At 64.0% G+C, this 53,179-nt stretch carries 42 protein-coding genes, 2 pseudogenes and 1 riboswitch; of the genes and pseudogenes, 18 read left to right on the forward strand and 26 right to left on the reverse strand.

Annotated elements, in window-relative coordinates; translation table 11 throughout:
• Positions 1-350: 350 nt before the first annotated feature.
• Positions 351-1,766 (reverse strand): serine hydrolase domain-containing protein, encoded by a 1,416-nt coding sequence (locus tag ACVOLR_RS12845; protein WP_481536772.1) that lies wholly within the window; start codon positions 1,764-1,766, stop codon positions 351-353.
• A gap of 79 nt (positions 1,767-1,845) precedes the next feature.
• Between ACVOLR_RS12845 and ACVOLR_RS12850 the strand changes: the two genes are divergently transcribed.
• Together ACVOLR_RS12850 and ACVOLR_RS12855 are read left to right on the forward strand one after the other, a co-directional pair.
• A complete protein-coding gene (locus ACVOLR_RS12850) occupies positions 1,846-2,451 on the forward strand; it encodes a LemA family protein (protein ID WP_481511021.1) in 606 nt (201 codons plus the stop codon).
• Positions 2,452-2,480: 29 nt separating this feature from the next.
• On the forward strand, positions 2,481-4,403 hold the full coding sequence (locus tag ACVOLR_RS12855; RefSeq protein ID WP_481536773.1) for a M48 family metallopeptidase: 1,923 nt from the start codon (positions 2,481-2,483) through the stop codon (positions 4,401-4,403).
• Between the two features lie 122 nt (positions 4,404-4,525).
• Here ACVOLR_RS12855 and ACVOLR_RS12860 read toward each other — a convergent pair whose 3' ends face one another.
• Entirely contained in the window at positions 4,526-6,121 is a 1,596-nt protein-coding gene (locus tag ACVOLR_RS12860) for a GMC family oxidoreductase (RefSeq protein ID WP_481536774.1), read from the reverse strand.
• A gap of 169 nt (positions 6,122-6,290) precedes the next feature.
• Between ACVOLR_RS12860 and ACVOLR_RS12865 the strand changes: the two genes are divergently transcribed.
• Both ACVOLR_RS12865 and ACVOLR_RS12870 read left to right on the forward strand, forming a co-directional pair.
• Complete coding sequence (locus tag ACVOLR_RS12865; RefSeq protein WP_481536775.1) at positions 6,291-7,619, forward strand: NTP/NDP exchange transporter; 1,329 nt, start codon at positions 6,291-6,293, stop codon at positions 7,617-7,619.
• A gap of 49 nt (positions 7,620-7,668) precedes the next feature.
• Positions 7,669-8,025: a DUF1304 domain-containing protein gene (locus ACVOLR_RS12870; RefSeq protein ID WP_481536776.1), complete on the forward strand. Its 357-nt coding sequence runs from the start codon at positions 7,669-7,671 to the stop codon at positions 8,023-8,025.
• Positions 8,026-8,187: 162 nt separating this feature from the next.
• Here ACVOLR_RS12870 and ACVOLR_RS12875 read toward each other — a convergent pair whose 3' ends face one another.
• The 3 genes from ACVOLR_RS12875 to ACVOLR_RS12885 all read right to left on the reverse strand — a co-directional run bounded on the left by ACVOLR_RS12875 (position 8,188) and on the right by ACVOLR_RS12885 (position 12,107).
• Entirely contained in the window at positions 8,188-8,658 is a 471-nt protein-coding gene (locus tag ACVOLR_RS12875) for a hotdog fold domain-containing protein (protein WP_481536777.1), read from the reverse strand.
• 66 nt (positions 8,659-8,724) lie between these two features.
• The gene (locus ACVOLR_RS12880; protein WP_481536778.1) at positions 8,725-11,205 is read right to left on the reverse strand and encodes an acyl-CoA dehydrogenase; all 2,481 of its coding nucleotides are present in this window, start codon (positions 11,203-11,205) and stop codon (positions 8,725-8,727) included.
• Positions 11,202-12,107 carry an alpha/beta fold hydrolase gene (locus ACVOLR_RS12885; protein ID WP_481536779.1) on the reverse strand — a complete coding sequence of 302 codons (906 nt, stop codon included), beginning with the start codon at positions 12,105-12,107 and terminating at the stop codon, positions 11,202-11,204. Before ACVOLR_RS12885 ends, ACVOLR_RS12880 begins: the two co-directional genes overlap by 4 nt.
• 165 nt (positions 12,108-12,272) lie before the next feature.
• Here ACVOLR_RS12885 and ACVOLR_RS12890 point away from each other — a divergent pair, with 165 nt between their 5' ends.
• Positions 12,273-12,875 carry a TetR/AcrR family transcriptional regulator gene (locus ACVOLR_RS12890; RefSeq protein ID WP_303747121.1) on the forward strand — a complete coding sequence of 201 codons (603 nt, stop codon included), beginning with the start codon at positions 12,273-12,275 and terminating at the stop codon, positions 12,873-12,875.
• Positions 12,876-13,120: 245 nt separating this feature from the next.
• Here the strand turns inward: ACVOLR_RS12890 and ACVOLR_RS12895 are convergent, their stop codons facing one another.
• The 3 genes from ACVOLR_RS12895 to hslO form a co-directional block, all read right to left on the reverse strand.
• Positions 13,121-15,958 (reverse strand): TonB-dependent receptor plug domain-containing protein, encoded by a 2,838-nt coding sequence (locus ACVOLR_RS12895; protein ID WP_481536780.1) that lies wholly within the window; start codon positions 15,956-15,958, stop codon positions 13,121-13,123.
• A gap of 250 nt (positions 15,959-16,208) precedes the next feature.
• A complete protein-coding gene (locus ACVOLR_RS12900) occupies positions 16,209-17,033 on the reverse strand; it encodes an XOO1806 family protein (RefSeq protein ID WP_481536807.1) in 825 nt (274 codons plus the stop codon).
• A 151-nt stretch (positions 17,034-17,184) separates the two neighbouring features.
• Complete coding sequence (hslO, locus tag ACVOLR_RS12905) at positions 17,185-18,078, reverse strand: Hsp33 family molecular chaperone HslO (protein WP_481536781.1); 894 nt, start codon at positions 18,076-18,078, stop codon at positions 17,185-17,187.
• Between the two features lie 75 nt (positions 18,079-18,153).
• Here hslO and mtgA point away from each other — a divergent pair, with 75 nt between their 5' ends.
• The 3 genes from mtgA to ACVOLR_RS12920 are packed head-to-tail and all read left to right on the forward strand — an operon-like array spanning position 18,154 to position 20,350.
• Positions 18,154-18,909, forward strand: a complete 756-nt coding sequence (gene mtgA, locus ACVOLR_RS12910) for a monofunctional biosynthetic peptidoglycan transglycosylase (RefSeq protein ID WP_481536782.1) — start codon at positions 18,154-18,156, stop codon at positions 18,907-18,909.
• 27 nt (positions 18,910-18,936) lie between these two features.
• Entirely contained in the window at positions 18,937-19,959 is a 1,023-nt protein-coding gene (locus tag ACVOLR_RS12915) for a glycosyltransferase family 2 protein (RefSeq protein ID WP_481536783.1), read from the forward strand.
• The gene (locus ACVOLR_RS12920) at positions 19,919-20,350 is read left to right on the forward strand and encodes a CBS domain-containing protein (protein WP_481536784.1); all 432 of its coding nucleotides are present in this window, start codon (positions 19,919-19,921) and stop codon (positions 20,348-20,350) included. Before ACVOLR_RS12915 ends, ACVOLR_RS12920 begins: the two co-directional genes overlap by 41 nt.
• Before the next feature lie 11 nt (positions 20,351-20,361).
• Here the strand turns inward: ACVOLR_RS12920 and ACVOLR_RS12925 are convergent, their stop codons facing one another.
• The 7 genes from ACVOLR_RS12925 to ACVOLR_RS12955 all read right to left on the reverse strand — a co-directional run bounded on the left by ACVOLR_RS12925 (position 20,362) and on the right by ACVOLR_RS12955 (position 28,385).
• Positions 20,362-22,332 (reverse strand): AsmA family protein, encoded by a 1,971-nt coding sequence (locus ACVOLR_RS12925; RefSeq protein ID WP_481536785.1) that lies wholly within the window; start codon positions 22,330-22,332, stop codon positions 20,362-20,364.
• Positions 22,333-22,430: 98 nt separating this feature from the next.
• Positions 22,431-23,066, reverse strand: a complete 636-nt coding sequence (gene trhA / locus ACVOLR_RS12930) for a PAQR family membrane homeostasis protein TrhA (RefSeq protein WP_481536786.1) — start codon at positions 23,064-23,066, stop codon at positions 22,431-22,433.
• A gap of 84 nt (positions 23,067-23,150) precedes the next feature.
• Complete coding sequence (locus tag ACVOLR_RS12935; RefSeq protein ID WP_481536787.1) at positions 23,151-24,755, reverse strand: peptide chain release factor 3; 1,605 nt, start codon at positions 24,753-24,755, stop codon at positions 23,151-23,153.
• 100 nt (positions 24,756-24,855) lie between these two features.
• The gene (locus ACVOLR_RS12940) at positions 24,856-26,226 is read right to left on the reverse strand and encodes a hypothetical protein (RefSeq protein WP_481536788.1); all 1,371 of its coding nucleotides are present in this window, start codon (positions 26,224-26,226) and stop codon (positions 24,856-24,858) included.
• Positions 26,223-27,125 carry an ABC transporter ATP-binding protein gene (locus ACVOLR_RS12945; RefSeq protein ID WP_481536789.1) on the reverse strand — a complete coding sequence of 301 codons (903 nt, stop codon included), beginning with the start codon at positions 27,123-27,125 and terminating at the stop codon, positions 26,223-26,225. Before ACVOLR_RS12945 ends, ACVOLR_RS12940 begins: the two co-directional genes overlap by 4 nt.
• Positions 27,122-27,514: a GntR family transcriptional regulator gene (locus ACVOLR_RS12950; RefSeq protein WP_481536790.1), complete on the reverse strand. Its 393-nt coding sequence runs from the start codon at positions 27,512-27,514 to the stop codon at positions 27,122-27,124. The genes ACVOLR_RS12945 and ACVOLR_RS12950 overlap by 4 nt, the downstream gene beginning before the upstream one ends.
• A gap of 61 nt (positions 27,515-27,575) precedes the next feature.
• The gene (locus tag ACVOLR_RS12955; RefSeq protein WP_481536791.1) at positions 27,576-28,385 is read right to left on the reverse strand and encodes a M23 family metallopeptidase; all 810 of its coding nucleotides are present in this window, start codon (positions 28,383-28,385) and stop codon (positions 27,576-27,578) included.
• 117 nt (positions 28,386-28,502) lie between these two features.
• A riboswitch (SAM riboswitch) is annotated at positions 28,503-28,623 on the forward strand.
• A gap of 71 nt (positions 28,624-28,694) precedes the next feature.
• On the opposite strand from ACVOLR_RS12955, the gene metX reads away from it, so the two are divergent.
• The 4 genes from metX (at position 28,695) to rarD (ending at position 33,166) form a co-directional block, all read left to right on the forward strand.
• The gene (gene metX, locus ACVOLR_RS12960; RefSeq protein WP_481536792.1) at positions 28,695-29,723 is read left to right on the forward strand and encodes a homoserine O-succinyltransferase MetX; all 1,029 of its coding nucleotides are present in this window, start codon (positions 28,695-28,697) and stop codon (positions 29,721-29,723) included.
• On the forward strand, positions 29,720-30,970 hold the full coding sequence (locus ACVOLR_RS12965; RefSeq protein WP_481536793.1) for an O-succinylhomoserine (thiol)-lyase: 1,251 nt from the start codon (positions 29,720-29,722) through the stop codon (positions 30,968-30,970). The genes metX and ACVOLR_RS12965 overlap by 4 nt, the downstream gene beginning before the upstream one ends.
• A complete protein-coding gene (locus ACVOLR_RS12970; protein ID WP_481536794.1) occupies positions 30,967-32,034 on the forward strand; it encodes a homoserine dehydrogenase family protein in 1,068 nt (355 codons plus the stop codon). Before ACVOLR_RS12965 ends, ACVOLR_RS12970 begins: the two co-directional genes overlap by 4 nt.
• Positions 32,035-32,284: 250 nt before the next feature.
• Positions 32,285-33,166: an EamA family transporter RarD gene (gene rarD / locus ACVOLR_RS12975; protein WP_481536795.1), complete on the forward strand. Its 882-nt coding sequence runs from the start codon at positions 32,285-32,287 to the stop codon at positions 33,164-33,166.
• Positions 33,167-33,170: 4 nt separating this feature from the next.
• Here rarD and ACVOLR_RS12980 read toward each other — a convergent pair whose 3' ends face one another.
• Positions 33,171-34,049, reverse strand: coding sequence for a hypothetical protein (locus ACVOLR_RS12980; RefSeq protein ID WP_481536796.1), 879 nt, complete (start codon positions 34,047-34,049; stop codon positions 33,171-33,173).
• A 206-nt stretch (positions 34,050-34,255) separates the two neighbouring features.
• The gene (locus ACVOLR_RS12985; protein WP_481536797.1) at positions 34,256-35,638 is read right to left on the reverse strand and encodes an L-serine ammonia-lyase; all 1,383 of its coding nucleotides are present in this window, start codon (positions 35,636-35,638) and stop codon (positions 34,256-34,258) included.
• Between the two features lie 95 nt (positions 35,639-35,733).
• On the opposite strand from ACVOLR_RS12985, the gene ACVOLR_RS12990 reads away from it, so the two are divergent.
• Complete coding sequence (locus ACVOLR_RS12990) at positions 35,734-35,976, forward strand: glutaredoxin family protein (protein WP_481536798.1); 243 nt, start codon at positions 35,734-35,736, stop codon at positions 35,974-35,976.
• Positions 35,977-36,075: 99 nt separating this feature from the next.
• Here ACVOLR_RS12990 and ACVOLR_RS12995 read toward each other — a convergent pair whose 3' ends face one another.
• From ACVOLR_RS12995 to ACVOLR_RS13005, 3 genes are read right to left on the reverse strand one after another with little or no spacing between them, the layout of a single operon-like run.
• A complete protein-coding gene (locus ACVOLR_RS12995; protein ID WP_481536799.1) occupies positions 36,076-36,648 on the reverse strand; it encodes a YceI family protein in 573 nt (190 codons plus the stop codon).
• Positions 36,645-37,223 carry a cytochrome b gene (locus tag ACVOLR_RS13000; RefSeq protein ID WP_481536800.1) on the reverse strand — a complete coding sequence of 193 codons (579 nt, stop codon included), beginning with the start codon at positions 37,221-37,223 and terminating at the stop codon, positions 36,645-36,647. The genes ACVOLR_RS12995 and ACVOLR_RS13000 overlap by 4 nt, the downstream gene beginning before the upstream one ends.
• Entirely contained in the window at positions 37,220-37,906 is a 687-nt protein-coding gene (locus tag ACVOLR_RS13005; protein ID WP_481536801.1) for a YceI family protein, read from the reverse strand. Before ACVOLR_RS13005 ends, ACVOLR_RS13000 begins: the two co-directional genes overlap by 4 nt.
• Before the next feature lie 183 nt (positions 37,907-38,089).
• Here ACVOLR_RS13005 and ACVOLR_RS13010 point away from each other — a divergent pair, with 183 nt between their 5' ends.
• Together ACVOLR_RS13010 and ACVOLR_RS13015 are read left to right on the forward strand one after the other, a co-directional pair.
• On the forward strand, positions 38,090-41,620 hold the full coding sequence (locus ACVOLR_RS13010) for a hybrid sensor histidine kinase/response regulator (protein WP_481536802.1): 3,531 nt from the start codon (positions 38,090-38,092) through the stop codon (positions 41,618-41,620).
• Between the two features lie 46 nt (positions 41,621-41,666).
• The gene (locus tag ACVOLR_RS13015) at positions 41,667-45,224 is read left to right on the forward strand and encodes a hybrid sensor histidine kinase/response regulator (RefSeq protein WP_481536803.1); all 3,558 of its coding nucleotides are present in this window, start codon (positions 41,667-41,669) and stop codon (positions 45,222-45,224) included.
• Positions 45,225-45,233: 9 nt separating this feature from the next.
• Here ACVOLR_RS13015 and mdtD read toward each other — a convergent pair whose 3' ends face one another.
• The 5 genes and pseudogenes from mdtD to ACVOLR_RS13040 all read right to left on the reverse strand — a co-directional run.
• Positions 45,234-46,655: a multidrug transporter subunit MdtD gene (mdtD, locus tag ACVOLR_RS13020; protein ID WP_481536804.1), complete on the reverse strand. Its 1,422-nt coding sequence runs from the start codon at positions 46,653-46,655 to the stop codon at positions 45,234-45,236.
• Positions 46,656-47,012: 357 nt separating this feature from the next.
• Complete coding sequence (gene hemE / locus ACVOLR_RS13025; protein WP_481536805.1) at positions 47,013-48,086, reverse strand: uroporphyrinogen decarboxylase; 1,074 nt, start codon at positions 48,084-48,086, stop codon at positions 47,013-47,015.
• Positions 48,087-48,148: 62 nt separating this feature from the next.
• A complete protein-coding gene (locus tag ACVOLR_RS13030) occupies positions 48,149-48,400 on the reverse strand; it encodes a WGR domain-containing protein (protein WP_282265842.1) in 252 nt (83 codons plus the stop codon).
• A gap of 301 nt (positions 48,401-48,701) precedes the next feature.
• Positions 48,702-49,811 carry a 3-dehydroquinate synthase gene (gene aroB / locus ACVOLR_RS13035; RefSeq protein ID WP_481536808.1) on the reverse strand — a complete coding sequence of 370 codons (1,110 nt, stop codon included), beginning with the start codon at positions 49,809-49,811 and terminating at the stop codon, positions 48,702-48,704.
• A 15-nt stretch (positions 49,812-49,826) separates the two neighbouring features.
• Positions 49,827-50,351 (reverse strand): annotated as a pseudogene (locus tag ACVOLR_RS13040) (shikimate kinase); the annotation flags it as partial.
• Between the two features lie 99 nt (positions 50,352-50,450).
• Here ACVOLR_RS13040 and ACVOLR_RS13045 point away from each other — a divergent pair.
• A complete protein-coding gene (locus ACVOLR_RS13045; RefSeq protein ID WP_481517051.1) occupies positions 50,451-50,654 on the forward strand; it encodes a dodecin family protein in 204 nt (67 codons plus the stop codon).
• Between the two features lie 127 nt (positions 50,655-50,781).
• Here ACVOLR_RS13045 and ACVOLR_RS13050 read toward each other — a convergent pair whose 3' ends face one another.
• Positions 50,782-51,615 (reverse strand): kinase, encoded by an 834-nt coding sequence (locus ACVOLR_RS13050; RefSeq protein WP_481536806.1) that lies wholly within the window; start codon positions 51,613-51,615, stop codon positions 50,782-50,784.
• A gap of 9 nt (positions 51,616-51,624) precedes the next feature.
• Here ACVOLR_RS13050 and pdxH point away from each other — a divergent pair, with 9 nt between their 5' ends.
• A complete protein-coding gene (gene pdxH / locus ACVOLR_RS13055; RefSeq protein WP_481536809.1) occupies positions 51,625-52,257 on the forward strand; it encodes a pyridoxamine 5'-phosphate oxidase in 633 nt (210 codons plus the stop codon).
• A 22-nt stretch (positions 52,258-52,279) separates the two neighbouring features.
• A pseudogene (locus ACVOLR_RS13060) lies at positions 52,280-53,065 on the forward strand (cobalamin-binding protein); the annotation flags it as partial.
• Between the last annotated feature and the right edge of the window lie 114 nt (positions 53,066-53,179).

Below are 53,179 nucleotides of genomic sequence, written 5' to 3' on the forward strand. Positions count from 1 at the left end.
TTTGATTGTTTTTTGTGTCCGTCAAACCCGACTCCCCGGTTTGTTCTATAACCACCAGCTTCGGGGCTAAGGCCGCTCCCACAAATGCAGGCGGGATAGCGCACACCGGTTTGTAGGAGCGGCGTAAGCCGCGAAGCCGACCCAGTATCCGAGCAGGCGGGCTCTGCGTTCTCTTGGAAGATCTGGTTCCTTCGATTTTGGTTCCATGCAAGCCGACTGCCCCGAGGTGTTCAAGCACCACCAGCTTCGAGGCTGACGCTGCTCCTACAAAACAGGAGCGGCGTCAGCGGTCCAAAAAGAAAGGCGGCCATCGGCCGCCTTTCGGGTAGTGCTGGAAACCACCAGGCCACTCAGCGCGGCGAAGCCACCGCGCGATCGGAAGACGCGCCTTTCTTGCCGCCGCGTGCCGGAGCCGCATCCTCGGCCATCAGGTTGTCGCTGCCAAAGTCGGTGTCCACGTCCAGCCAGCGCTGTGTCGGCAAACCGATGGCGCGATCGAGGATGGTCGGCATCATGCCGCTGGGCAGACTGCTTTCGCCGTTCCACATGATGGCGATGCCAAGATCACGTTCCGGCAGCAGCGCGACCAGGCCGCGATAGCCCTGTACCGCGCCTGCGTGGAAGACCACCTGGTGACCGGAGTAGTCGATTACGCGCCATCCCAGCGCATAGCCTGCCGAGTCCAGGCGCTGGTGACGCCAGCCCGAGCGCATTTCGCCTGGGGTATTGACCAGTGGCGCATGCAGCGTTGCCAGCAACGGTGCCGGCAATACATCCGGACGGTGGCCGGTGTGGGCCAGCAGCCACTGCGCCATGTCGCTGGCACTGGCGTTGACGCCAGCAGCAGGTGCGACGCGGTAGTAGGTGGGCTTGGGCGTCAGCGACACCCAACCGTTGCGGCTGCGCACGTGCGGACGCGCCCAGCGTGAGCTGGCCTGGATACCGGCCAGGCCGAGGCTGGCATCGTTCATGCCCAGCGGCTTGAGGATGCGCTTTTCAACGGCCTGCTCGTAGAAGCTGCCCGAGGCCGCAAACACCACATCGCCGACCAGGCTGAAGGCGACGTTCTGGTAGGAATAGCATTCACCCGGCGCGCACTTCAGCGGCGCGGTGGCCAGCTTCTGGGTCAGCGAGTAGTAGTCGGCATTGGCCTCGACATCGCGGTCATAGGCATTGCTGGTAAGGCCGACGCGCTGGCTCAGTACATCGGCCACGGTCAGCTTGTCGGTTGCCTCAGGCGTAGCCAGGCGGAAGCCTGGTACGTAATCAGTGACCTTGCTGTCCCAGCGCAGGGTGCCGTCGTTGACCAGCAGGCCGGCCATGGTGCCGGCGAAGGCCTTGGACAGCGACGCCAGACGGAACACGGTATGCGCGTCCACTTCCTGCGGATTGCTGATATCGGTAACGCCATAACCACGTGCCGACAACACGCGGCCGTTCTGGACGATGGCCATGGCCATGCCGGGAACGCGGTTGCCGTAGGTCAACTGCTCGGCCAGTGATTCGATGGCGGCGACATTGAAGTCGGCCGGCAGCGGTTGCACCTGGTCCGGGCGCAGCGCGGTGCGGTAAGGCATCGGCTGCGTCGGTGATTGGTTCGGCGCGTTCTCCAGGTTCACCGGGAATGACGCAGCTGCTGGCATGGCGGCCGGTAGCGTGGTCTGGGTCGGAGTCTGCGCGGTAGACGACAATGCGAAGGGCATCAACACCCCAAGCAATCCCGATGCCACCGGGCGAATGTGCCGGCGCGTGCTCTTGTCTTTCATCGTGATCGGTGCCTGTAAGCTACTGCTGTGGGCGATTCTAGCGCCGCTTTTCACCATTGCACAAACGGGGAGAGAATGAATGGGCATCGCGTTGATATTGCTGGTCTTTCTTGTGGTGGTTGTCGCAGTTGTCGCTGTGGGTGTCGGGATCTATAACGGGCTGGTGCGTTCACGTAACGCCTATAAGAATGCATTTGCGCAGATCGACGTGCAGTTGCAACGGCGTTTTGACCTGATTCCGAACCTGGTGGAGACCGCCAAGGCCTATATGGGCCACGAGCGGCAGACCCTGGAAGCAGTGATCGCAGCGCGCAGCGCGGCGCAGTCAGGTTTGGCTGCAGCCAAGGCCGATCCGGGCGATCCGGCTGCGATGGCGCAGCTGGCGGCCTCGCAGGGGCAATTGAACGGCGTGCTGGGCAGGTTGATGGCGGTGGCCGAGGCCTACCCGGAGCTGAAAGCCAACCAGAACATGATGCAGCTCAGCGAAGAGCTCTCCAGCACCGAGAACAAGGTCGCCTTCGCGCGGCAGGCGTACAACGATGCGGTGATGGGCTACAACAATCGCCGCGAGACGTTCCCGGCCAATGTATTTGCCGACATGTTCAATTTCGCCACGGCTGCGCTGCTGGATATTCCGCTGGAGAAGCGCGAGCAGGTGCGCGAGGCGCCCAAGGTGCAGTTCTGAATCTGGCGCAGGCGTAACAGGGGCGCGGGATGAATTTCTTCGAACATCAGGCCCAGGCGCGGCGTAACTCCGGGCGGCTGGTGCTGCTGTTTGCGCTGGCGGTGCTGGCCATCGTGCTGATGGTGGACGCGCTGGTGTGGATCGGTACCGGCAGCGTGCGCGGCGTGCTGTGGAGCAGCGTGTTGACGCTGGCGGTGATCGGCCTGGCCTCGCTGTACCGGATCAGCTCGCTACGCGGGGGCGGCGAGGTGGTGGCCGTGCAGATGGGCGGCACCGAAGTGCCCGCCGATACCCGTGATCCAGCATTGCGGCGGCTGTGCAATGTGGTGGAAGAGATTGCCATTGCCTCCGGCGTGCCGATGCCGCGCCTGTATGTGCTGGAGCAGGAAGCGGGCATCAATGCGTTTGCCGCTGGCTATTCGCCAGCCGATGCGACCATCGCGGTTACCCGCGGTACCTTGCAGCGGCTCAACCGCGATGAGCTGCAAGGCGTGATCGCGCACGAGTTCAGCCACATCCGCAACGGCGACATGCGTTTGAACATCCGCTTGATGGGCGTGTTGTTCGGCATCTTGATGCTCAGCGTGATCGGCAAGCGCGTGCTGATGCATATGGGGGCTGGCCGCGCGCGTTTCGGTCGCAGTGTCGGGCCGGTGTTCCTGTTGATGCTGATCGGCTTGGCGGGCATCGCAATCGGCAGTATCGGCGTGTTGTTCGGGCGGCTGATCAAGGCGGCGGTATCGCGTCAGCGCGAAATCCTCGCCGATGCCTCGGCGGTGCAGTTCACCCGCCAGACGCAGGGCCTGGCCGGCGCGCTGAAGAAGATCGGTGGGCTCGACGACGGCTCGCATCTGGCTGACCGTGCCGGTGCCGAGGAAGTCAGCCATATGCTGTTTGGCGAGGGCTTGCGTCTGTCCAGCTGGTTCGCCACCCATCCGCCGCTGGTTGAACGCATCCAGCGCTTGGAGCCGTCATTCCGCGCCGAACAGCTGCAGAGACTTCGCGGCGACTGGTCCGCTGCGCCGCCCGACGGGCTGGCCGAGGATCGCGTGCTGGGCCTGGCGGGGCGCGATGCAGTGAGCGTGGATACGCTGCTGCCGCCGTTGCAGGGACTGCAGCGAGTGTCCGTTGATCCGGTACTGGTTGCTGCACAGGTAGCGACGCCTGCCGACGACGATTACCAGCAGGCAGTGCGCCTGGCCGGTAGTCTGCCGCTGCCATTGCGTGCATTGGCCGGCGATCGTGGCGCGGCACAACCGCTGTTGCTTGCAATGTTGCTGGACGTGGATGCCGCGGTCGCTGCCCGCCAGCGCGAAGCAGTGAGCGCGCAACTGGGCGAGCCGATGGCCGCCAGCATAGTGAGCATCGCGGCGGGCCCGTTGCGCGAGTTGCACGCTGCGCTGCGGCTGCCATTGGCGGCCTTGGCATTCCCGACCCTGCGCAGCTTGCCGCGCCCACAGCTGGCTGCGTTCATGGGTTGCATTGACGCACTGACCCATGCGGACGGGCGCATCTCATTGTTCGAATACTGCCTGTCGCGCTTGTTGCTGGTGCAGGTGCAGGCAGCCTTGGATCCATCGCGTCACCTGCATTTCGGCCGCCGCAAAGCCAGTGGCGTGCAGCGTGAGTTCGCCATCCTGTTGTCGGTGGTGGCGCGCGCCGGCAACCCCGGCGACGAAGCGGGCGCGCGTCGCGCCTACCTGGCCGGCCTGCAGCGCATCCTGCCGCAGGATCATCTGCCGTACGCGCCGCCCGCCGCCGGCGTGCTGGCTCTGGATGCAGTCTGGGCACCCTTGGATTCGATGGACCCGCTGGCCAAGCAGCTGCTGGTGGAGGCGGTGACCGCAACGGTGAGTCACAACCAGCGCATCAACATCGCCGAGGCCGAGTTGCTGCGGACGATCTGCGCTACCTTGCATTGCCCCTTGCCAGCGATGCTGCAGGTGGCGTGAGCAGCTTGTCTCCCTTCCTTGGCCGCTTGTCTCCCTCCCTTTCGCCAAAAGCGAAGGGGAGGGCCGGGGAGGGGTGTGCTTTCTGCCTCTGCTTGCTTCTCCCTGACAACAACCACTGGGCCTCACCCCAGCATCAACCCCGCTGCTCGCTCCGCAATCATGATGGTCGGTGCATTGGTGTTGCCGCTCACCAATGTCGGCATCACCGAGGCATCGATCACCCGCAACCCGTCGACGCCACGCACCCGCAGCTGCGGGTCGACCACGGCCGCGTCGTCGCTGCCCATGCGGCATGTGCCGATCGGGTGGTAGATGGTCTCGGCCTTGGCGCGGATGAAAGCTTCCAACCCGGCATCGTCCAGGTGCTCATCGGCGGGGAACAGCGCGGACTTCCGCCACGGTGCAAACGCCGGTTGCTGCAGGATGTCGCGGCTCAGGCGTGCGGCCTCGATCATCATCTTCAGATCGAAGCCTTCGGCATCGCTGAGGTAGTTGGCCTGGATGCGCGCTGGTGCAGCCGGGTCGGCGCTGGCCAGGCTGATACGGCCACGGCTGCGTGGATGTAGATAACAGGCGTGCAGGGTGTAGCCGTCGCCGGGCAGGCGATTGCGGCCGTGGTTGTCCAGCATTGCCGGGACGAAATGGAACTGGATGTCAGCGCGCTCGTCCGGCGCGAAACGCGAGCGAACGAAGCCGCCGGCTTCGGCCACATTGCTGGTGCCAGCACCCTGATGCCCGCGCAGGAAGTAGTTCAAGCCGATCATGATCTCGCTGGCGCGGTCGTAACTGACGCCGGGAACGCTGCGGTACAGCGTGCAGATATCCAGATGGTCCTGCAGGTTGGCACCAACGCCGGGTTGGTCGAGCTGAACCTCAATGCCTTGCGCACGCAGCGCATCGGCTGGGCCGATGCCGGACAGCATCAGCAACTGCGGAGAGTTGATCGCACCGGCGCTGAGCAGCACTTCTGCGGCCGCGTGGTATTGCTGACGCTGCCTGCCCAGGCGCAGGTGCACGCCGGTAACGCGACCTGCGTCGATCTGCAGCCGTTCCACCAACGCACCGGTGATCACCTGCAGGTTGGCGCGCGAACGCACTGGGGTGAGATAGGCGGCCGCTGAGGAGCAACGAGCGCCATCCTTCTGCGTTACCTGATACAGGCCTACGCCTTCGTGGTGAGGACCGTTGAAGTCGTTGTTGTGTGCATGGCCAGCCTGCTGCCCGGCGGCAATGAAGGCGTCGCTGAGTGGATTGACGTGGCGCAGGTCGGCCACCTGCAGCGGGCCGTCGGCGCCGTGCAGCGTATCGGCGCCACGCGCATTGCCCTCACTGTGGCGGAACCATGGCAGCACGCTGTCCCAGTTCCACCCGTTGGCACCGGCGGCTGCCCAGCGGTCGTAGTCGCCGGGTACGCCGCGCACATAGCACATGGCATTGATCGAACTGGAGCCGCCCAGCACCTTGCCGCGCGGCCACCACAGGCGGCGGTTGCCCAGCGCGGGCTCCGGTTCGGTGTCGTAGCTCCAGTTGACCTGGCGGTTGTTGACCAGGCGTGCGATGCCGGCCGGCATATGGATGAAAGGGTGCCAGTCGCGTGGCCCGGCCTCGATCAGCAGCACTCGTATCTGCGGGTCGGCGCTGAGCCGGTTGGCCAATACACAGCCGGCCGAACCGGCGCCGACGATGATGTAGTCGAATTCCTTCCCAGCTTCGCTCACAGTCTTCTCCGTCCCGAGTCACTCAGGATAGAACGGCGCGTTGTGCCGGAGTAAGCCCTGTCGCACTGGCGATGTTGCAGTGCATTAGATAACGTACGCGCTCTGCCGAGTCCCACCGGAGTTCCCCGATGCCGCCGTCCTCTCGCCACCCGCTGCGCCGGGGTGCCGCATGACCGTTTCGCGCAGACCCGGCGCTGTGTCACGCCTGTTGCTTGCGCTGCGCGGCTCGCCGCCGCTGTGGTGGTCGTTCCTGTACTTCTTCTGCCTGCTCAGCGGCTACTACGTGCTGCGCCCGGTGCGTGAGGCAATGGCGGCCTCGGCGGACATGGAGGCCTTGTTCCCGACAGGGTTGATCACGTGGTTTGCCAGCCATGGCATGCCGCTGAAGGACTTCACCCTGCAGTTCCTGTTCTCCTGCGTGTTCCTGATCATGCTGGTGCTGCAGCCGCTGTATGGCTGGCTGGTCAGCCGCTATCCGCGGCGGGTGTTCCTGCCGCTGGTGTATGGCTTCTTCATCTTCACCCTGTTCGTGTTCTACGCGATGTTCAGCGCAAACATCCCGGGGCGGGGCATGGCGTTCTTCTTCTGGATTACCGTCTTCAACCTGTTCGCGGTGGCGGTGTTCTGGAGCTTCATGGCCGACGTGTTCTCCAACGTGCAGGCGCGTGCGTTCTACGGCTATATCGGCGCGGCCGGCACGGTGGGGGCGTTCCTCGGGCCGATCATCACCAGTTCGCTGGTGCAGCGGGTCGGCATCGCCAACCTGATGTTGGTTTCTGCCGCGTTCCTGTCGATCTGCCTGTTCTGCATCTGGAAGTTGCGACCTTGGGCGGTGCAGCGTGAACGCGAGCAGCAGTTGGCCGACGGTGAGCAACCGATGGGTGGCAGCGTGTTTGACGGACTGAAGCTCATCGCACGCGAGCCGCTGCTGCGTTGGTTGGCGTTGATGGTGGTCTTCGGGGTCGGCGTGGGCACCATGTTGTACAACGAGCAGGCTGCGATCGTACGTCGCATGATCACCGATCCGGCGGCCAGTACCGCGTTCTATTCGCGCATCGACCTGGCGGTGAATGCCTTGACCCTGATCATCCAGCTGGGCCTGACCCGCTGGTTGCTGTCTCGTTATGGCGTGGCACCGGCGCTGTTGATTCCGGGTTTCGCGATCATCGTCGGCTTCTCGATAGCGGCAGCGTCACCGTTGCCGGTGATGGTGGCGGTGATCCAGGTGCTGACCCGCGCAAGCGAATTCTCATTGGGCAAACCCGCTCGCGAGACGATCTATACGCGGGTGGACCGGCAATGGCGGTACAAGGCCGGTGCGGCAATCGATACCGTTGTTTACCGTGGTGCCGACCTGACCTTCGCCTGGGTACACAAGGGCTTGTCCCTGTTTGGTTCGCAGGCGGTATTCGTCGGCGGTGCCGCAGTGGCGGTGATGATGACGTTGTCGGCGCTGGGCGTCTTGCGTGAAGAGAAGAAGCTGCCGCAGGATCGCTGAGTGATTACCCCGCGGCGGGTTGCCGCTGTGCTGCGAGGATGAGATGGCGATGAGCGTTTTGGGCGTGAGTGCAATGGTGGTGACGCTGCTGGTAGCGGCGTTGCACGTGTATTTCCTGGTGTTGGAAATGTTCCTGTGGACCAAGCCGCAGGGTTTGAAGACCTTCCGCAATACGCCGGAGAAGGCGCAGGCAACGCGAGTGCTCGCGGCAAACCAGGGGCTGTATAACGGCTTTCTTGCGGCAGGAATCATTACCGGACTGGTGCTGGCGCAGCCGGTGCTGGTGACGTTCTCGCTGATCTGCGTGTTGGTGGCCGGTGCCTATGGCGCGTACAGCGTCAGCCCGCGCATCTTCTACGTGCAAGCGGTGCCGGCAATCGTCGCGTTGCTGCTACGCGCGCTGTAGTGCCGAGCCATGCTCCGCAAGGGGCGTTACCGATAGATCCACATGTAGTGCCGAGCCATGCTCGGCAGAGGCATTACCCGTAGAGCCCCTGCCGAGCATGGCTCGGCACTACATTGGGGTTTGCTTGTAAGGCCCCTGCCGAGCGTGGCTCGGCACTACGGGTCATGCCTTCTTTGGCGATACCCACATCGCGATGCGGGCCTGGAAGACTTCGATGCCCTTGGTATCGGTCACCCGTACGAGCACCGGCAGGTCGTAGCCCTCTCCCGCACTGACGATGGGTGATTCCGGCATCGCTACCGCTGTCAGCATACCCAGCGCCTTGGCTTGGTACTTCACTTCCATGCCCTTCGGAATCCAGCGCATGTCGCCGGGCAGGCTGGCGTCCACCATCACCCCGCCGACCAGTTCGGCAAGATTGCACATCGCGATCGCATGCACCGTGCCGATGTGGTTGCTGATGCGGCGGCGCTGGCGGATCACGCCTTCGCAACGGCCCGGCTCCAGCACGGTGATCAGCGGCGAGATGCTGGCGAAATAGGGTGCCTTGAAGCAGACCGCGCGCGAGAACAGCCAGTTGCCGGCGGGCCAGCGGGTAAAGCGACGGTATAGCGAGAGCAAGGGCGCAGTCATGGCGTGGTGTCCTGATATGAAAACGGCGGGCACAAGGCCCGCCGTCTGTACTGCATGTGGATTGGCTTACGCGGCCTGCTGCGGCTGCGGGCGCTGTTTGCCCGGCAGGTCGTAGTAGCCGGCCGAACGCAGTTCGTGCGGTTCGAAGTCGTCCACGGTGATGGTGTCCATGGTCAGCTCGCGCAGTTCTTCCAGCAGCTTGCGCTCGTCCTGGGTGATCACGCCCTCGGCTACTGCTTCATCCAGCTGGGCAGCGAAGGTCAGGGCTTCGATGCCCTTGGTCTTCAGCGCCTTGATGAACTTGCGCTCCACCGGCTCGGCCATGATCGCCTTGGACAGGTAGCTGTTGATGCGGCCACCCGGGTTGTTCTCGCACGGGGTCAGGAACACGCCCTGGGCCAGGCGGTCACGGGCCTCGCCCGGTGCCATCAGCGTTGCGGCAACGCGGCGGCTCAGGCGATCGCCCGGTGCCTCGGCACGACGGCCGAACGGGAAGATCAGTGCCCACATCAGCCAGCCGATCGGACGGATCGGGAAGTTGCGCAGGGCAGCCGACAGCGATTCCTCGATCTTGTGCACGCTGTCGTGGAAGGCCCAGGCCAGCAGCGGCTGGTCAGCGCTCGGTGCACCTTCGTCGTGGTAACGCTTGAGCATGGCGCTGGTCATGTAGATGTGGCTGAGCACATCACCGAGGCGACCCGACAGCGATTCCTTGAACTTGAGTTTGCCGCCGAGCGTCATCATCGAGATGTCGGCCATCAATGCAAGGTTGGCCGAGTAACGGTCGAGCTTGCGGAAGTAGCGGCGGGTGTAAGCGTCGCCCGGGGCGGCACCGAAGCGCGCACCGGTCAGGCCGAACCACAGCGAACGCACGGCGTTGGAGATGCCGAAACGGACGTGGCCGAACAGCGCCTGGTCGAATTCACGCAGGCCGGCCTTGCGGTCTTCATCCTGCGCGGCCTTCATTTCCTTCAGCACCCATGGGTGGCAGAGGATGGCACCCTGGCCGAAGATCAGCAGCGAGCGGGTCATGATGTTGGCACCTTCCACCGTGATGGCGATCGGTGCGGCCTGCCAGCTGCGGCCGGCAAAGTTGCGCGGCCCGAGGATGATGCCCTTGCCGCCGATCACGTCCATCACGTCGGAAATGACTTCGCGGCTCATGTTGGTGCAGTGGTACTTGGCGATCGCCGACGGCACCGACGGCACGTCGCCACGGTCAACCGCGGCTGCGGTCGCCTGCGACAGCGCGCTGATCTTGTACGCCTTGCCGCCGATGCGGGCCAGCGCTTCTTCCACACCTTCAAAGCGGCCGACCGACAGGCCGAACTGCTTGCGGATGCGTGCGTAGGCACCGGTCACCACCGCGCCGGCCTTGGCACCGCCGGACGCGGTGGAGGGCAGGGTGATGGAACGACCAACGGCCAGGCACTCATTGAGCATGTTCCAGCCCAGGCCACGCTTCTCGGCACCGCCGATCAGCTGGCTCATCGGGATGAACACGTCCTTGCCGCGGACCGGGCCGTTCTGGAAGGTGGAGTTCAGCGGGAAGTGGCGACGGCCGATTTCCACGCCATCGGTGTCACGCGGCAGCAGTGCCAGGGTGATGCCGATGTCCTTGGTATCGCCGAGCAGGCCGTCCGGGTCGTACATGCGGAAGGCCATGCCGATCAGGGTCGCGACCGGGGCCAGCGTGATGTAGCGCTTGTCGAAGGTCAGCTTCAGGCCCAGTACTTCCTCGCCCTTCCACATGCCCTTGCAGACGATGCCGAAGTCGGGAATCGAGGTCGCATCGGAGCCGGCGAACGGGCCGGTCAGGCCGAAGCAGGGCACTTCCTGGCCGATGGCCAGGCGCGGCAGGTAGTAATCCTTCTGCTCCTGGGTGCCGTAATGGTTGAGCAGTTCGCCCGGGCCCAGCGAGTTGGGGACGCCGACGGTGGAGCTGACTACGCTCGACACCGAGGCCAGCTTCTGGATCACCTTGTGGTGGGCCAGTGCGCTGAAGCCCAGGCCGCCGTATTCCTTCGGGATGATCATGCCGAAGAACTTGTTCTTCTTGATGAACTCCCACATGTCCGGCGGCAGGTCCGCGTGTACATGGGTGATCTCGAAGTCGTTGACCATCTTGCACAGTTCTTCCACCGGGCCATCCAGGAAGGCCTGTTCTTCGGCGGTGAGCTGCGGCTTTGGATAGTTGAGCAGGATGTTCCAGTCCGGGTCACCGGTGAACAGCTCGCCTTCAAAACCGACCGAGCCGGTTTCCAGGGCGATGCGCTCGGTCTTGGATAGCGGCGGCAGCACTTTGCGGAACACGCCCATGAACGGTGCGGTGATCAGCGGCTTGCGCAGGAATGGCAGCAGCACCGGCACGCAGATCAGCGCAACGATGGCGGCAGCGACGATGATCGCGGTCTGGTTGACGCCGGCAAACCAGCAGATGGCCAGGGCCGCCACACTGATGACCGTCCATACGACGAGCCGCATGCGGTGGTAGGCAACAAAGGCACCTGCAAGCAGCAGGGCCAGGAAAGGTACGACGATGCTCATGGACGTGCTCCGGTAACGTGCTCGGTTCGGGCGGACGCTGCGGAAGGCAGTGCGTCCAGATAGTTCAACACAGCGGCGGTAAACGCATTGTTGTCATCGCCGGCCACCATGTGGGTGGCGTGGGGCAGATGGACATGCTGCGCGTGCGGCACCAGCGCCATGAATTCTTCAACGGTCTGCGGCGAGACCAGATCACTGCGACCGCCGCTGACCAGCAGCAGCGGGCATTGCACTTGTCGTGCGGCGTCGGCGATGACGCCCTGGTGCTGTTCGCTGTCGCGCGCCAGTTCGTTGACCAGGCGCGGGTCCCAATGCCAATTCCAGCGGCCGTCCTTGCCTGGGCGCAGCAGCGCACGCAGCGAATCTTCGCTCTTGCGCGGGCGGTGCGGCATGTAGGCGGAGATGGTGTCGGCAGCGGCCTGCAGCGAGGCGAAACCGTCCGGATGCGCGCTCATGAAAGCGAGGATGCGCTCCACGCCGCTGGTTTCCCAGCGCGGGGTGATGTCCACCAGCACCATTGCCGAGAACAGGCCCGGCCAGCGCGCTTCGGCCATCAGTCCGAACAGGCCGCCCATGGAAGCGGCGACCAATACCGGCGGGCGCGGCAGCTCGCCCGCTACCACGATCAGGTCATCGGTGAACTGATCGCCGTGGTAGGGCAGGTCGCTGGCATTCCAGTCCGAATCGCCATGGCCGCGCGCGTCATAGCTGAGCGTGGCGTGGCCTTCGGCGTTGAGCGTTTCTGCAGTTGCAGTCCATGCGCCGCGGGTCTGGCCGAAGCCATGCGCGAACAGGATGCAGGGTTGTTTTCCGCTGGTTCTGGACGCGCCCAGGCCAGCGCCATGCGCGCCTTCCAGTCGGATGTCTTCAGGGGAAACAGCTATAGAAGTTGGCGTAACCATACCTGATGGTATGGAATGGCCTGAATGGCTGTCAATACCTATGAGTATGGAAATGCTGGCTGGGGCGGGTGAGGGCGGCAGGCCTGATCATTTATTTGCCAGATTGTCCTTATTTTTGTTGCCTACATACTGCAACCAGTCCCCGCCGTATGGTTAAATCTGCCCATGAACGATTCTTCAGTTTCCAGCACCGAGTCCCGTAGCACGCGGAACAGCCGCCTGAGCGCGGATGACTGGGCGCAAGCGGCATTGGACTTGATCGCTGAACAGGGTGTAGGTGCGGTGGCGGTTGAACCGTTGGCCCGTCGCCTCGGTGTGACCAAGGGCAGCTTCTATTGGCATTTCCCCTCGCGCGACGCGCTGTTGCAAGCGGCCTTGGAGCGCTGGGAAGTTGTGGAACAGCAGCAGGTTTTCGGCAGCCTGGAAGAGGTGCCTGATCCGCGCACGCGGCTACGCGCGCTGTTCCAGTTGGTCGCCCACGAGGTCACCCCGCACGTGATCTACAGCGAACTGCTCAAGGCCTTGGACAACCCGATGGTGCGTCCGGTGATCGATCGTGTCTCGCAGCGGCGCATGGAATACCTGATCGCCTCGTTCCGCCAAGCCGGGCTCAGCTCCACCGATGCACGCCATCGCGCGCGGCTTGCCTATGCGGCGTACGTAGGCTTCCTGCAACTGTCGTTGCAGCTGCAGCAGCCCAAGCAGGCCCGCGAAGATTTCGAGGCCTATGTCGAGCACGTGATCGAGACGTTGATTCCGAACGGCTGAGTGGGGTGTTGGTGGTTTCGTGTATGTAGTAGAGGGGTGGCTTGCCCGTCATCTGGGCTTGGAGCAGCGTTCGAATCGCATACATAGTAAAGGCCGCATCTGCGGCCTTTTTTGTGCCTGCGTGCCGATGGTTCGCGCAGCGTCGCTCAAAAGCGCGTCCGGCTGCGGTTCGTTCCGGAGTTGAGCGGTAAAAAGAACAACGGCCCCATGTGGGGCCGTTGTTGGATTACAGATCAATCAACCGATCAGAACTTCTGGTTGTACTTCAGGTAGATCACACGACCGATATCGAAGCCGCCGTAGTTGGGGAACTGCGACTTGGGTGCGCTGAACATGATCGGACCCTTGTGGTCGAACACGTTGTTGGCACCGACGGCCACGGTGGCATTCCACGGGGTCTTGTAGCTGAACTGCAGGTCGTGGAAGGTGTTGGCGCCGACACGGCGGACCGGGTCATCAGCACCATTGGCAATGCGGTCCGGATCGGTACACGGGCGACCGGCGATGCAGCTTTCCTTCATGCCGGAGAAGTAGCGAGCCATGTAGCTGACAGCAAAATCACCGCGCTCCCAGTTCACGCCGAGGTTGGAACGAACACGGAAGTAACCCGCATCGCCCACGCCGCCAACCATGATTTCATCGCCATCGTCGTTCTGGCCAGCAGTGTCGTACTTGACCACGTAGCTGCTCTGCCAATCGACGGTGAACTGACCGATCGACAGTTCCGGCAGGCGGTACTTGACGCCGAAGTCGAAACCTTCGGTCTCCATTTTGCCGAGATTAGCCAGGCCGTAGAAGATGTTGGTCAGGTTGCCATTGCTCGGGTCGCGGACAATGCGGCCTGAGGCGCAACGCGAAGCATCGCCCAGCACGTAGCAGTCACGCAGGATGCGGTCCACGCCGTCCTCGATGATCATGCTTTCGATTTCGTAGCGGTACCAATCCAGGTTCAGGTCCAGGCCTGCAACCCACTTCGGGCTCCATACGAAGCCTGCGGTGTAGCTCTTCGAGGTTTCCGGGGTCAGGTTCGGGTTGGAGCCGGACAGGTACTGGCTCGAGCTCTGGCACGGCCACGCGGTGCAGGGCACCAGGCCTTGGCCCAACTGCACGTAGTTGGCGGGAACGCCAGCGGCGGTACAGGCGGGGCTGCCAGCAACATTGCCCGGGACGCCGACCGAGCACGGGTCGTTGTAGTACTCGAACGAGCCGCCGATGCCGCCGTACAGGTCGGAGATGGCCGGGGCGCGGAAGCCTTCGGCGTAGGTGGCACGGACCAGCATGTCTTCAGCTGGACGCCAGACCAGGCCGAACTTGCTGTTGAGGGTGTCGCCGAAGTTGCTGTAGTCGGAATAGCGAGTAGCGACGTTCAAGGTCAGCTCCTTCGCGCCCGGCAGGTCAGCCAGGATCGGCACGTTCAGCTCCAGGTAGACTTCATCCACCTTGTAGGAGCCTTCGGTGGTCGAGGCCGGCAGGCCGGTCGACATGCCCGACTGGTTGAACGCGTCCGGGACGAAACGACCCTTTTCTTCGCGGTGTTCGACGCCGACGGCGAAGCCGAGGTCGCCGGCCGGCAGGGTGAACAGCGAACCGGCCAGGTCAGCTGTGAAGCTGGTGGTCTTGGTCACGCCCGTGTCGGTGTAGTACGGGAACAGCTGCTTCTGCAGCTCCTTGTCGGCCAGCGAGCCAGGGCCGCTGACGCCGTACGGCAGCAGTGGATTCCAGGCCAGGCAGTTTTCGATCGGGGCAGCAGCCGTGCCGCAACGTGCTACGCCATTGGCGTCGATGTAGGACGGGCCAAGCGCGGCCGGAGAGGCCAACAGGCTCATGTCGCCATGGCCGGTCTTGGTGAGCTGGTTGCGGTTCCACAGCGCGCCAACGGTCCAGTCGAAGTTACGCTCGCCAATTTCGAAGAAGCCACTGACGGTCGGCGCGAAGCGCAGGGTCTTCAAGTTGTTGTCGGTGGTGCGTGGCACTTCCCACAGGCGGCGACGGAATTCCAGGTCGGTTCCGACCGGATTGAACGCACTGTCGGCCGACAGCGGGGTGCCAAAGGCCTGCGACTGGTACGGATAGCCCGCGACCTGCTGCAGGGTGGCGCGTTCGTTGTACAGGATGTCGGCGTTGAACGTGACCTTGTCGGTCAGGTCATAGTTGCCGTTGACATACAGCGACTTACGCTCGACGCCGGTGGCCACCATCATCTGTTCATTGCTGTTTGCATTGAACTTCGTGGTGTGAAGCTCATAGCTGGAGCGCTGGGTCGGGTCCTTGCCCGGGGTCAGCGTCCACCACTTGGCAGCGGAAGAGGGGCTGCAGGGTTCACAGAACGAGCCGTTCTGGCTGACCGGGCTGGCGCCCGAACCTGGGTAGGCCGGGCCAGCGTTGCCGTACTTGGAGAACTCGCGGTCCTTTGCCCATACCGGGTCGGAGTTGGAGTACTCAGCCGACAGCGTCACGCCGCCACGCTCGCCCTCGGCACCGAGGGTCATCGAGTACTGGTTGGTCTGGCCATCACCTTCGCTGTACTGGCCGATGTAGGCGCTGGCTTCGGCGCCATTGAAGCGCTTGCGGGTGATCACGTTGACCACAGCGGCGATGGCATCCGAGCCGTAGATGGCCGAGGCGCCGTCCTTCAGGATTTCGATGCGCTCGATGGCCGCCATCGGGATCTGACCAAGATCCTGGTAGCCGCCGGTGGTGGCGCCGAGGCGCTTGCCATTCATCAGGATCAGGGTGCGGGTGGCACCAAGATTGCGGATGTCGACGTAGTAGCCGCCAACGTTTTCGCCGGAGGCCAGGACCTGCGAACGCGAGATCGCCGGCGAGCCAGCGGAGGTCATGTTCTGCAGCACTTCGGCGACCGAGGTGAAGCCCTGCTTTTCCAGGTTTTCGCGGGTCAGGGTCAGGATCGGCTGCTGGGTTTCGATGTCGGCGCTGCGGATGCGCGAACCGGTGACTTCAAGGCGGTCGAGCGTAGTGGGCGCGTTGCCTGCTTCCTGCGCAAGTGCGGTGCCGGTGAAGCCGGTGCTTGCGACAAGCGCAAGTACAACTGCATCACGCAGTTTGTTGGTCTTGCAAATCATGGGTTCTCTCTCTCTGCCAAGTGGACTTGGTATAGCTGGTATGGCCGCTGGCGGATCCGAAAAGCGGATCCAAAACCATGGGCTTGGGACCGATAGTACTTGCGACTGCAAATAAATTAAAGATTGGTTAATGAAGTTGTGGAAATTAGTCAAATTCAGCAAAGTCGAGCATGGGCATTTGTCCATGCCAGTTGCTGCAATGCAGAACGCCCCGACAGGCGGGGCGCTTTCCAGATCAGACTGTGAAGGATTACAGGTCCTGTTCGTAACGGACGTACGGGATTGCCCCGTCGTCATTGCTTTCGTTACGTGGCGAGAACGGGTTTTTTCCGCGGGTGATCACGTTCTCGGCGCCGACCGTGAGCTGGCCGCTCCACGGGGTGCGCCAGGTGATGCCCAGGCCCAAGCCTTCCCACTTGCCACTTTGGCCAGGGGCGTCGACCACGCGGCCGATTACATTGGCGCTGAAGGCGCCGTAGCCGCCTCCAACGCTCAGACTCTTGCTGTCCCACTGGTCGGCAATTGCCGGGGCGGCGTCGGTCAGCGGGACCAGGCGTGCTTTGGCATAGGTACCGCCGATGGAGACGAAGCCTTCGCGGCCGATGTTCTTCTGGCCAAATACGGTCAGGTCGTTCTGTTCGACCCGTGCTGCGCCGGCCTTGCCACCGTTCGACAACCAGGCGGGGAGCGTGTCGCGGCCAGTGCCGGCGGTAATGCCGACGCGACCGCCGGGGCGGTTGAACGCGGTGGTGGCCGAGATATGACGATCATTGTTGTCGTCGTCATCCCCCAGGCTGGCGAGCATGCAGTGGCTGGCAAGCCCGCCAATACTGCTGCCGCCGCTGCCGTTGCAGAGCAGGCCAAGCGAGTCGCCAGAGGACAGGCCAAAGGCCGCATCCAGCGAGCTACGGCCGAAATTCCAGCGTGCCCCGACGTTCTGGGTGCCGGTGGGTTCCAGGTAGAGCAGGGCCTCGACCTTGCCGCTACCGCGGTTCCAAACCGGCAACACGGTGCTGTCCACGGCACGAGGCTTGCTCTGCGCATGCGCGCCCGTGACCACGCCAAGGGCGATCATCAGGGCAAGCGGTAGGCGGAGTAAGGCGTTCATGGACTCAGTAAGACCCCGTTGGCGCCAGGAAGTTCCCGGCGCGTGAGTTCTCGATCCTATGCGGTTTATGGTTTCTTAACAAGTCTTCGCCCTCCCCAGAACGTAACTCGTTGGACCGTTATTGCAGCCGCTCGGGAGCTGGCTGGTTGGCCGGTGTGGAACTGAACAATACGCCGAATTCTGCTAATGGGAAGTGATATTCCTGGCCGCAGAACTCGCAGCGCACTTCGACCTGCCCGGTGGGCTCGGCGGCGGCGCGGGCTTCCTCTTCGCCCAGCGACTGCAGCATCGAGCTGACCCGCTCACGCGAGCAGGAGCAGCCAAAGCTCAGGGCCTTGTCACCGACCAGCTCCGGGTTCTCCTCATGGAACAGGCGGTGCAGCAGCTCGCTGCCCGGCAATGCCAGCAGCTCGTCGCGGCCAAGGGTGTCGAACAGCGCGCCAGCACGGACCCAGCCATCCTCGTCGCCTTCGTCGCCCGGCAGTTTCTGCAGCAGCAGGCCGGCGGCATGCTCGCCGTCGCTGGCCAGCAACAGGCGCGTCGGCAGCTGCTCGGAGTGGCGGAAATAGTCCTCGAAGGCCTCGTCCAGGTTGTCGCCGGTCAAGCCAACCAGGCTCTGGTAGCGCTGCGGTTCGCGCGGGTCCAGGCCCGGGTTCTCGATGGTGATGGCGAGCAGGGCATCCTCGCCCAATGCCTTCAGCGTGGTCGGGGCGTCTTCGCCGTCGTTCAGCTGGACGATGCCGCGCAGGGTGCCAGCCGAGGTGCATTCGGAGAACAGCGCGCGCAGGGCAGTACTGCTGCGCAGCTGAATGGACAGCCGCCCGTCGACCTTGGTGTGGCCGGTGAACAGTGCCGAGGCCACGCTGGCCTCACCCAGCAGGCGCGTTGCGGCGGCCGGGTAGTCGCCATGGGACAGGATTTCGCGCCAGCTCTGGCCCAGCCGGACATGGACACCGCGCACACCGGCGGCGGGCAGGAGGAAGCGGACAAGCAGGTCGGAAGTGTCGGTCATGGGGGCAGCATCTACGCGAGGTGGGGCCGGTGCCGGATAATGCGCCGGACAAAAGGTTTTGCAAGGTGGATAACAATGGGGGCGGAGCAGGCCGAGCTCAAGGTGGAGCAGGGGGCAGGTGCGGGAACAGGGCGTAGGCGGCGCTGGGTTCGGTGGTTGCTGTGGGCGCCAGTAGCGTTTGTCGTGTTCAGCGTCTTGCAGGTATTGGTGCTGCGCTTTGTCGATCCGCCATTTTCCACGGTGATGGCATTCCGTCAGGTTGAGGCGCTGGCGCAGGGGGACTGGAAGTTCCGCATCCGCTACCAATGGCGTGATCTGGATCAGATGGCGCGCAGCGTGCCGATATCGTTGGTGGCGGCCGAGGACCAGCGGTTCCCGGACCACAACGGTTTTGACCTGCAGGCGATTGAGAAGGCGCGTAAGCACAATGAGCGCGGTGGACGCCTGCGCGGTGCCAGTACCATCAGTCAGCAGACTGCCAAGAACGTGTTTCTGTGGCAGGGCCGCAGCTGGCTGCGCAAAGGTCTGGAGGTCTGGTACACGGTGCTGATCGAAGCGCTGTGGCCGAAGCAGAGGATCATCGAGATGTACGCCAATGTGGCTGAGTTTGGCGACGGCATCTATGGTGTGCAGGCGGCATCGCGTGCCTATTGGGGCAAGGATGCTGCGCGCCTGAGTCCTGCCGAGAGCGCGAGGTTGGCAGCGGTGCTGCCGTCGCCGCGGCGCTACAATGCAGCCAAGCCCGGTCCTTATGTGCAGCGCCGCGCTGCCTGGATCCAACGGCAGGCGCGCCAGCTGGGTGGGGCAGACTATGTCGACGACGGCAATTGATCTCATGGCTGTTGTTAGACTTTGCCAATGAATACGCCAGAACGCCTGACCCTGCTGATCACCGCTTTCAACGAGCAGGAGGCGTTGCCGCAGTTGCATCCGCGCCTGTGTGCGCAGCTACAGGCACTGGAAGGTGATGTTGATGGCCGCATTCTGTATGTCGATGACGGCAGCAGTGACGCGACCTGGGCAGTGATGCAGCAACTGGCGGCGCAGGAACCACGGGTTTCGGCGCTGCGGCTGTCGCGTAATTTCGGCAAGGAAATCGCTTTGACCGCAGGACTGGACTTCATCGAAGAGGGTGCGGTGATCCTGTTCGATGCCGATGGCCAGGATCCGCCGGAGATGATTCCGCAGTTCGTAGCGCTATGGCAGCAAGGCTATGACGATGTGTACGGCACGCGTTTGGAGCGCGGTGGTGACGGCTGGCTGAAGCGGTTTACTGCGGCGGCTTTCTACCGGGTGATGGGGCGTTTGTCGAAAACGCCGATTCCGGCCGATACCGGTGATTTCCGCCTGCTTTCGCCACGCGCGCTGGCCGGCTTGCGGCAGCTGCGCGAGCGCCATCGTTTCATGAAAGGACTGTTCGGTTGGGTTGGCTATAACCGGGTCGCACTGCCTTATCGACGTGAGCCGCGTTTGGCCGGCAACAGCAAGTTCGGCTTCTGGAAGCTGTGGAACTTCGCGCTGGAGGGCATCACCAGCTTCTCCACTGCGCCATTGCGGGTGGCGACCTATCTGGGTCTGTTCACCGCCGCTGGCGCGTTTGGGTTTGCGATATGGGTGATCGGCAAGGCCGCGCTGTATGGCGACCGGGTCGCAGGCTGGCCGACGATGATGGCGGTGATCCTGTTCCTGGGCGGGGTGCAGCTGATCGCGCTGGGCCTGATCGGCGAATACCTGGGGCGGATGTACATGGAGGCCAAACAGCGGCCTTTGTACCTGATCGATACCTGGCAGCCAGGGAACGTGGCAGTATCTGCCCCATTCGCCAGCGCAGGAGAACGCCATGCAGACCGTTCGACAGTTGCTAGGGGCCAAGTCCCCTGAGATCCACGCGGTGCCGCCGGATGTGGCGGTGGTGCAGGCGATCCGGCTGATGGCCGAGAAAGGCATCGGCGCGGTACTGGTGATGGACGGCCGCAAACTTGTCGGCATCCTTTCCGAGCGCGACTACGCACGCAAGATCGTGCTGATGGACCGCTCTTCGGCAACCACGCCGGTGCGCGAGATCATGACCGCCGAGCTGGTCACCGTGGCGCCCACGGTGACGGTGGAGCAGTGCCTGGAGCTGGTGACCAATCGCCGCATCCGTCATTTGCCGGTGCTGGACGGTGACGAAGTGGTGGGTGTGATCTCGATTGGCGACCTGGTCAAATCGGTGATCGAAGCGCAGCGTCGCGAGCTGGGCCAGCTGCAGCAGTACATCACCGGTACCTGAAGTGATTGGCGCTACTTGGCGTAGCGTCCGCCACAATCCACGTCCTTGCCCGGCCCGGTCTCGATGGTGGCCAGCAGTGCTGCGGGCGGGGCGATATTGGCCAAGGTCAGGGCAATCGCGCCGCGCAGGCCCAGCGCCTTGAAATCAGGGCGGAAGGACGGGTCCTTGAAGCTGCCGCCGATACGCAGCGGTGAGCGCAGTGCGAGGATGCTTATATCTTTCGGCCGTGGTCGCAGCAGCAGGTTCAGCTGTTCCTGCTTGAGGTCGACGGTGCCTTCGCCGATGACCAGCGTGTCGGTAGTGTCGAAGGCCAGCGCGCGTGACTGCATCGTGCCATTGCGTACGCCGAAATCAGCGAAGGCGCAGCGTAGTGGAATCTGCTTGTCGCCGCTGAACAGGAACTTCACCGATTCGGCGATATCCAGGCCTGCCAGTTCCATCAGCAGGTTGCCGATATGGCCGCGGCCCATGCCCAGGGAAACATCACCATTGCTGCTGCCGAGCATGGCAGCGATGGAATTGCCGGTGCCACTCAAGCGGATGTCACCGCTGATGCCGCCCGCGGCCTGTTCGGCAAGCTTGGCATCCGGGAACAACTGACCAAGCTGGACCCGGCGCAGGCTGGCATTGAGCGTGGTGGCGATCTGCGGCCGGCGTGCATCCATGCGCACGGTACTGCGGATGTCGCCGCCGGCCACGCCGAAATTGAGTGGCTCCAGCCGCAGCAGCCCGTCATCCAGCAGCAGATGCGCATCCATGTCGTCCAACGGCAGCGTGGGTGCATTGATGCGCTGTGCCTTCCAGCGCACGTCTGCATCCATTGCGCGCAGCTTGCCCAGGTTATAGGGCGTGTCCGGCAAGACCGTAGCTTTGGCTGCGAGTTGTGCAGCCTGCGCTTTCTGTTCTGCATTGGCAGATTCGTCGCCACCGGTCTTTGGTGGCGCGCCAATGAAACCGGCCAGATCGTCGAAATCCAGTCGTTTGGACAGCAGGTTGGCGGTCAGGCGCGGGCGCTCGCCGGCAACGTCGATTTCGACATCGCCGGCCAGATCGCTATCGCCGACTCGGCCGCTGAACGTCTCATAGCGCCATCGTTGGTGCTCGCGTTTGAGTCGGCCATCGAGTTGGTATGGCGGCGATGAGGGGACGGCGATACCGATCAGTGGATACAGATCGCCCAGGTCCTGCCCGCTGAGCTTGAACTGCAGGTCGAATGCCTGCAGCTGGAAGGGATTGGTCAAGCTGCCGGTGGCGATGGCGTGTGTGGCACCGGCGCGTGCATCCAGGTGGATGTGAAAGGGATGGTCGCTGTTGCTGAGTTGCAGCGGCGATTCAGTGCCGCCTTTGAGTGTGAATGCCGCACCGCGCCAGCGGCCTTTGCCGTCGACATGGAGTGGGGGCGCGGCGTCAGCTTGCTTTGCTTCGCCGCTGCGCACCGCCAGATCGATGCTGCTGCGGCCTGGTACATCGAGGAACTGCAGCCTGCCATCGCTGATGCGCAGGCGCTGCAACTGCAATGCCTGCCCACCGCCGCCGTTGAGGAAGTTCCAGTTGCCCGGCTCGCCCTTGCGTGGAGCGGTCTGCAGCAGCACATGCGGGCGAGTGAGGCGGATCTCCGGCAGCTGCACACTGCCGCGCAGCAGTGGCCATAAGCGGATTTCGATTTCCACGCGATCGGCGCTCGCCATCTGTGGTTGCTCGGCCCAGCTGGCGTTGGCAAAGGTGATGTCGTCGCCACGAATGGTGCTGGTGCGGCCAAGGTCGACGTCGAGATTGCCGATATGCAGGGCACGGCCGGTGCGCGCCTGCACCGCACGTTCCACCGGCCCTTTGAACCAGTTCCAATCCCACAGCAGGATCAGAACGATGCCAGCAAGCAGCACCAAGGCGGTAGCGATAAGCCAGCGTTGGCCACGTTTGTCTGGGCGCTGCAATCGCCAGCGCGACGCAGGTGGCGTAGCCGGGGGCGTGGACGTATTCACGCACCCATCGTGGCGGTGGGCATGTTCACATCACGCGAAGCGGGCATTCGCGTGATGTGTAGAGCGTGCTTATGAGCGGCTGATGGATATTGCGGTTGCTACAGGATCTGCGCGGTCACCGAAACGAAGTGGCAGACGCTGCCGGCAATGACGAACAGGTGCCAGATCGCATGCGAATACGGCAGTTGCTCGCGGTGATAGAACACAGTGCCCAGTGTGTAGAAGATGCCGCCGGCAAACAGCCAGCCCAGCGTCCAACCATCCAATGAGTTCCACATCGGCTTGATCGCGACCACTACCAGCCAGCCCATCGCGATGTAGATGGCAGTGGAGAGCTTCTTGAAGCGGCCGGTATAGAACAGTTTGAACACCACGCCAAACAGGGCAAGCGCCCAGATCGCGGTGAACATTCCCCAGCCCCAGGGGCCGCGCAGGCCGATCAGGGTGAATGGGGTATAGGTGCCGGCGATCAGTACGTAGATCGCGCAGTGGTCGAAGATCTTCAGCCGGCCCTTTGCCACCGGGTGCTGAATGGCGTGGTACAGGGTGGAGGCGGTGTACAGCAGCAATAGCGCTACGCCAAAAACAATGGCGCTGGCCAACTGCCAGCCATCGCCATAGATCGCAGCGAGGGTGATGAGTACAGCGCCACCGGCCAGTGCACTGACCGCGCCTAGACCGTGGGTCAGGGCGCTGGCGACTTCTTCGCGGATCGATGCGGCTGTTGCAGTCATGAGAGGGTAATGGCGCGAGCTGGGGGAGGCCCGGAGCTGGCTATCATCACCCCGAATGGCGGCGTGTGCACGCCGCCATCGGACTTAGGCGACCGAAACCGTGTGTGCGGCTTCGCGCGTGGCAGAGAAACGCACGTCCGGCGCGCGTTCCTGGGCCAGCTGCAGGTTGACCCGGGTCGGGGCCAGATAGACCAGATGACCTGCCGCATCGATGCTGAGATTGCTGGCGTTCTTCTCGCGGAACTCCTCCAGCTTCTTGGCATTGCTGCAGCTCACCCAGCGTGCGGTGATCACCGAGACCGGCTCGAACACCGCTTCCACGCCGTACTCGTCCTTCAGACGATACGCGGCTACGTCGAACTGCAGCACGCCGACCGCGCCGAGGATGAGGTCGTTGCTCATCAGCGGACGGAAGAACTGGGTTGCGCCTTCCTCGGACAGCTGGGCCAGGCCCTTCTGCAGCTGCTTGAGCTTGAGCGGGTCCTTGAGACGGGCGCGGCGGAACAGTTCCGGGGCGAAGTTGGGGATGCCGGTGAAGGTGATTGCCTCGCCTTCGGTGAAGGTGTCACCGATGGAGATGGTGCCGTGGTTATGGATGCCGATCACGTCGCCCGGCCAGGCCTCGGCGGCGATCTCGCGGTCGCTGGCCATGAAGGTCAGCGCATTGGCCAGCTTCATTTCCTTGCCGGTACGCACGTGGAAGGTCTTCATGCCAGCGGTGAACTTGCCCGAGCACACGCGCATGAAGGCGACGCGGTCGCGGTGCTGTGGGTCCATGTTGGCCTGGATCTTGAACACGAAGCCGGTCAGCTTGTTTTCCTGCGGGGCGATGTCGCGACCGGTGGTGGAGCGGGTTTGTGGCGCCGGTGCATGCTCGACGAAGAAGTCCAGCAGCGGCTGCACGCCGAAGTTGTTGACGCCCGAGCCGAAGAACACGGGGGTCTGCTTGCCGGCCAGGTAGGCCTCGACATCGAACGGGTGGCTGGCGCCCTGCACCAGCTCCAGCTCGTCGCGCAGGTCGGCCAGCATCTTCTCGCCGATCTTCTCGGCCAGGCCGGGTGCGTCCAGCGACGGGAAGATGGTTGAATCCTGACGGGTGAAGTTGCGGCCCTGTTCGTACAGATGCACTTCGCCGGTGAGCAGGTGCACCACGCCCTTCAGGCGCGTGCCCATGCCGATCGGCCAGGTGACCGGCGCGCACTGGATGCCGAGCACGGTTTCTACTTCATCCAGCAGATCGATCGGCTCCTTGCCTTCGCGATCGAGCTTGTTGATGAAGGTCATGATCGGGGTGTCGCGCAGGCGGCAGACTTCCATCAGTTTGATGGTCCGCTCTTCCACGCCCTTGGCCACGTCGATCACCATCAGCGCCGAGTCCACCGCGGTAAGCACGCGGTAGGTGTCCTCACCGAAGTCGGCATGGCCGGGGGTGTCGAGCAGGTTGATGATCTTGTCTTCGTACGGGAACTGCATCACTGACGAGGTGACCGAGATGCCGCGTTCCTTTTCCAGTGCCATCCAGTCCGAGGTGGCATGGCGCGCGGCCTTGCGGCCCTTGACCGAGCCGGCCATCTGGATCGCGCCCCCGAACAGCAACAGCTTTTCGGTCAGCGTGGTCTTGCCCGCGTCAGGATGGGAAATGATGGCGAAGGTGCGGCGGCGCGCGGCTTCGGTGGCGACTTCGGACATGGCAGGGGCGCCCGCCCGGGCGCATCAGAAACGAATGAACCGGCGATTATACCTGCCACCGCCCGCGGCTGCGGATGGGCATGGCCGCGGGCGGGTCGGTTCAGGTCTGCAGCCAGGGGTGGGGGCGCTTACCCAGCCAACGGCGGGCCGAGGCAGAGGCCAATGCACCCCCCAGCATTGCCACGGACCAGGCAGGCAGCAGCCAGGAAGCTGTCAGTTGCAGGAGCGCCGTTGTCACCAAGGCGATGGGCAGCAGTACCATCAACGCGATCTGCATTGCGCGCCCAAGACGGCCCTGCAGGGCGAACAGACTGGTCGCATGTAGCCAGAGCAAAGCGCTGATGCAGCACCAGAGCAGTACCAGCAAGTAATTCTTGCCTGCACCCAGCAGTGCCGCAGTCGTTCCCAACACCAGTACCGCCGGGGCTGCACGCAACATCATCTGCCGGGCCAGTTGGCTGGCCAGGGCGTTTGCAGGGGGCCGTGGGAGGCCTGGCAGCAGGGCTGGTTCATGCAGGCCGAGTGCGGGGCGGCGTACCAGCGTTTGCAGTCGCATGACTGGGGGAAATGCGGTGGCCACCACCAATAGTGGAATGAACAGCAACGCACTGCCGGCGACGTCCTCCCGGTTCAGCAGCAGCCACAGGATTGCCACGCCAAGGATGGGCAACTGCGCGCGCAGCCAGCTTTTGGTGGTGGGGCGACCAAAGCCGGGACCAAGTGCTATCGAAAGGGCCTGGTCGGTATGCCGCCGCAGCTCACTGCCGACTGGAGTGCCTTCGCCGAACAGGACATGTGCGGAGGTGTCTACGCCCAAGTTCAGGCGGTCCTGACTCAATAGCTGTGCAATCGAGGTAGACCATTGTGTGCTCGCCGGTCGCTGCCGCATCCACCAGCAGAAGTAGGTGATCGTCAGCAGCAGGAACGTGGCGGCGCAGGTCAGACTCAATAACGGGGAATTGCCGAGCTGGGACCACGTGTTATCGGTACGCTCCAACAGCCAATTCAGCGCATAGCCCAGCGGTAGCAATACCCACAGGATCCATGGCGGCATGGAGACCCAGGCCAGGCCGAGCAGCAGGGCGTTGAGCAGGACCAGCAGGTTGAGTGCAGCATGAGTATCGCCAGCAGCGGCCATCAGCGCTGTTGGTATCAGTACCGCCAGCACCAGGGCGACCAATGCCTGGCGCAACGCCTGCTGCGCAATTTGGGGCAGTCGTAGTCGGGACGCCAGCAAGGTGCTGCCAATCAAGCGACCGCCGCTCAGCATCGCCCAGAACAGCACCATGCACGCGCACAGCGTCAGATGCAGGGGGAATGGCTTGCTTGCGCCGGTGCCCAGCAGCGGTAGTGCCAGTGCAAGCAGCCAACCGAGGGCAAGCAGGAGGTTTGCCCAGCTGGCGGCTGCAAGTACGGTGCCAAGCGTCGTCCACGGTCGCATCACGATTCGGGTCTGTGCGCTGGTGTTCATTCGGCGATCTCGATGAACAGGTCTTCAAGCCCCATGCGGTCTGCCCGCAATCCTTCCAATAGCAGGAGTTCACGTGGCATTGCCTGATTGTCGATCAACAGGTTGAGCGTGCCATCACTGAGCCGGCGGCGCAGCAGCTCACCTGGCAGGCGAGGCGGCAGCGTGGCAGTGGCGGCGGCCGGCACCTGCAGGCGGACGATCTGCTCCTTGAGCTCGTCCAAGGGCTGATTGAGCACAATTCCACCGTTATGGAGCAGGGCGACGTGCGAGGCGACGCGCTCAAGGTCGCTGATGATGTGGCTGGAAAACAGTACCGTGGCCTCATTGTCGATGGCCTGTTCGACGATGTCGCGCATCAGCTCGCGGCGCGCGATCGGGTCCAGCGCGGATGCAGGCTCATCCAGGACCAGCAGCGCTGGGCGTGGTGCCAGCGCCCGGATCAACGCCAGACGCTGGGCCTGCCCTGGCGACAGTTTGGCGATGCTTCGGCGCGGATCCAGTTCCCATCGCTTGAGCAGCGTATCGGCGTAGCTGCGGTCCCAGCTGGGGTACAGCTGGCCCAGGTAAGCGAACAACTGGTCGATTTTCATCCACGTGAACGACTGCGGCTGCTGCGGGACATAGGCCACGCGCATCTTGCGTGCATCGTCCATGCCGAGTGCGGGGGCGCCCATCACCATCGCCTGGCCGGATTGCGGCTGCAGCAAGCCGAGCATGCAGCCGATCAGGCTGCTTTTACCTGCGCCGTTGCGGCCGATCAGGCCCAGCACCTGTCCACGCGGCAATTGCAGGCTGACATCGCGCAGTACCGCATGCTTGCCATAGCGCAGCTGCAGCGCGTGTGCTTGCAGCGGCATGCTCAGGTCAAGTGTGGGGGCGGGTAGGGTCATTGCGTTCATGTCGATTCCTTTTCGAGTAGTTGCTGCAGCCGCGTCAGGACGTGGCCGGCGGGAAGTTCCAGTTCCAGGCAATGACGGGCCAGTTCCTGCAGCAATGGCTCGGCCTGTTGCAGGCGTTGGCTGAGGCTGTCGCCACCGGCGCGGCGACTGGCGATTGCCATGCCCTTGCCGCGCAGGCGCTCCAACAGGCCTTCGGCTTCCAGTTGGCTGTAAGCGCGGGACACTGTCATCGGGTTGATTGCATGGGCAGATGCCACTTCGCGCACGGAAGGCAGCAGTGTTCCGGTTGGCAGTTGCCCGGCGCTGATCATTCGTCGCAGCTGTTCAGCGATCTGTCGGTAGATCGGTTCGGCCGCCTGTGGGGCGATATGTAGTGCTTTTGCGTCCATGTGTATCAATACATCAATACACGCGGGATATGTCAAGTACTTGCTTGAGGTATCGGCTGATTCAGGGAGCCTGCCTTGGAAACTTCAGTTCCCCGCGTGCGCTGCCCATGCGGAACGGAATCGAGCGCAGGGCCAGCCCGGTATTGGCCTGCACCACGAAATGCAGGTGCGGGCCGCTGCTGTGGCCGGTGTTGCCGGACAGGGCTATCGCCTGCCCGGCAGCCACGCTCTGCCCGGGGCGGACGCTGGCGCTGCCGGCTTGCAGATGCGCATAAAGGGCCATGCTGCCGTCGCTGTGCAGGATGCGCAGCAGGCTGCCTTGTTCGTGGCTGTCGACCACCTGCATCACCTGGCCGGAACGCGCGGCCAGCACAGGGGTGCCTTCGGGCACGGGGAAATCCACCGCGTACAGGTTCTGCGCATCGGTGTGGCTGTAGTGACCGGCGAAGGCTTGGCTGACCCGAATGGCCGCACTGCGCAGCGGTAGCAGATAGACGTGATCCTCGGGTTGCGCTGCCGGGTCGCCAGGAAATGCATCCAAAGACAAGCGCAGTGGATTGCCGTCATCTGCCAGCCATAACAGGCTGCGCTTCTCGCCTGCGATGAGCACGGTGGCTGCCGGTACACGGCTGTCGCCCTGCAGGCGGACCTGCACCGGACCAGCGGTCAGGTTGCTGGCGACGGCGCTACGCCCTCCGGCACGTGCCTGCAGCTGCAGGCTGGCGAAGGCATCCGAGCTGGAAGCCGCAATCGCAGGCGTCGACGCAGCGGGGAGCCCCCAGGCGTCGCGCCAACGACTGCTTGGACCGGCTTCGGTATCGCTGGCGTATAGCAAGGCCAGTGACAGCAGTACAGGAATGGTGCGGGGCACAGTGCGGTGTCCTTGGGGCAGGGCCTGATTGTGCCTGTTTGGTTGCCCCGGAAACTTATTCATCTCTTTATGCGAATAAAGCGATTGACAGCCGAGAGGGTGGCTGGCAATGTAGCGCCACCATCGAGACCGGCAGAGGGACAGGCCCTTTGAAGCCGGGGCAACCAGCGGACGCGCAAGCGGCTGCGTTTGGTGCCAAATCCTGCGGAGACCTCCGTGTCTGCCGAAAAGATGGTTCGTTCCGTACCGCGTGTACGGCGAACACGAGCTTCGCGAAAGCTCGATGGCCGCTCCTTATCGGATACCGCCATGAGTTTCGCCACCGCTACCGCAGTCCAGCTTGCCCCCATCGCTTTCATCGACCGTGCCGAAGGCAGCGTTACTGCTGTGCGTGGCGAGATCGAGGTGCAGCTGCGCATGCGTCACGCAGGTCAGCGTGCGCTGCGCCTGCGTTATGAGCTGGTCGGCGTTGCCGGTGCACCGGTGGTATTGGTGGCCGGTGGTATCTCTGCGCACCGTCATCTCGCTGCAAATGCGGGTTACGCCGAAAAGGGCTGGGCCGAAGGCCTGGTCGGCGCTGGCCGCGCGCTGGATCCGGCGTGTCGTCGCTTGCTCGGTTTTGATTTCATCGGCGCCGATGGCGAGCTGGATGCGCCCATCGATACCGCCGATCAGGCCGATGCCATCGCTGCCTTGCTGGATGCACTGCATATCGAACAGCTGCACGGCTTCGTCGGCTACTCCTATGGCGCCTTGGTCGGTCTGCAGCTGTCTATCCGTCATCCGCGCCGGCTGCACAAACTGATCGCAGTCAGCGGCGCGCATCGCCCGCATCCATATGCATCGGCCTGGCGCGCACTGCAGCGCCGCGCTGTCGCGTTGGGCCAGCTGCAGTGTGCAGAGAGCCATGGTCTGGCGCTGGCACGTCAGTTCGCCATGCTCAGCTACCGCACCCCGGAAGAATTTGGCGAGCGTTTCGACGCTGCGCCGGAAGTGGTCAATGGCCGTGTGCGCGTCGCCGCCGAGGACTACCTCGACGCCGCCGGTGCGCAGTACGTGGCCCGCACCCGCGTCAACGCCTATCTGCGCCTGTCCGAATCCATCGATCTGCACCGGGTTGATCCGGCTGCCGTCAGCGTGCCGACCCTGGTGGTCGCGGTTGAAGGTGACCGGCTGGTGCCGCTGTCGGATCTGGTCGCGCTGGTCGAAGGTCTGGGTCAGCGCGGCAGCCTGCGCGTGCTGCGCTCGCCCTATGGCCACGACGCCTTCCTCAAAGAAACCGATCGCATCGACGCGATCCTCGCCACTGCCCTACGCCTGCCCGGAGAAACCGCATGAGCCTGTCCCACACTTCCGATATCTCCTGCAGCCGAGCTACCGCCGCTGTGCGTGCGGGCATCGACCGCGATACCGCCTACGGTGCGGTGACGCCGCCGATCGTGCTGTCGTCCAACTTCAGCTTTGATGGCTTCGGCAACAAGCGCCAGTACGATTACACCCGCAGCGGCAACCCGACCCGCGACCTGCTTGGCGAAGCATTGGCCGAGCTGGAAGGCGGCGCCGGTGGCGTGATCACCGCGACCGGCATGGGCGCGATCAATCTGGTGTTGAATGCCTTGCTGGAGCCGGGCGATCACCTGGTGGTGCCGCATGATGCTTACGGTGGTAGCTGGCGCCTGTTCAACGCGCTGGCCAAGAAGGGCCACTTCGAGCTGATCACCGCCGACCTGACCGATCCGCGCTCGCTGGCCGATGCGCTGGCGAAGTCGCCCAAGCTGGTGCTGATCGAAACCCCGTCCAATCCGCTGCTGCGCATCACCGATCTGCGCTTCGTCATCGATGCCGCGCACAAGGCCGGTGCCAAGGTAGTCGTGGACAACACCTTCCTGTCGCCGGCGCTGCAGACGCCGATCGCCTTCGGTGCCGATGTGGTGCTGCATTCGACCACCAAGTACGTCAACGGCCACAGCGATGTGGTCGGCGGTGCGGTGATCGCGCGTGATGCAGAAGTGCATCAGCAGCTGGTGTGGTGGGCCAATGCGCTGGGCCTGACCGGTTCGCCGTTCGATGCCTTCCTGACCCTGCGCGGCCTGCGTACTCTGGATGCACGTCTGCGCGTGCATCAGGAGAACACCGGCGCCGTGGTTGAGCTGCTGGCTGCCAGTGCTGCGGTGTCCAATGTGTATTACCCAGGCCTGGAATCGCATCCAGGTCATGCGGTGGCGGCGCGTCAGCAGAAGGGTTTCGGCGCGATGCTCTCATTCGAACTGGCTGCCTGCGAGGGTGAAGATCCGTATGCAGCGGTGCGCGCGTTCCTGGATGGCCTGCATTACTTCACGCTGGCCGAGTCGCTGGGTGGCGTGGAAAGTCTGGTTGCCCATCCGGCAACCATGACCCACGCTGCAATGAGCGCCGATGCGCGTGCAGCGGCCGGCATCAGCGAGTGCTTGCTGCGCCTGTCGGTGGGCATCGAGTCCAGCGAGGACCTGGTCGCCGACCTGCAGGCCGGTCTTGAGCGTGCTGCCAAGGTGATTGCCGAAGCGCAGCTGACCGCTGGCAACTGTAAAAAAACGGTGGATGCATGAGCGCGGTATTGCGTCCGCTGGAGCAGCCGCAGGCGCGGCTGGTGTTGTTGGGAACCGGTACGGTCGGTTCGGCTTTTGTTGCGCGCTACCAAGCGTTGCAGCAACGTCAGTTGAGCCTGCCATCGCTGCATGTGGTGGCCAACTCGCGCATCGCGCTGGCCTGTGACGATGCGCCGGAAGCAGCCCTGTCACGTGCGCGTGATGCGCAACGGCAGGGTGACGAGCCGGTGCATCGCGAGGAAGTAGGGCGCCTGCGTGTTGGCGATATCGTGGTTGATGCCACCGCCAGTGAAGCTGTCGCCGCCGACCATGCGCTGTGGTTGGCGCAGGGCATCCATGTAGTGACGGCCAACAAGCTGGGTAATGGCACGGGTCTGGCTCGCGCGCAGCAGATTGGTGCGCTGGTTGCGACCGGCAACGCTCGCTACGGCGATGCGGCAACGGTGGGTGCGGGCTTGCCGCTGTTGCGCAGCATCCGAGCACTGGTTGCAGGTGGTGATCACGTGCATGCCATTGAAGGCGTGCTATCCGGGTCGTTGGCCTGGTTGTTCGATCGTTACGACGGCAGCCAGCCATTCTCGGCCTGCGTGCGCGAAGCCGCGGTTGCCGGTTTTACCGAGCCGGACCCGCGCATCGACCTGTCCGGCGAAGACGTGCGCCGCAAGCTGCTGATACTCGCGCGTGCTGCTGGTGTGCCGCTGGAAGCTGATCAGATCAAGGTTGATTCGCTGGTGCCGGCAGCGTTGGCAAGTCTGTCCGCCGACGAAGTGGACGGAGCACTTTCGCTGCTGGACGCCCCCTTGGCCGAACAGTTGCAGCAGGCACGGACACAAGGTTTGAAGCTGTGCTTCGTCGGCCGTCTGGATGCGCAGGGTGCAAGCGTTGGTTTGCGCGCGCTGCCGCAAGGCCATGCCCTGGCTGGCGGCAGTGGCACCGATAACCGGGTGGCAATCCACAGTGACCGCTACAGCAGCCAGCCGTTGTTGATCCAGGGGCCGGGCGCGGGTGCCGAGGTCACTGCTGCAGCGTTGCTGGATGACGTGCTGAACATCGTCAATCACTGAGCGTTGATGCAGCACCAATTGGGTGCTGCATTGCGGATTCGTCGTGGGTCAAGCCAGAAACCTGCAGAGCATTCGAGGCTCTGCATCGGCTTGTACGTGCGGAGATATCCGGCGGAATAGGAAGGCCGCCATTTGGCGGTAGCGGCGCAACTCCAAGGCTTTATGATGCCGGTGCGTCGGCACCATGAAGTCGGTGCTGATACTCCGCGCGGGCTGCACGCTTGCGGCTTCTTCCTCTGACAGGTGTGCTGTGTCCAAAGGTATTCTGGTTTCGCTGGCAGCTTCCTTGCTGTTCGGTTTGATGTATTACGCCAGCCCGCAGTTGGCGCCGTTGCAAGGTGCCGAGATCTTTGGCTGGCGGGTGTTGTTCGCGGTGCCGTTGATAGCGCTGATGCTGCATGTGAGCGGTGAGAAGACCCTCATCGCCGATACCTTGCGACGCGTGCGGGTTGAGCGCCGGTTGTGGTGGGCGTTGCCGTTATGCGCAGGCATGGTCGGAGTGCAGCTGTGGTTGTTCCTGTGGGCACCGCTGCATGGCCGCGCACTGCAAGTGTCGATGGGCTACTTCCTGTTGCCTTTGGTGATGGTGCTGCTGGGGCGCATGGTCTACGGCGAGCGCCTGTCCGTCTTGCAGAGGTTGGCCGTGGCCAGTGCCGCGTTCGGCGTGGGCTGGGCCTTGCTGCGCAATCAAGGGCTATCGTGGGAAATGCTCGTGGTGGCCTTGGGCTATCCGGCGTATTTCCTGTTGCGGCGGCATCTGCGTATCGGTCACCTCGGGGGATTCTGGGTGGAACTGGTGCTGTTGCTGCCGGTGGCATGGTGGGCGGCGATTGGTGATGGACATCAGCTGCTGGCAGCGTTGGCGCAGAAGCCGGCCTTGTACGCGTTGATACCGCTGCTCGGGGCGATCAGCGCGGTGGCATTGATGTGCTACATGCTGGCCTCGAAGATGCTGTCATTCAGCCTGTTTGGCCTGCTTACCTATGTGGAACCGGTGCTGCTGATGCTGGCGGCCTTGCTGCTGGGAGAGAGCGTCGGCCACGGGCAGTGGCCGACCTATTTGACGATCTGGCTGGCGGTGGCGCTGCTGGCGCTGGAGGGTGTGCTGAAGCTGCGCAGGCGCGTCAACTGAGTGCTCAGCCGCGCTTGGCTCTGGCGGCAAGATGCTGCAGGACGGCATCTCGGCTCATGCGGGCGCCGTTGCTGTCGACGGCGGTGAAGTCCACCCCGTTTTCCCATAGCTGCGGGGCGAGCAGCACTGCGATGTCTTCGGAGGCGGTCTGTGTCTGCAGGTTCAACAGGCGCTGGTTGAAACCGGCCGCGCGCAGCCAGGCGTTGTAGCTGGAGTTGTGCTCGGTAGCGAACTGGACCTGGTAGTGGCACTCCTTGCGCTCCGCCTCTTCAGGGCGCGCATCACACTGCGGATTCCATTGGTGCAGGCCGATCACCGCATCGGCTTCCATCTGCCGTTGATTGGCGGCAGCCCAAAGTGCCACGCACATGCTGGCGCAGTGCGAACGGACCCGCACGGTAAGGTTGTTACGGTTGATCAGCCGAGCTGCTTCCAGGCCCGGAATGGCATAGCCACCGCCGCTGGTGATATCGATGCGACGCACGCTTGGATGGGCATCCAGTTGCGCCTTCATGTCAGTGGCGAAGTTCCTGCCGACGCTGCCTTCGATGCGCAATACGCTGCCGCCTTCCTGCACCGACATCTGCGCCTCTTCGATGTTCGCCATCGTCGTGGACTTCTCGCCCTGGATGACCATTGCTTCAGCACCCGAGCCAGGTGCAGCAGCGGTGGGCGCTGCGACATCTGATGCTGTTGCGGTGGTGTCGGCAGCTGGCGGTGCAGGCTTTCGATTGCCAAAGTAGTACGCCAGCAACAGCAGTACCACTGCGGCAAGTACCAGCTTGATCAGGGTTGCCATGCCATTGCCGGGTGCTGCGGTGCGCGCGGCCGAGCGCGGACGTCGTACGGGTGACTGCTCGCCAGATTCCTTTTCGCCGTGCATCCGCTCCCCCTGAAGCTGCGTTGTGATGGGCGATTCTGGTGTAGCAGCCCGAGCCTTTGCAATACGTCACCGATGCGCGACCGAGCTGTCACAAGGCGGTCGTCGGTGCGGGGGGCTCCCGGCAAGTGCTTCGCAGCCCTTGTTATGGCGGGCTAAATATCAGCAGGCGCCGGCCCCAGCGGGGCCAGCGCCTGTGCTGATGCGGATCAGCACTCGATGACGTTGACGGCAAGGCCGCCACGGCTGGTTTCCTTGTACTTGTCCTGCATGTCGCGGCCGGTGTCGCGCATGGTCTTGATCACCTTGTCCAGCGAGACTTTGTGCTTGCCGTCACCGCGCATGGCCATGCGGCTGGCGTTGATCGCCTTTACTGAGCCCATCGCGTTGCGCTCGATGCAGGGGATCTGCACCAGCCCGCCGATCGGGTCGCAGGTCAGGCCGAGGTTGTGTTCCATGCCGATTTCGGCGGCGTTCTCGATCTGGCCGGGGTTGCCGCCCAGTGCCGCCATCAAACCACCGGCCGCCATCGAACAGGCCACACCCACTTCGCCCTGACAGCCGACTTCGGCGCCGCTGATCGAAGCGTTTTCCTTGTACAGGATGCCGATGGCGGCAGCAGTCAACAGGAAGTTGAACACGCCCTGCTCGTTGCTGCCCGGGCAGAAACGGTCGTAGTAATGCAGCACCGAGGGAATGATGCCGGCCGCACCGTTGGTAGGCGCGGTGACCACGCGGCCACCGGCAGCGTTTTCTTCATTGACGGCCAGCGCGTACAGATTGACCCAGTCCAGCGTGGTCAATGGATCGCGCATTGCGGCTTCGGGGCGTGAAGACAGCTCGCGGTACAGCGCAGGTGCGCGGCGGCTGACATTGAGCCCGCCGGGCAGGGTGCCTTCGGAACGGATGCCGCGGGTCACGCAGGACTGCATCGCGTCCCAGATCTCGCGCAGGCTGGCGCGGATATCTTCCTCGCTGCGCCAGCACTTCTCGTTCTCGTACATCATCTGGGCGATGCTCAGGCCGCTGCGTGCAGCCTGTGCCAGCAGCTCGTCGCCGCTCTTGAACGGGTAGGGGATGGGCGTCTGGTCGGGCACGATGCGGTCATCGGCCGCGTCGTCTTCATTGACCACGAAGCCACCACCGACCGAGTAGTAATCGCGGGTGGCGATGATCTGGTCGTCCGCGTCGTAGGCGGTGAAGCGCATGCCGTTGGTGTGGTACGGCAGCTTCTGGCGCTTGTTCATGGCCAGGTCGCGCTTCTCGTCGAAGGCGATCTCGCGCTGGCCCATCAGGTTGATGCGCTTGCTGCTGCGGATGCGTTCCAGCGTGGCCGGGATGATGTCCGGGTCGATTTCGTTGGGGCGGTGACCTTCCAGACCCAGCAATACTGCCTTGTCGGTGCCATGGCCGCGCCCGGTCAGGGCCAGCGAGCCGAATACCTCGGCGCGGATGCGCACCGTATTGTGCAACTGGCCTGGGTCCAGCAACCAGCGGTGGACGAAACGCTCGGCCGCGCGCATCGGGCCGACGGTGTGTGACGAACTCGGGCCGATGCCGATCTTGAACAGGTCGAACGTACTGACGGACATGCTGATTCTGCGTACTGCGTTGAGATGGTCGCTATTCTACGGGTTCATTGCTGCAGGCCATGTCTGCAGCGCAGCATTCCTTGTGCAGGTGACGAGTGGGATTGATCCTTTACCAACGTGATGATTGCCATCTGTGCGACCTGGCGCTGGCGGTGCTGGCGCAGGCACGGGCGCCGGAATTCGAGAGTGTGTTCATTGATGACGATGCGGCGCTGGAGGCAGCGTACGGCGTGCGCGTGCCGGTACTGCGGGATGCAGACGGCAGGGAGCTGGAGTGGCCGTTTGATGCGGCAAGGGTTGCCGCGTGGTTGCCACAGCGCGATGTAGGAGCGGCGTAAGCCGCGAAGCCCGCAGTCGATCAGACCGCGGGCTGCACGCCAGAGCATGGCCGGTAAAGCCCCTGCCGAGCATGGCTCGGCACTACAGGCGGTGGCTGATTACTTGGCGTTTAGCTTGACGATGGTGCTGATCGCGGTTTCGTTGGGGATGGTCTTGGTGTCAGCCCAGTCGCCGCCGCCCACGCCGAAGTCCAGACGCTTGACCGTGGCCTTGCCGGTCAGCACCGGTTGTGCGCCTGCTGCCCAGGTGAAGGTCAGCGTGACCGGCTTGCTGACGCCGCGCAGCTCCAGCGTGCCATCGGCGGCAAACTGGTTGTTGCCCAATGCGCGGAAGCCGTTGGCGGTGTAACGGGCCTGGGCGAACTGGGCGACGTTGAAGAAATCCGCGCCCTGCAGGGTGGAGTCGCGGTCGGTATTGCCACTCTTGGCGCCGACCAGCGGGATGGTCACGTCAAGCTTGCCCGCAGCCGGATTGGCCGGGTCAAAGCTGACCTGGGTCTGGAAGCCGGGGAAGCTGCCGGTGAACACTTCACCGTCATATTTGGTGGCAAACACCAGGATGGAGCCGGGGCCGGGTGCCTGCTGGTAGTCGGCGGCCATTGCCGGGGCGACGGCGAGCATGCCGGCCAGTGCGGCGGCAACAGCGGCGGGGGAGCTGAGCTTGATGTTCATGCGGAATCCTTTTGCGGAAGGTTGAGCCAGCCTTGCGGCAGCATGCGTGCCAGCGTGGCATCGCGTAGATGAATGTGGTGATAGAACGCGGCACCGGCATGCGCCAACACCAACAGGATCAACGCCCAGAAGCCCCATTCGTGGATGGCGTGGGAGAACTGGCTGGCCTGCTCGCTGGGGGCAACCAGCTTGGGCATTTCGACCAGCCCGAACAGCTTGAACGGGCGCAGGCCACTGGCTGAGTCGTACAGCCAGCCCGACAGCGGGATGGCGAACATCAGTACGTACAGCAGCCAATGCGTGGCCGAGGCAATCCGTTCCTGCCAGCTCGCGGTGCCGGGCACCGGTTCCGGCGCACCGGCATACAGGCGCCACACCAGACGCACCACCACCAGCACCAGTACGGTGATGCCGATCGACTTGTGCATCGTGTAGATCCAGAAGTACTTGGGCGTCTTCGGGAACTCGCCCATGACCAGACCGACGATGCCCAGGGCCAGAATCAGCAGGGCGATCAGCCAATGCAGGCTTTTGCTGAGGCTGCTCCAGCGTTGCGCGGTGTTTTCAAGGCTCATGGGTGATTTTCCGTTTCTGTTGCTGATTTCAGGGCCGCGTCAGCGGCGTCTTCGAGACTGGTGTCAGGCTCGGGTGTCGGTTCGGTGCTGGCAGGAGGTGCTTCGGCACCGGCATCACGCACGGCTTCGGCCTCGATGCGCAGCTCGACCTTGTCGCCGATCACCGACGGCCAGGCGCTGATGCCAAAGTCGGCGCGACTGAGCGTGGTGGTCGCCGAGAACCCGGCGGTACGCCGGAACGGCGGCAGCGGGTGGCGTTTGAGTGCATTGAGGGTGACTTCCAGCACGACTTCGCGGCTGACCCCGCGCAAGGTCAATACGCCGAAGACGCGGGCGTGGCTGGCATCAATCGGCTCGATGCGGCTGGAAACAAAGCGTGCCTGCGGGAAGCGCTCGCCATCGAGCAGGTTGCGCGCCAGCGTGGCCTGGTTCCATTTGTCATCACCCAGGTCCAGCCGGGCGATGGGCACCGCCACCTCCAACCGTGCCGTAGCCCAGTCCTGCGGATCGAAATCCAGCACGCCTTCGCTGCCGGATACCGTACCCAGTGCATGCGAGAAGCCGGCATGCTCAATGGCGAACAGCACCCGGGTATGCACCGGGTCGAGCCGGTAGCGATCGTTGGCAGCATTGGCGGCAAAGGACAGCAGGCCGCAGATCAGCAGTAGCAGGCGTGGCAGCAAGGTCCGGCTCCGGGTCGGGATAGGGGATTCTAGGCGGATGCAGGTGATGGTTTGTGCGCATATTGCGCAACGGTTTGTTACGTAGTCGGTTCGGGTGGCTTTGCCCGGGACCGGGCGCGGCGCTAAAGTCGCGACGGTTGGCGGTTGATGCAAGTGGCTTGCGACGGGGAGTTTGGGGCGTTGATGAAAGGGATTTTTCGAGATGTACGGCTGGCCATGCTGGCGCTGCTGCTGTTGTGGCCATGCTGGGCGGCAGCGCTGGATCTGGCCGAGACACCGCGCATGCGGCGTCTGGGCGTGGCCGAAGGTCTGCCGTCGCGGACCGTGCTTGCGCTGGGCCAGGACCGCCACGGTTACGTCTGGGCGGCCACCGATGACGGCCTTGCGCGCTACGACGGTACCCAACTGCGGGTATGGCGGCACGACCCGCAGGTCTCGGGCTCGTTGCCGGGCAACACCTTGGAAACCCTGCTGATCGATGCGCAGGACAGGGTCTGGGTCGGCGCCAACGGCGCCGGACTGGCGATGTTGGATGCCAATCGTCAGCGTTTCACCCGCTTCGCCGAGCTGGAGGCAATCTGCAAGCATCAGGTCTGGGCGCTGGCCATGCAGGGCAGTGACCTTTGGGTGGGAACCAGCGGCAGTGGCATCTGCCTGCTGCACAGCGATGGCCGGATCAGCCGGTACCACAATCAGCCTGAGGACCCGCGCAGCCTGCCCGACGACACCATCTACGCCATGCTGCCCGGCAAGGACGGCAGCATGTGGGTAGGTACCACCAGTGGCCTTGTGCGCTGGCGGCCGGGGGCCGGCTTTGCAGCCGTGCGCTCGCCACTGCTCGAAGACAAGGATGTGATCCGTCTGAGCGGCGACCGCGATGGTGGCATCTGGGCGGGTACCGACACCGGCCTGTACCGGGTACTCGATGATGGAACTGTGTCGGCCGCGCCATGGCCGCAGGCGGCACAGGCGCGCGCGGCGATGGTCCTGCACGACCGCGATGGGCGCTATTGGATGGGTAGCTCCGCCGGCCTGTATCGGGGCGATGCTCATAATCTGCAGTTGCTGGACGGTGATGGCGGCAGCGGCTTCCTGACCGCCAACAGCGGTGTGCTGGATCTGCTGCAGGATCACGAAGGCGGCATCTGGACCGCCATGCTGACCCAGGGCGTGGCCTATCTGCGTCCGGACTGGTCGCGGTTCTCCAGCCACTACCAGCTCGACGGCAAATCGCTGGAGAGCCTGTACCTGATCAATTCCGCCGCCGACGGCAACGGCTTTCTGGTGGTCGGCGGCCACGGTCTTTACCAATTGGATGCGGCCGGCAAGCTGTCACAGCTGGCCAACGATACCCGGCTTGGCCAAGGCAGCATCTGGTCGGTGCAGCGCGGCAGTGACGGGGTGATCTGGCTGGGCCGTGCGGGTGGGGTCACGCTCTATCGTCCTTCGGATGGACAGGTGCGCCGGATCGATCTTGGGATCGGCGACGACCCGACCAATCGCGCGGATCTGATGCGGCTGGCGGCCGATGGCAGCATGTGGCTGTCCATCATCAATTACGGCTTGCAGCACCGTGCGGCCGATGGTCGCCTGTTGGCGGCCTATCCGCAGGGCACGGTCTCCGGCTTGCCGGACAAGCTGGTGGAGCAACTGCGGCAGGGCACCGATGGCAGCCTGTGGCTGGTTGGCGGCGCCGGCGTGCAACGCTTCGACGGCAAGCGCTTCGTCAGCGTGCCGGGTGTGTCGGCCGGGATGGTTTATGACTTGGTGTTCCTTGCCGATGGCAGTGCCTGGTTGGCACGTGATGGCGCGCTGGAACGCTACGGTCATGACGCGGATGGTTTTTCCCTGTTGCAGCGGCTGAGTGCCGATGAAGGGGTGCCGGCGGTAGCGATGGGAGGGCTGGTAGTTGGCTGCAGTGGCCAGCTGTGGGCAACCACGACGCGCGGACTGCTGTGGTGGCAGCCGGGCGCGGCACGGGTGCGTGTGTTGGAAGAAGGCGATGGTCTGAGCGACACCGAGTTCACCGCGCGGCCGCCATCGCATGCTGGCTGCGGCCGCGCGCTGGCGGTGTCGGCCACTGGCCTGCTCAGTTTCAATCCCGATGCCAAGATCGCCGCGCCGGTTGGCTCGCAGCTGGTGATCGAGTCGATAGGCGTGCGTCGCGACGATGCTGCACGCGAGCAGCGGCTGAAGGGGGCGTCGATTCACCTCGGTCCACAGGACCGCGATCTGCGGGTGATCGGGCGCTTGCTGTCCTATGTCGATCCTGCGCGGCATCGTTTCCGTGTGCAGATTGAAGGCTACGACCAGAACTGGGTGGATCTGGGTAGTGATGGTGAACGCCTGGTATCGCGCCTGCCTGCCGGTAGCTACCGGATGCAGGTGCAGGGTGCAGCGGCCGATGGTCCATGGACTGCACCGCAGACATTGCAGATCGAGGTTGCACCACCGTGGTGGCGCAGCAACTGGGCACTGGCGGCATGGGCGTTGTTGCTTGGATTGCTGGCGGCGGCGGCGGTGCTTGCTTACCAGCGGCGCGAGCGGCGGCGCAACGAATGGCAGTTGGCGCTGCACAAGCAGGAGTTGGCCGAACAGGCCTCACAGGCGAAAACGCGCTTCCTGGCAACCCTGGGTCACGAAGTGCGCACACCGTTGACCGGTGTATTGGGCATGAGCGAGTTGTTGCTGGGCACCGATCTTGATGAGCGCCAACAACGCTTTGCCGGTGCAATCCAGCAGGCTGGCACGCATCTGCTGGCCTTGGTAAATGACGCACTGGACCTGGCGCGGATCGAGGCCGGCAAGCTGGAGCTTGATAACCGCCCGTTCGACCTCGGGCGCCTGCTGCAGGAAGTCAGCGCCTTGATGGCACCGATGGCCGAGCGTCGCGGGCTGGTGTTCGAGGCTGCCGCGCCGTTTGCAACGCCGGTGATGGTGGTGGGCGATGCCATGCGTCTGCGGCAGATCCTGATGAACCTGTTGGGCAATGCAATCAAGTTCACCGAGCGCGGCAAGGTCGCGATGAGCGTGCAGCTGCTGCCCGGGCATGGCGGTATCTGCCTGAGTGTCAGCGACACTGGGCCGGGCATCAGTACCGAGCAGCAGAGTCGTTTGTTCCAGCGCTTTGAGCAGGCTGACGGTAATCGCACTGCATCGCGCTACGGTGGTAGTGGCCTGGGCTTGGCGATCTGCCAGGAACTGGCTATGGCGATGGGCGGCAGCATCCGCGTCGAGAGCCGCCTGGGCGAAGGCGCGCGCTTCGTGCTTGAACTGCCGTTGCCATGGGAGCATTCGATCAGCGCCGGGGCTGCTGCTGCCGAGCCTGCGATGGCACTGCGGCCACTGAAGATATTGCTGGTTGAAGATGATCCGACGGTGGCCCAGGTGATCAGCGGCCTGCTGACCGCGCGCGGCCATCAGGTGGTACATGCCGCGCATGGTCTGGCTGCTTTGGCCGAGGTGGGCGAGCAGGCATTCGATGTGGGCCTGCTGGACCTGGATCTGCCAGCGTTGGATGGCATTGCGCTGGCCGATCAGCTGCGCGGATCCGGCCACCGCTTTCCGTTGATCGCGGTTACCGCACGTGCCGATGTGCAGGCCGAACAGTTGGCGCGCGCGGCCGGCATGGTGGGCTTCCTGCGCAAGCCGGTTACCGGACAGATGCTCGTCGATGCGATCGCTGATGCAGTGACGCCGGGACAGGCACAATAGGCGGCATCACAAACGCGCCGGACGGCGTGGCAGGAGGCTGGGTTTGATGAAATGGCTCGCAGGGATGTTGCTGAGCGCACTGCTGCTGGTGTCACCGCTGGCGCTGGCCGAAGTGCCTGCAACGCCGCAGCCACGGCAGCTGACCGTGGCCGATGGCCTGCCTTCCAGCAACATCAATGCCTTTGCCGAAGACCTCACCGGCTACCTGTGGTTGGCCAGCCGTGACGGTCTTGCCCGCTACGACGGCCGGAACTACCGCATATGGCGCGCAGAGAATGGGCTGCGCGACAACGTGGTGTGGAGTCTGCATGCCGACAAAAGCAATCGGCTGTGGATTGGTACACAGAACGCCGGGCTGGTGATGCTGTCGCCGGACCGGCTCAAGTTCACCTTCTTCGATCAGCAGACCTATCCGCAGATTGGCAGCAATACCATCTGGGCCATCGCCTCCACGCCCGATGGCAGCGTCTGGTTTGGTACTGCCACCGGCGGCCTGCATCGGCTGGACCCGGACGGCAATATCCGCCGCTTCATGCCGATAGATGGTGACGAACACAGCTTGCCTGCGGCGGCGGTGACCTACATGACGGTCACCCCGGATGGCAGCCTGTGGGTCGGGACCAAGGGCGGGTTGGCGCGCTGGAATGGCGCAGGCTTCGACCGGGTCAGCAATGCGCTGTTACCTTCGCCACGCATCAATGGTTTGAAGGTGGATAAACAGGGCCGGCTATGGGTGGCCACCAACGAGGGCGTGGTCCAACGCCATGCCGACGGCCGCTTCGAGGCGGCCACCTGGGCAGGTGCGGCACCCGGCGATGTGTTCAACATGCTGCAGTACTCCGCTGATGGCAGTTACTGGCTGGATACCCGTTCAGGGTTGGGTCGCATCCGTAGCAGCGTGGTGCGCAACGTGCCCTTGTACAGCTCGCAGGAGCGCGGGATCGTAAAACCCAACTGGTCCAGCGCCTATGAGGACCGTGAAGGCGGGCTGTGGTTCGCCAGCACCAATGCCGGTCTATGGCATCTGCCACCAAGCTGGCGGCAGTTTTCGGTGTTGTCACGGCATCTGGATGATCCATCCTCGCTGCGCAATCCCTATGCCTTGGCCTTGGCGCCATCCGCCTCCGGTGGCATCTGGGTGGTAGGTACGCGCGGTGCATTGGATCGGCTCGACCCCGGCACCGGCGAAGTACAACATCATCTGGAAGCGATCGACGGAAAAAACTGGCCGCAGTCGCTGGTCGAGGATGCGCACGGCAAGGTCTGGATCGGCAGCCTGGATGCCTTGGTGCGCTATGACCCGAGTGACCGCAGCGTGCAACGCTGGCATAGCGACGATGGCAGGGACGCGGCGATGCTCGGTGACGCCGACATCGTGCGCAGTTGTGATGGCGGCCGGATCTGGATTTATTCCGAAGATGGCGGCATGCAGCAGCGTGATGCCGATGGCCATGTGCTGCTGCAGCTGAAGCCGGGCCAGTCGGGTGTACCGGAAGCATTGATCGAAGACATGCAGTGCGGCCCGGGTGATCAGCTGTGGTTGGCGACCGGCACCGGCCTGTACGCCTGGCATTCGCAGAGCGGGCGCTTCTCACCGGTGCCGGGCGGGCCGACCGGGCGCGTCTCCACCTTCCATGTCAGCGATACCGGTGTGGCCTGGATTGCTGGCCTCGGGCGCATGGATCGCTACCTCTGGGATGGGAAGCGCATGACCTTGCTAGATCGCGTTGGCGTCGAACAGGGCTTCCCGATGCTGGCCGCGACCGGCTTGCTGGTGGACGCTGAAGGCGTAGCCTGGGCGATCAGTGCGCGCGGCCTGATCCGCATTGATCCGGCCAATCGTTCGGTGCGCCTGTATGGGGTGCACGATGGGCTGCCGGGGCAGGAGTTCCGCCGCCGCTCGCTGGTGCAGGCACGCACAGGCCAGCTTGCCGGTGGCACGCCCGATGGTGTGGTGTTGTTCGATCCCGCCCGGGTGAAGCCCTCGACCCGCCGACCACCGCTGATCATCGAGCGGGTCAGCGTGCGTCGCGGTGACAAGGAGCGTGATATCACCCTGGAGTCGCCGTTGCAGATTCTCGACGGCGACCGTGACCTGCGCATCGCTGCGCGCCTGTTGTCCTTCGCCGACTCGGCAACCAATACCTATCGCTTCCGCCTGGCTGGCTATGACCCGGACTGGGTGGACGTGGGTGCGTCTGGCGACCGCGTGTTCTCGCGGTTGCCACCGGGGCGCTATCAGCTGGAAATACAGGCGGCCACCTCGGACAACGTCTGGTCGCCGGTGCAGACCCTGGCCTTCCGCGTGCAGCCGCCGTGGGCACGCAGTCCGGCCGGGGTGATGACCTTCATCGTGCTCGCGGTAGCGCTGATCCTGGGTGGCGCGTGGTTGTACCAGCGGCGTCTACGCCGCCGCAACGAATGGCAGCTGGCCCGCCACAAGCAGGAGTTGGCCGAACAGGCGTCTCTGGCCAAGACCCGTTTCCTGGCCACGCTTGGCCATGAAGTACGCACGCCGATGACCGGTGTCTTGGGTATGAGCGAACTGTTGTTGGCCACGCCGCTGGATGAACGTCAACGTGGCTATACGCAGGCGATCCGGCGTGCCGGCGAGCATCTGTTGCGACTGGTCAACGATGCGCTGGATCTGGCCCGTATCGAAGCCGGGCGGCTGGAGTTGCAGAGCCAGCCCTTGGAACTGCGGCAGTTGCTTGAAGACGTGCGCAGCCTGATGGAACCGCTGGCACAACGGCGCGGGCTGGCGTTTGAATTCGACAACCCTGCCGCCGCACGCACGCGCTTGACCGGCGATGTGATGCGTCTGCGGCAGATCCTGCTCAACCTGCTTGGCAATGCAATCAAGTTCACCAGCCACGGTTCGGTGAGCCTGCGCGTGCGCCTGCAGGAAGGCGGCAAGGGTGTGCGCTTCGAGGTCAGCGACACCGGTCCAGGTATCAGCGCCGAGCAGCAGCAACGCCTGTTCCGCCGCTTTGAACAGGCCGATGGTGCGCGCACCGCCGCGCGCTACGGCGGCAGCGGCCTGGGCTTGGCGATCTGCAACGAGTTGAGCGTGGCGATGGGCGGCAGCATCGATGTGGAAAGCAGCTTGGGCGAGGGCACCTGTTTCATCGTCGAGCTGCCGCTGGCCTGGGAAGTGCCGCCGACCTCGATGGATGATGATGCCGCCATCGGCGCGTGGATGAATCTGCCAGCGCAGCGGGTGTTGCTGGTGGAGGACGATCCGACCATTGCTGCGGTGATCCGCGGCTTGCTGGAAGTGCACGGGCATAGCGCGGTGCATGCCGCGCATGGGCTGGCGGCATTGGCGGAACTGTCCAACCAAGAGTTCGATGTGGCTTTGCTGGATCTGGATCTTCCCGGTATCGATGGCTTCGGACTGGCGCGGCAATTGAAGGCAATGGGCTACGAGATGCCGTTGATCGCGGTGACCGCACGCTCCGATGCCGAGGCTGAACCGCTGGCGCGCGATGCCGGCTTTGCCGACTTCCTGCGCAAGCCGGTTACCGCACAGATGTTGCTGGAGGCTATCGCTGGTGTATTGGAGGCGCAGCGCCGGCAACAGGCGCAGGCCGAGCCAGACTGAAGAGCGCGTTTACTCGGCAACTTCCTCCACCGCCCGCGGGTGTGGGCGGTTGTCGGGCAGCTGCCAGAACACCAGTGTCGAGCTGAGTGTGATTGCACCGACGCAGATGAAGGTGGCATGCAGCGCCGCCGTTGCGCCGTGGCCGCTCAAGTGGTCGCCAAAGGCCGCCAGCAGGCTGCCAGCGGTGGCGGCGCCAAAACCAGTGGCGAGCATCATCACCATCGACAACAGGCTGTTGCCGCTGCTGGCCTGATGCATGTCCAGGTCGCGCAGGGTGACGGTGTTCATGACGGTGAACTGCATTGAATTGACCGCGCCGAAGATCGCCAGCTGGGTCAGCTGCAGCCACAACGGCTGATCTGCATTGATCAGGGCGAAACTGGCCATCGCAAAGCCTACGCAGACGGTGTTGATCATCAGGATGCGGCGATAGCCAAAGCGCTCTACCAGGCTGACGGCTGCACGTTTGGCAGCCATGCCCGACAGCGCCACCGGAATCATCATCATGCCAGCGGTCATCGGGCTCAGGCCCATGCCAACCTGCAACAGCAGTGGAATCAACAGTGGCATCGCACCGCTGCCGATACGTGAGAACAGGTTGCCAAGGATGCCGATGCGGAAGCTGATCACCTTGAACAGGCTCAGCGGAAACAAGGCGTTGCTGGTGCTGGCCGCATGCAGCCAATAGCCGGCCAGCGCTGCGATGCCGACCACCGCCAGCAGCAGCACCAGTGCATGTGCCGAGTTGAGCGCCGAGACGCCATCCAGTGCCAAGGACAGGGCGATCATGCCGAACGCCAGCATCAGGTAGCCGGCCAGATCGAAGCGCTGTTTCCGCTGGCCGTAGTGGTCGGGCATGATCTTCAGCGCGGCGACGAAGCCGACCACACCGATCGGCAGATTGATCAGGAAGATCCAGTGCCAGGAAGAAACTTCCACCAGCCAGCCGCCCAGGGTCGGGCCCAGCAGTGGGCCGATTAGGGCAGGGATGGCGATGAAGCTCATCGCCGACAGGAACTGCTCGCGCGGTACCGAACGCATCACCGCCAAGCGACCCACCGGTAGCAGCATCGCGCCGCCTATGCCCTGCAGCACGCGCGAGGCGACCAGCCATTGCAGTGTCGGCGACAGCGCGCAGGCCAGCGAGCCCAGGGTGAACAACACGATCGCGGCGAGGAAGGTACGGCGCGTGCCGAAGCGGTCGGCGATCCAGCCAGAGGCGGGAATGAAGGTGGCCACAGCCAGCGCGTAACTGAATACCACTGACTGCATCTGCAGCGGGCTTTCACCCAGGCTGCGCGCCATCGCCGGCAAGGCCGTGTTGACGATGGTCGAGTCCAGCATCTGCATGAAGATGGCCAGTGACACCAGCCATAGCAGTGGTTTCTGGGTGGAAGTTGCGGGCAGTGGACTGGGCGGAGCAGGGGACATCAAAACGACTCGCGCTGAGGCAGGCGCTTATTGTCCTCCGATGCGTGTGCAGATGCCGCGTACGCGGCCGCTCACCTGTAGTGCCGAGCCATGCTCGGCAGGGGCTTTACCCGTAGCAGCCGCTCACCTGTAGTGCCGAGCCATGCTCGGCAGGGGCTTTACCCGTAGCAGCCGCTCACCTGTAGTGCCGAGCCATGCTCGGCAGGGGCTTTACCCGTAGTAGCCGCTCACCTGTAGTGCCGAGCCATGCTCGGCAAGGGCTTTACCCGTAGCGGAGGGGTTACGTGTAACGCCCTTGCCGAGCATGGCTCGGCACTACAGGTAAAGAAAGGCCCGGGTTGCCCCGGGCCTTCGGCTTCAGCGGCGGCTGAGGCGGTGTACTGCATCCACCAGCACCGCGACGTGCTCGGGGTTCATGTCCGGCGACATGCCGTGGCCAAGATTGAACACGTGGCCTTCGCGCGAACCACCATTGCCGGCGGCATAGCTTTCCAGCACCTTGCCGACTTCGCGGGTGATTGCATCCGGCGAGCCGTACAGCGTGGTCGGGTCGAGGTTGCCCTGCAGCGCGACCTTGCCGCCGACAGCGCGGGCGGCATCTTCCAGCGAGATGGTCCAATCCACGCCGACGCCTTCAGCGCCGCTGGCGGCCAGCTCGGCCACGTACTGGCCGGTGCCCTTACCGAACAGGATCAGCGGGGTGCGCTCGGCACCGTCGCCGCGCTTGAGCTCGCTGGCGATGCGGTTGAGGTAGCGCAGCGAGAATTCGCGGTACATCGCCGGGCCGAGCACGCCGCCCCAAGTGTCGAACACCTGCAATGCCTGCGCACCGGCCGCGCGCTGCGCCGACAGGTAGGCGATGACCGCATCGGTCACCACGTCCAGCAGCTGGTGCAGGGCCTTGGGCTCGTTCAGCGCCATTGCCTTGATGCGGGCGAAATCCTTGCTGCCGCCGCCTTCGATCATGTAGCAGGCCAGCGTCCATGGGCTGCCGGAGAAACCGATCAACGGCACCTTGCCATCGAGTTCGCGGCGGATCAGGCGCACTGCATCCATCACGTAGCGCAGCTCGGTTTCCATGTCCGGCACGGCCAGCTTGGCGACCGCGGCAACATCACGCACCGGGTGCTTGAACTTGGGGCCTTCGCCATCGACGAAGTACAGCTCCAGGCCCATCGCGTCGGGGATGGTGAGGATGTCCGAGAACAGGATGGCGGCATCCAGGTCGAAGCGCTCCAGCGGCTGCAGGGTCACTTCGCAGGCGACTTCCGGGTTCTTGGCCATGCCCAGGAAGCTGCCGGCGCGGGCGCGGGTGGCGCGGTACTCGGGCAGGTAGCGGCCGGCCTGGCGCATCAGCCAGACGGGGGTGTAGTCCACTGGCTCGCGGCGCAGGGCGCGCAGGAAGCGGTCATTGCGAAGTGGGCTGGTCACATGGAACTCCTGGAGGTAAGAACCGCAGGCGCGCTGCGGCGCACCTGCAGGGAATGCGGGATTCAGGGCGCGGGCTGGCCGGCGGTGAACATCACCTGGAAGCCTTTCTTGATCTGGCCATCGCGGGCCTTTTCGAAGGCATGGATGGCGTCGTCATGCTGCAGGAACAGCTCGCGGCGCAGTTGGATGCGGCCGCCGGTCTGGCCGCTTTCGCGCAACAGCTCCCAGCCGCCGAGCAGATCCGGCACGAGGGACAGTTGAACGTAGCGGGGGGCTTCTTTGCCGCTGGGCGGCTGTTGCAGTAGGACGCGCATGGCGGCGATTGTAGCCGGTGTGCGGGTTTTGGGCTGGTTTTGGGGGAACGAGCGGATAAGACCCGCGCCATCCTTCTCCCCTCGGGAGAGGGTGCCCGAAGGGCGGATTAGGGGGCGGGCAAAGCCTTGTGCACTTTTGACGCCATCAGGCTTTGCCCGGACCCTCACCCCAACCCCCGCTACGCGCCCCGGCCCTTGCGCCAGCGCAAGGGCGTTCAATGGGCAACGAACCAGTGGTTCGCAAGCTGCCCTTTCACCCCGCAGGGAGAGGGGCCTCAGAGCGCGGTGGTCGATTTATCGCTCAACCCAGCCGCAGCACGTCCAACACGGCAGCCTCATCCACATCCGGCACTACCTCGGCCTTGCCGATGCCGCGCCAGAGCACCAGCCGCAGGCGTCCGGCGATGTTCTTCTTGTCCAGCCGCATATGCCCAAGCAGTGCTTCTGCGTCCAGGCCAGCAGGGATAGCCGTCGGCAGGCCGTAAGCCTCCAGCAGCTCGTGCAGCGTCTCGGTATCGGCTGCATCAGCCATGCCCAGCGCCGCCGACAGCTTGGCGGCCAGCACCATGCCAACCGCGACTGCCTCACCGTGATTGAGGTTGTCATTGCCCGGCGCGCCATAGCCCTGCGCGGTCTCGATCGCATGGCCGAAGGTGTGGCCGAGGTTGAGCAGGGCACGCTCGCCCTTCTCCAGCGGGTCACGTTCGACGATCTCGGCCTTGTGCTCGCAGCTGCGGGCGATGGCCTGGGCCAGCGCGCCGTCGTCGCCGGCCAAGAGAGCTTTGCGCTCGGCCTGCAGCCATTGGAAGAACAGTGGGTCGCGGATGGCACCGTATTTGATGACTTCCGCCAGCCCAGCACGCAGCTCGCGCAGCGGCAGGGTGCGCAGTGCGCTGGTATCGGCGACCACCGCACGTGGCGGATGGAAGGCGCCGACAAGGTTCTTGCCCTGTGGGATATCCACGGCGGTCTTGCCGCCAACCGAGGAATCAACCATCGACAGCAGGGTGGTGGGCAATTGCACGCAGTCCACGCCGCGCATCCAGCAGGCCGCGGCAAAACCAGCCAGGTCGCCGACCACGCCGCCGCCCAGGGCGAGCACGCAGGCATCGCGGGTAGCGCCGAGGCCTGCCAGCGCGTTGATCGCGCCGGCGAAATTGTCCAGGGTTTTGGAGGCTTCGCCGGCCGGGATGATGTGCTGGCCGATCTTCAGGTCGGGGCGGGCGGCCAGCAGCACGGTCTGTACCTGGGCCAGGTATAGCGGCGCGACGGTGTCATCGCTGACCAGCAGCACATGACGGCCGCGGATGGCGCTGACCAGCGTTTCGGTCTGCGACAGCAGGCCCGGGCCGATATGGATCTGGTAGGGGTGTTCGCCGCCGACGGCGACGGTGCGGGTGGGAGCAGTCATGCGGGTCGGTTCCAGAATCTTCCATTGCGCGGCAAGCCGGGTGACGGTGTGCGCGGTGGCGTCGGCGGGGGTGTAAAGGTCGGTATCGATGATCAGGTCGGCCACGTCGCGGTAAAGCGGGTCGCGGATTTCGGCCATGGCGTGCAGCACCTGTTCGCGGTCCTCACGCTGCAGCAGCGGCCGGGTCTTGTCGCGGTGCAGGCGGGCCAGCTGTGAGGCCACGCTGACCCGCAGGTAGACCACAAAACCACGGGCGCGGATGCGCTCACGGTTCTCAGGGTCGAGCACGCTGCCGCCGCCGGTGGAGATCAGCTGGCCGCTGCCGTCCAGCAGGCAGGACAGGACCCGTTTTTCGTGGGCACGGAAGCCGGCCTCGCCGACGTTCTCGAAAATGGCCGGGATGCTGGAGCCGACGTCGTCGACGATGGCTTGGTCGGCATCCACGAACACCAGCCCGAAACGCTCGGCCAAGCGACGGCCGATGCTGGTTTTGCCGGCGCCCATGGGGCCGACCAGGATGAGATTGGGGGCGGGATTCATTACCGGAGGATGCTAGCACCTCGTGTCAGTGCCTTAACACGGTAGCAGCCAAGCTCGGCAGTTCCACGAATGGTTCGTGGTGCAACCAAGGAGTTGGACATGTCAGTGGCGAAAATCATTGAAGTCAATGCGTCCTCCAAGACCAGCATCGAGGATGCGGTGCGTAGCGGCATCAAGAAGGTGGCCGAGACGGTCAAAGGCATCCAGGGCGCGTGGATCAACGAAACCAAGGTTGTCACCGACAGTGACGGCAATGTCACCGAGTGGCGGGTCAACCTGCGGATTACGTTCCTGGTGCAGTAGGCGGTTGCAGTAATCGCGCGGTGGGCGTCCAGCGATCATGCAGGGCGCGCATCTGCAAGGGCTCGGCGGCGATAGCGCCGTCGAGCCGTTCATGCGGTGCCGTTGTAGTCCTGCTTGCTGGACCGAATCAGCCCTGTGGGTCTGCCAGCGGCTGCCGTTGTGAATCCAGTGCAATGACCCGGTCAGCGATGCCGGGCAGGGTGCGCAATGCCTGTCGGCTGATGCGTTCGTAGAACTGCACGAAGCGCTCCAGTTGCGGCCGGGTCATGCTGCTGCGGCCGGGTGAGGCCTGCTGCAGCGCCTGCTCCTGCTGCCAGCGCCAGTGCGGGACCACCGCAAAGCTGGGCGGTTGCAACATCCACAGTCGGTCAAAACGTTGCCACAAGGCCGGGTAGTGCTCGGCCAAAGCCTGGTTGCACCAGCGCCGCCAGCTGCCATCGGCATCGGCGTCGCGTTCCAGTGCGTTCAATGGTGTTTGCAAAGCGTCATCGGTTTCGGCCGGTGTGCCCAGAAACCAGCCTTCGAACACCAGCAGATCAAGCGGTTGCTCGATCTTTTTCCACTGTGCTTCCGGCACGCGTTCGTCGGCGAGCTTGTCGAAGCGCGGCAAGGGGAACGCTTGTCCGGCTTTGGCTGCATCCAGGGTAGCCAGCGCCAGCGCCAGATCATGCGTGCCGGGCGGCCCGCGTGTGGCCAGCAAGGGATGCACGCGGTCGGCCAGACGTTGCCGCTGCGCGCGGGTCAGGTAGGTGTCGTCGATGGACACCGCCGCAGCGCACAGGCCGCGGCTGCGGGCCAGATCCACGATCTGCGCCGCCAGCGTGGACTTGCCACTGCCTTGCACGCCGCTGATCGCCAGTACTGGCGTGCCGTCGGCACTGCTCAGCGCATCATCCAATGCCTGTGCAACCAGTGCCGGCGCAAAGCGGCGTTGGGAAAAACTGTGCGGAACGGGGGACATGCCGCCACAATAGCCCAAACACGTGCCCTACGAAGCAGGACCATGACCAATCTTTACGCAGAAGCGCTTTCGACTTTCGCCGCATTGTTTGAAGAGGCCAAGGCTGGCAAGGAGATCGATGCCACCGCGATGACGGTTGCCACCGCCGACATCGATGGCCGCCCGTCGGCACGCACGGTGCTGCTCAAGGCCTTCGACGAACGCGGCTTCGTGTTCTACACCCACCTGGACAGCCGCAAGGGCCGCGAACTGCACGATAACCGGGCAACGGCGTTGTTGTTCCTGTGGCGCAGCCTGCGCGAGGCTGGCATCCAGGTGCGGATTGAAGGTGATGCGCAGTTGGTGTCCGCCACTGAAGCAGATGCCTACTTCGCCGGCCGCCCGCGTATGAGCCAGATCGGCGCCTGGGCCTCGGTGCAGTCACAGCCGCTGGCCTCGCGCGAAGAGTTCGAACAACGCCTGGCCAATTTCGAGGAGCGCTTCGAAGGCCGCGATGTGCCGCGCCCGGACGGTTGGGGTGGCGTGCGGGTGGTGCCACGACGCATCGAATTCTGGTACGGAGCCGACTTCCGCCTGCACGAGCGCTGGTGTTACGAGGCCGATGCGGCGGGTGAGTGGAGCAAGCGGATGCTGTTCCCGTAATGGCAAGGGGAGCACCTGCATGATTGGTCCACGCCGCATTGTCTGTCTGACCGAAGAACCGACCGAAACTCTGTACGCGCTGGGCGAGCAGGATCGCATCGTCGGCATCAGCGGTTTTACCGTGCGACCGCCCGAGGCGCGCCGCGACAAGCCCAAGGTCAGCGCCTTCACCAGTGCCAAGGTTGGTGAGATCCTCAAGCTCAAGCCGGATCTGGCCATTGGCTTCTCCGATATCCAGGCGGATATTGCAGCCGAGCTGATTCGCAACGGCGTGGAAGTGTGGATTGCCAACCACCGCAGTGTGGCCGGCATCATCGATTACATCCGCCGGTTGGGCGGGCTGGTGGGCGTGGCCGCACGTGCCAATGCCTATGCAGACGAGTTGCAGTGTGGGTTGGATGCGATAGCCGAGCAGGCGGCGAAATTGCCGCAGCGCCCGCGTGTCTATGTCGAGGAATGGGATGAGCCCATCATCACCGGCATTCAATGGGGCGCCGAGCTGGTGGAGATCGCTGGCGGCATCGATGTGTTCCCGGAGTTGTCGTGCGAACCGCTGGCCAAGGCGCGCATCCTTGCCAATGGTGACCCGGTGATCGCGCGCAATCCGGACATCATCATCGGCTCATGGTGTGGCAAGAAGTTCCGCCCGGAGCGGGTGGCGGCGCGTCCCGGCTGGGAAGCAATCAATGCCGTGCGCGATGGCGAGCTGCACGAGATCAAATCACCGCTGATCCTGCAGCCGGGCCCGGCCGCGCTGACCGATGGCGTGCAGGCGATTGCACAGATCATCAAGCAATGGTCGAAACGGGCAGGGGCGTTTTTTTTTGCGCGCGTCACCCGCATACCAAAACCACACACACCCCCCCCAAACACAAACAAACCAATCAAAATACCCCAAGTGCGGCCCGGCATAGAGGCCAAC

This window comes from Stenotrophomonas sp. STEN030 (assembly GCF_056759995.1).

Bases quoted from the DNA above. Each gene is read 5' to 3' on its own strand.
- ACVOLR_RS12845 (WP_481536772.1), bottom strand. From the start codon at position 1,766: ATGAAAGACAAGAGCACGCGCCGGCACATTCGCCCGGTGGCATCGGGA.
- ACVOLR_RS12850 (WP_481511021.1), top strand. From the start codon at position 1,846: ATGGGCATCGCGTTGATATTGCTGGTCTTTCTTGTGGTGGTTGTCGCA.
- ACVOLR_RS12855 (WP_481536773.1), top strand. From the start codon at position 2,481: ATGAATTTCTTCGAACATCAGGCCCAGGCGCGGCGTAACTCCGGGCGG.
- ACVOLR_RS12865 (WP_481536775.1), top strand. From the start codon at position 6,291: ATGACCGTTTCGCGCAGACCCGGCGCTGTGTCACGCCTGTTGCTTGCG.
- ACVOLR_RS12870 (WP_481536776.1), top strand. From the start codon at position 7,669: ATGAGCGTTTTGGGCGTGAGTGCAATGGTGGTGACGCTGCTGGTAGCG.
- ACVOLR_RS12875 (WP_481536777.1), bottom strand. From the start codon at position 8,658: ATGACTGCGCCCTTGCTCTCGCTATACCGTCGCTTTACCCGCTGGCCC.
- ACVOLR_RS12880 (WP_481536778.1), bottom strand. From the start codon at position 11,205: ATGAGCATCGTCGTACCTTTCCTGGCCCTGCTGCTTGCAGGTGCCTTT.
- ACVOLR_RS12885 (WP_481536779.1), bottom strand. From the start codon at position 12,107: ATGGTTACGCCAACTTCTATAGCTGTTTCCCCTGAAGACATCCGACTG.
- ACVOLR_RS12890 (WP_303747121.1), top strand. From the start codon at position 12,273: ATGAACGATTCTTCAGTTTCCAGCACCGAGTCCCGTAGCACGCGGAAC.
- ACVOLR_RS12895 (WP_481536780.1), bottom strand. From the start codon at position 15,958: ATGATTTGCAAGACCAACAAACTGCGTGATGCAGTTGTACTTGCGCTT.
- ACVOLR_RS12900 (WP_481536807.1), bottom strand. From the start codon at position 17,033: ATGATCGCCCTTGGCGTGGTCACGGGCGCGCATGCGCAGAGCAAGCCT.
- hslO (WP_481536781.1), bottom strand. From the start codon at position 18,078: ATGACCGACACTTCCGACCTGCTTGTCCGCTTCCTCCTGCCCGCCGCC.
- mtgA (WP_481536782.1), top strand. From the start codon at position 18,154: ATGGGGGCGGAGCAGGCCGAGCTCAAGGTGGAGCAGGGGGCAGGTGCG.
- ACVOLR_RS12915 (WP_481536783.1), top strand. From the start codon at position 18,937: ATGAATACGCCAGAACGCCTGACCCTGCTGATCACCGCTTTCAACGAG.
- ACVOLR_RS12920 (WP_481536784.1), top strand. From the start codon at position 19,919: ATGCAGACCGTTCGACAGTTGCTAGGGGCCAAGTCCCCTGAGATCCAC.
- trhA (WP_481536786.1), bottom strand. From the start codon at position 23,066: ATGACTGCAACAGCCGCATCGATCCGCGAAGAAGTCGCCAGCGCCCTG.
- ACVOLR_RS12935 (WP_481536787.1), bottom strand. From the start codon at position 24,755: ATGTCCGAAGTCGCCACCGAAGCCGCGCGCCGCCGCACCTTCGCCATC.
- ACVOLR_RS12940 (WP_481536788.1), bottom strand. From the start codon at position 26,226: ATGAACACCAGCGCACAGACCCGAATCGTGATGCGACCGTGGACGACG.
- ACVOLR_RS12945 (WP_481536789.1), bottom strand. From the start codon at position 27,125: ATGAACGCAATGACCCTACCCGCCCCCACACTTGACCTGAGCATGCCG.
- ACVOLR_RS12950 (WP_481536790.1), bottom strand. From the start codon at position 27,514: ATGGACGCAAAAGCACTACATATCGCCCCACAGGCGGCCGAACCGATC.
- metX (WP_481536792.1), top strand. From the start codon at position 28,695: ATGAGTTTCGCCACCGCTACCGCAGTCCAGCTTGCCCCCATCGCTTTC.
- ACVOLR_RS12965 (WP_481536793.1), top strand. From the start codon at position 29,720: ATGAGCCTGTCCCACACTTCCGATATCTCCTGCAGCCGAGCTACCGCC.
- ACVOLR_RS12970 (WP_481536794.1), top strand. From the start codon at position 30,967: ATGAGCGCGGTATTGCGTCCGCTGGAGCAGCCGCAGGCGCGGCTGGTG.
- ACVOLR_RS12980 (WP_481536796.1), bottom strand. From the start codon at position 34,049: ATGCACGGCGAAAAGGAATCTGGCGAGCAGTCACCCGTACGACGTCCG.
- ACVOLR_RS12985 (WP_481536797.1), bottom strand. From the start codon at position 35,638: ATGTCCGTCAGTACGTTCGACCTGTTCAAGATCGGCATCGGCCCGAGT.
- ACVOLR_RS12995 (WP_481536799.1), bottom strand. From the start codon at position 36,648: ATGAACATCAAGCTCAGCTCCCCCGCCGCTGTTGCCGCCGCACTGGCC.
- ACVOLR_RS13000 (WP_481536800.1), bottom strand. From the start codon at position 37,223: ATGAGCCTTGAAAACACCGCGCAACGCTGGAGCAGCCTCAGCAAAAGC.
- ACVOLR_RS13010 (WP_481536802.1), top strand. From the start codon at position 38,090: ATGAAAGGGATTTTTCGAGATGTACGGCTGGCCATGCTGGCGCTGCTG.
- ACVOLR_RS13015 (WP_481536803.1), top strand. From the start codon at position 41,667: ATGAAATGGCTCGCAGGGATGTTGCTGAGCGCACTGCTGCTGGTGTCA.
- mdtD (WP_481536804.1), bottom strand. From the start codon at position 46,655: ATGTCCCCTGCTCCGCCCAGTCCACTGCCCGCAACTTCCACCCAGAAA.
- ACVOLR_RS13030 (WP_282265842.1), bottom strand. From the start codon at position 48,400: ATGCGCGTCCTACTGCAACAGCCGCCCAGCGGCAAAGAAGCCCCCCGC.
- aroB (WP_481536808.1), bottom strand. From the start codon at position 49,811: ATGACTGCTCCCACCCGCACCGTCGCCGTCGGCGGCGAACACCCCTAC.
- ACVOLR_RS13045 (WP_481517051.1), top strand. From the start codon at position 50,451: ATGTCAGTGGCGAAAATCATTGAAGTCAATGCGTCCTCCAAGACCAGC.
- ACVOLR_RS13050 (WP_481536806.1), bottom strand. From the start codon at position 51,615: ATGTCCCCCGTTCCGCACAGTTTTTCCCAACGCCGCTTTGCGCCGGCA.